The 57671-nt window shown below is 57.3% G+C and carries 44 protein-coding genes and 4 pseudogenes (1 of these 48 running past the window's edge); 22 read left to right on the top strand and 26 right to left on the bottom strand.

The features are described 5' to 3' along the window. Positions 1 to 144: the beginning of a DegT/DnrJ/EryC1/StrS family aminotransferase gene (locus BM174_RS13070; RefSeq protein WP_093924309.1), read on the bottom strand. It extends 1071 nt beyond the left edge of the window; the window shows 144 of its 1215 coding nt (coding positions 1–144); it begins with the start codon at positions 142 to 144; its stop codon lies off the left edge, out of view. Continuing rightward, on the bottom strand, positions 141 to 812 hold the full coding sequence (locus BM174_RS13065; RefSeq protein WP_093924308.1) for an HAD-IIIA family hydrolase: 672 nt from the start codon (positions 810 to 812) through the stop codon (positions 141 to 143). The genes BM174_RS13070 and BM174_RS13065 overlap by 4 nt, the downstream gene beginning before the upstream one ends. 128 nt (positions 813 to 940) lie before the next feature. Here BM174_RS13065 and glmU point away from each other — a divergent pair, with 128 nt between their 5' ends. The 3 genes from glmU (at position 941) to BM174_RS13050 (ending at position 4882) form a co-directional block, all read left to right on the top strand. Then, positions 941 to 2293, top strand: coding sequence for a bifunctional UDP-N-acetylglucosamine diphosphorylase/glucosamine-1-phosphate N-acetyltransferase GlmU (gene glmU / locus BM174_RS13060; protein WP_093924307.1), 1353 nt, complete (start codon positions 941 to 943; stop codon positions 2291 to 2293). A gap of 2 nt (positions 2294 to 2295) precedes the next feature. After that, entirely contained in the window at positions 2296 to 4116 is a 1821-nt protein-coding gene (gene glmS / locus BM174_RS13055) for a glutamine--fructose-6-phosphate transaminase (isomerizing) (RefSeq protein WP_093924306.1), read from the top strand. Between the two features lie 61 nt (positions 4117 to 4177). Beyond that, positions 4178 to 4882, top strand: a complete 705-nt coding sequence (locus BM174_RS13050) for a DNA alkylation repair protein (protein ID WP_093924305.1) — start codon at positions 4178 to 4180, stop codon at positions 4880 to 4882. Positions 4883 to 4952: 70 nt separating this feature from the next. Here the strand turns inward: BM174_RS13050 and BM174_RS13045 are convergent, their stop codons facing one another. Continuing rightward, the gene (locus tag BM174_RS13045; RefSeq protein ID WP_093924304.1) at positions 4953 to 5498 is read right to left on the bottom strand and encodes a hypothetical protein; all 546 of its coding nucleotides are present in this window, start codon (positions 5496 to 5498) and stop codon (positions 4953 to 4955) included. A gap of 86 nt (positions 5499 to 5584) precedes the next feature. On the opposite strand from BM174_RS13045, the gene moaA reads away from it, so the two are divergent. From moaA to BM174_RS13030, 3 genes are read left to right on the top strand one after another with little or no spacing between them, the layout of a single operon-like run. Then, the gene (gene moaA, locus BM174_RS13040; protein ID WP_093924303.1) at positions 5585 to 6592 is read left to right on the top strand and encodes a GTP 3',8-cyclase MoaA; all 1008 of its coding nucleotides are present in this window, start codon (positions 5585 to 5587) and stop codon (positions 6590 to 6592) included. 10 nt (positions 6593 to 6602) lie between these two features. Further along, positions 6603 to 7883 carry a 3-deoxy-D-manno-octulosonic acid transferase gene (locus BM174_RS13035; protein WP_093924302.1) on the top strand — a complete coding sequence of 427 codons (1281 nt, stop codon included), beginning with the start codon at positions 6603 to 6605 and terminating at the stop codon, positions 7881 to 7883. Beyond that, a complete protein-coding gene (locus tag BM174_RS13030; protein WP_093924301.1) occupies positions 7880 to 8944 on the top strand; it encodes a glycosyltransferase family 4 protein in 1065 nt (354 codons plus the stop codon). The genes BM174_RS13035 and BM174_RS13030 overlap by 4 nt, the downstream gene beginning before the upstream one ends. 53 nt (positions 8945 to 8997) lie before the next feature. Here the strand turns inward: BM174_RS13030 and BM174_RS13025 are convergent, their stop codons facing one another. From BM174_RS13025 to BM174_RS13005, 5 genes are all read right to left on the bottom strand, one after another. Next, positions 8998 to 10164 carry a M20 aminoacylase family protein gene (locus BM174_RS13025; protein ID WP_093924300.1) on the bottom strand — a complete coding sequence of 389 codons (1167 nt, stop codon included), beginning with the start codon at positions 10162 to 10164 and terminating at the stop codon, positions 8998 to 9000. Positions 10165 to 10296: 132 nt separating this feature from the next. Next, positions 10297 to 11643, bottom strand: coding sequence for an NAD(P)/FAD-dependent oxidoreductase (locus BM174_RS13020; RefSeq protein WP_093924299.1), 1347 nt, complete (start codon positions 11641 to 11643; stop codon positions 10297 to 10299). Positions 11644 to 11720: 77 nt separating this feature from the next. After that, the gene (gene argE, locus BM174_RS13015) at positions 11721 to 12884 is read right to left on the bottom strand and encodes an acetylornithine deacetylase (RefSeq protein ID WP_093924298.1); all 1164 of its coding nucleotides are present in this window, start codon (positions 12882 to 12884) and stop codon (positions 11721 to 11723) included. Beyond that, positions 12881 to 13591 (bottom strand): SDR family NAD(P)-dependent oxidoreductase, encoded by a 711-nt coding sequence (locus BM174_RS13010; protein WP_245766365.1) that lies wholly within the window; start codon positions 13589 to 13591, stop codon positions 12881 to 12883. Before BM174_RS13010 ends, argE begins: the two co-directional genes overlap by 4 nt. A 10-nt stretch (positions 13592 to 13601) precedes the next feature. Next, on the bottom strand, positions 13602 to 15434 hold the full coding sequence (locus tag BM174_RS13005) for an ABC transporter ATP-binding protein (RefSeq protein WP_093924296.1): 1833 nt from the start codon (positions 15432 to 15434) through the stop codon (positions 13602 to 13604). Positions 15435 to 15736: 302 nt separating this feature from the next. Between BM174_RS13005 and BM174_RS13000 the strand changes: the two genes are divergently transcribed. From BM174_RS13000 to BM174_RS12985, 4 genes are all read left to right on the top strand, one after another. Next, positions 15737 to 17458, top strand: coding sequence for a peptide ABC transporter substrate-binding protein (locus BM174_RS13000; RefSeq protein ID WP_093924295.1), 1722 nt, complete (start codon positions 15737 to 15739; stop codon positions 17456 to 17458). A gap of 123 nt (positions 17459 to 17581) precedes the next feature. Beyond that, positions 17582 to 18646 carry an ABC transporter permease gene (locus tag BM174_RS12995; protein WP_093924294.1) on the top strand — a complete coding sequence of 355 codons (1065 nt, stop codon included), beginning with the start codon at positions 17582 to 17584 and terminating at the stop codon, positions 18644 to 18646. Beyond that, positions 18639 to 19637 carry an ABC transporter permease gene (locus tag BM174_RS12990; protein ID WP_093924293.1) on the top strand — a complete coding sequence of 333 codons (999 nt, stop codon included), beginning with the start codon at positions 18639 to 18641 and terminating at the stop codon, positions 19635 to 19637. Before BM174_RS12995 ends, BM174_RS12990 begins: the two co-directional genes overlap by 8 nt. Before the next feature lie 242 nt (positions 19638 to 19879). Beyond that, a complete protein-coding gene (locus tag BM174_RS12985; protein ID WP_093924292.1) occupies positions 19880 to 20953 on the top strand; it encodes a YeeE/YedE family protein in 1074 nt (357 codons plus the stop codon). Here BM174_RS12985 and BM174_RS12980 read toward each other — a convergent pair. The 4 genes from BM174_RS12980 to BM174_RS12965 form a co-directional block, all read right to left on the bottom strand. Continuing rightward, positions 20889 to 22172, bottom strand: coding sequence for a DUF3422 family protein (locus tag BM174_RS12980; protein ID WP_093924291.1), 1284 nt, complete (start codon positions 22170 to 22172; stop codon positions 20889 to 20891). The genes BM174_RS12985 and BM174_RS12980 overlap by 65 nt on opposite strands. A gap of 196 nt (positions 22173 to 22368) precedes the next feature. Then, the gene (locus tag BM174_RS12975) at positions 22369 to 23817 is read right to left on the bottom strand and encodes an NAD(P)(+) transhydrogenase (Re/Si-specific) subunit beta (protein ID WP_093924290.1); all 1449 of its coding nucleotides are present in this window, start codon (positions 23815 to 23817) and stop codon (positions 22369 to 22371) included. 13 nt (positions 23818 to 23830) lie between these two features. After that, complete coding sequence (locus BM174_RS12970; RefSeq protein WP_093924289.1) at positions 23831 to 25405, bottom strand: Re/Si-specific NAD(P)(+) transhydrogenase subunit alpha; 1575 nt, start codon at positions 25403 to 25405, stop codon at positions 23831 to 23833. A 201-nt stretch (positions 25406 to 25606) separates the two neighbouring features. Further along, positions 25607 to 26314 carry a hypothetical protein gene (locus BM174_RS12965; protein ID WP_093924288.1) on the bottom strand — a complete coding sequence of 236 codons (708 nt, stop codon included), beginning with the start codon at positions 26312 to 26314 and terminating at the stop codon, positions 25607 to 25609. A 210-nt stretch (positions 26315 to 26524) separates the two neighbouring features. Between BM174_RS12965 and BM174_RS12960 the strand changes: the two genes are divergently transcribed. Beyond that, the gene (locus BM174_RS12960; protein WP_093924287.1) at positions 26525 to 27277 is read left to right on the top strand and encodes an SDR family NAD(P)-dependent oxidoreductase; all 753 of its coding nucleotides are present in this window, start codon (positions 26525 to 26527) and stop codon (positions 27275 to 27277) included. 56 nt (positions 27278 to 27333) lie between these two features. On the opposite strand, the gene BM174_RS12955 is transcribed toward BM174_RS12960, so the two are convergent. The 4 genes from BM174_RS12955 to BM174_RS12940 all read right to left on the bottom strand — a co-directional run bounded on the left by BM174_RS12955 (position 27334) and on the right by BM174_RS12940 (position 31306). Next, on the bottom strand, positions 27334 to 28110 hold the full coding sequence (locus BM174_RS12955; RefSeq protein WP_093924286.1) for a gamma-glutamyl-gamma-aminobutyrate hydrolase family protein: 777 nt from the start codon (positions 28108 to 28110) through the stop codon (positions 27334 to 27336). Positions 28111 to 28179: 69 nt separating this feature from the next. Then, entirely contained in the window at positions 28180 to 28605 is a 426-nt protein-coding gene (locus BM174_RS12950; RefSeq protein ID WP_093924285.1) for a GlcG/HbpS family heme-binding protein, read from the bottom strand. Between the two features lie 70 nt (positions 28606 to 28675). Then, entirely contained in the window at positions 28676 to 30832 is a 2157-nt protein-coding gene (locus BM174_RS12945) for a malate synthase G (RefSeq protein WP_093924284.1), read from the bottom strand. A gap of 225 nt (positions 30833 to 31057) precedes the next feature. Further along, a complete protein-coding gene (locus tag BM174_RS12940; RefSeq protein WP_093924283.1) occupies positions 31058 to 31306 on the bottom strand; it encodes a hypothetical protein in 249 nt (82 codons plus the stop codon). Between the two features lie 99 nt (positions 31307 to 31405). On the opposite strand from BM174_RS12940, the gene pepN reads away from it, so the two are divergent. From pepN to BM174_RS12925, 3 genes are read left to right on the top strand one after another with little or no spacing between them, the layout of a single operon-like run. Further along, positions 31406 to 33958 (top strand): aminopeptidase N, encoded by a 2553-nt coding sequence (pepN, locus tag BM174_RS12935; protein ID WP_093924282.1) that lies wholly within the window; start codon positions 31406 to 31408, stop codon positions 33956 to 33958. 3 nt (positions 33959 to 33961) lie between these two features. After that, positions 33962 to 34702 (top strand): SDR family oxidoreductase, encoded by a 741-nt coding sequence (locus BM174_RS12930; protein ID WP_093924281.1) that lies wholly within the window; start codon positions 33962 to 33964, stop codon positions 34700 to 34702. Positions 34703 to 34710: 8 nt separating this feature from the next. Then, positions 34711 to 35145, top strand: coding sequence for a hypothetical protein (locus BM174_RS12925; RefSeq protein WP_177209479.1), 435 nt, complete (start codon positions 34711 to 34713; stop codon positions 35143 to 35145). 4 nt (positions 35146 to 35149) lie between these two features. On the opposite strand, the gene BM174_RS12920 is transcribed toward BM174_RS12925, so the two are convergent. Further along, on the bottom strand, positions 35150 to 35947 hold the full coding sequence (locus BM174_RS12920; RefSeq protein ID WP_245766364.1) for a transglycosylase SLT domain-containing protein: 798 nt from the start codon (positions 35945 to 35947) through the stop codon (positions 35150 to 35152). A gap of 256 nt (positions 35948 to 36203) precedes the next feature. Between BM174_RS12920 and BM174_RS12915 the strand changes: the two genes are divergently transcribed. The 4 genes from BM174_RS12915 to BM174_RS21420 all read left to right on the top strand — a co-directional run bounded on the left by BM174_RS12915 (position 36204) and on the right by BM174_RS21420 (position 40402). Further along, positions 36204 to 37505: a hypothetical protein gene (locus tag BM174_RS12915; protein WP_245766363.1), complete on the top strand. Its 1302-nt coding sequence runs from the start codon at positions 36204 to 36206 to the stop codon at positions 37503 to 37505. Positions 37506 to 37675: 170 nt separating this feature from the next. Next, on the top strand, positions 37676 to 39187 hold the full coding sequence (gene gatB / locus BM174_RS12910) for an Asp-tRNA(Asn)/Glu-tRNA(Gln) amidotransferase subunit GatB (protein WP_093924279.1): 1512 nt from the start codon (positions 37676 to 37678) through the stop codon (positions 39185 to 39187). Positions 39188 to 39270: 83 nt separating this feature from the next. Then, on the top strand, positions 39271 to 39738 hold the full coding sequence (locus BM174_RS12905; RefSeq protein ID WP_093924278.1) for a thioesterase family protein: 468 nt from the start codon (positions 39271 to 39273) through the stop codon (positions 39736 to 39738). A gap of 91 nt (positions 39739 to 39829) precedes the next feature. After that, positions 39830 to 40402 (top strand): DUF4177 domain-containing protein, encoded by a 573-nt coding sequence (locus tag BM174_RS21420; protein WP_245766362.1) that lies wholly within the window; start codon positions 39830 to 39832, stop codon positions 40400 to 40402. Positions 40403 to 40414: 12 nt separating this feature from the next. Here the strand turns inward: BM174_RS21420 and BM174_RS12895 are convergent, their stop codons facing one another. Continuing rightward, the gene (locus BM174_RS12895; protein WP_093924277.1) at positions 40415 to 40672 is read right to left on the bottom strand and encodes a BolA family protein; all 258 of its coding nucleotides are present in this window, start codon (positions 40670 to 40672) and stop codon (positions 40415 to 40417) included. Between the two features lie 73 nt (positions 40673 to 40745). Between BM174_RS12895 and BM174_RS12890 the strand changes: the two genes are divergently transcribed. Together BM174_RS12890 and BM174_RS12885 are read left to right on the top strand one after the other, a co-directional pair. Then, a complete protein-coding gene (locus BM174_RS12890; protein WP_093924276.1) occupies positions 40746 to 41372 on the top strand; it encodes a J domain-containing protein in 627 nt (208 codons plus the stop codon). Positions 41373 to 41512: 140 nt separating this feature from the next. Further along, on the top strand, positions 41513 to 42925 hold the full coding sequence (locus BM174_RS12885; RefSeq protein ID WP_093924275.1) for a pyridoxal phosphate-dependent decarboxylase family protein: 1413 nt from the start codon (positions 41513 to 41515) through the stop codon (positions 42923 to 42925). Positions 42926 to 43008: 83 nt separating this feature from the next. Here the strand turns inward: BM174_RS12885 and BM174_RS12880 are convergent, their stop codons facing one another. From BM174_RS12880 to BM174_RS12855, 6 genes and pseudogenes are all read right to left on the bottom strand, one after another. Continuing rightward, positions 43009 to 43884, bottom strand: a complete 876-nt coding sequence (locus tag BM174_RS12880) for a hypothetical protein (RefSeq protein WP_093924274.1) — start codon at positions 43882 to 43884, stop codon at positions 43009 to 43011. A 769-nt stretch (positions 43885 to 44653) separates the two neighbouring features. Beyond that, complete coding sequence (locus tag BM174_RS12875) at positions 44654 to 46054, bottom strand: hypothetical protein (RefSeq protein WP_093924273.1); 1401 nt, start codon at positions 46052 to 46054, stop codon at positions 44654 to 44656. 337 nt (positions 46055 to 46391) lie between these two features. Continuing rightward, positions 46392 to 49667, bottom strand: coding sequence for a DEAD/DEAH box helicase family protein (locus tag BM174_RS12870; protein ID WP_218152934.1), 3276 nt, complete (start codon positions 49665 to 49667; stop codon positions 46392 to 46394). 41 nt (positions 49668 to 49708) lie between these two features. Continuing rightward, complete coding sequence (locus BM174_RS21600; protein WP_143092458.1) at positions 49709 to 50764, bottom strand: DNA methyltransferase; 1056 nt, start codon at positions 50762 to 50764, stop codon at positions 49709 to 49711. 134 nt (positions 50765 to 50898) lie between these two features. Beyond that, a pseudogene (locus BM174_RS21595) lies at positions 50899 to 51534 on the bottom strand (DNA methyltransferase); the annotation flags it as partial. Positions 51535 to 53090: 1556 nt separating this feature from the next. Beyond that, positions 53091 to 54266: pseudogene (locus tag BM174_RS12855) on the bottom strand (IS3 family transposase); the annotation flags it as partial. Between the two features lie 44 nt (positions 54267 to 54310). Here BM174_RS12855 and BM174_RS12845 point away from each other — a divergent pair. Beyond that, positions 54311 to 55552, top strand: a pseudogene (locus tag BM174_RS12845) (IS3 family transposase). 26 nt (positions 55553 to 55578) lie between these two features. Here the strand turns inward: BM174_RS12845 and BM174_RS20825 are convergent. Further along, a pseudogene (locus BM174_RS20825) lies at positions 55579 to 55894 on the bottom strand (transposase); the annotation flags it as partial. Between the two features lie 445 nt (positions 55895 to 56339). Here BM174_RS20825 and BM174_RS12830 point away from each other — a divergent pair. Continuing rightward, positions 56340 to 56957 carry a DUF7673 family protein gene (locus BM174_RS12830; RefSeq protein ID WP_093924266.1) on the top strand — a complete coding sequence of 206 codons (618 nt, stop codon included), beginning with the start codon at positions 56340 to 56342 and terminating at the stop codon, positions 56955 to 56957. A 412-nt stretch (positions 56958 to 57369) separates the two neighbouring features. On the opposite strand, the gene BM174_RS12825 is transcribed toward BM174_RS12830, so the two are convergent. Then, on the bottom strand, positions 57370 to 57671 hold a 302-nt coding region (locus BM174_RS12825), incomplete at its 5' end, for an IS3 family transposase (protein WP_143092456.1).

Genomic DNA, 57671 nt, shown 5'->3' with positions numbered 1-57671 from the left:
CGCGGTCTCATTGGGGGCGGTGTTGTAACGGTGAAGCCGTCCGTGGCGCATCACCGCGACGGCGGCCTCGATCCCTTCCTCCGGAATAGGCTCCTGTTGGGTAAAACTTCCTTTGAAAACCTCACCTTGCGCCGCGTCATTCATGCAACTTCTCCGATAAGCTCCGTCACGATGCGCGGCAGATCGGCGAAATCGCTCAGCAAGGCTTCAGGCTCGAGTGCTGCCATATCCTCGCCCGATGGGCCGAATGTCACCAAGACACAAGGCACCCCCGCCGCGCGTGCGGTGTTGCGGTCGGTGTCGCTGTCGCCGATCAGGATCGATTGCGCAGGATCGCCCCCCGCGCGGCGTGCGGTTTCAAACAGATGTTCGGGGTCGGGCTTGCGCACGGCAAGACTGTCGGCGCCCAACATCGCGCCAAACTCGTGGCGCACGCCAAGGCGGGTCAGCAGCAATTCGGCCAGTGCTTCGGGCTTGTTGGTGCAGATCGCCACGCGGTAGCCCGCTGTCTTGAGCGCCGCCACGGCATCCATCGCGCCGGGATAGAGGATCGTATGGGTATCGATGTCCGCAGAGTATGCCTCCAGCAACTGCGGGTAATAGCTATCTATGGTGGCTTTATCCCCGGCACGGCCCAAACGCTGCATCCCCAGCGTCAACATCGCCCGCCCGCCGCGCAGGGCAGTGCCCGCATCCTTGGCGTCCAGCATGTCGCCCGCGCCCATCGCCCGAAAGCAGGCATTGGCCGCCGCAATCAAATCGCCGCTGGTGTCTGCCAAAGTTCCGTCGAGATCGAATACAACTGTCTTCACTTCTGCCCCCTTAGGCGATAGGCCGCCCGTTCATGTTGCAACCCGCAACCTTGTTTGATGGCCCGTGGCCTTGCGCCTTTGTGCGAAGCGCGTAAAGAGAAAGCAAGCTAGAGCATAAAGAGACTATCATGAAAACAGCCCTGATCATCCTTGCCGCAGGCAAAGGCACGCGGATGAACTCGGACCTGCCCAAGGTTCTCCACCCGATCGCCCAAGCGCCGTTGCTGGCCCATGCGATGGCATCCGGCACCGAACTGGAGCCGAGCCATACCGTGATTGTTGCGGGCCATGGCGCCGATCTTGTGTGCCGCGCGGTGTTCGAGATCGACGAAGAGGCCATTGTGGTCGAGCAGACCGAGCAATTGGGCACCGCCCACGCTGTTGCCCAAGCCCGCGAGGCGCTCGCTGGTTTTGACGGCATGGCACTGGTGCTTTACGGGGATACGCCGTTTGTGCGCTCCGAAACCCTTGAAAAGATGCGCGATGCGCTGGCGTCGAGTGATGTCGTAGTGCTGGGCTTCGAGGCCGCCGACCCCGCCCGCTACGGTCGCCTGATCTTGGCAGGCGAAACATTGGAGCGGATAGTCGAGTATAAGGATGCCTCCGAAGCCGAGCGAGCGATCACCCTGTGCAACTCCGGCGTTGTCGCTTGTAAGGCTGATTTGCTGTTCGATCTGATTGACGCGGTTGGTAACGACAATGCGTCGGAAGAATACTACCTCACCGATATCGTTGGCATCGCCCGCGCCCGCGGGCTGTCAGCTACCGCTGTCACTTGCGACGAGGCTGAAACGCTTGGGGTGAACTCGCGCAGCGATTTGGCCAGTGCAGAGGCCGCGTTTCAATCTCGCGCCCGCGCCACTTTGATGGAAGACGGGGTGACAATGATGGCGCCCGAGACCGTTTATCTCGCCCGCGATACCGTCATTGGACGGGATACAGTTATTGAACCGAATGTCGTCTTTGGCCCCGGTGTCACAGTCGAATCCGGTGTGACCTTGCGGTCGTTTTCCCATCTAGAAGGCTGCCATGTATCGCGTGGGTCAATTGTCGGCCCTTATGCCCGCTTGCGGCCCGGCGCCGAACTGGCCGAAGATGTGCGCATTGGCAACTTCGTTGAGGTCAAGAACGCGCAGATTGCCGAAGGCGCCAAGGTCAACCATCTGAGCTATATCGGCGACGCCACAATTGGCGCACGGGCCAATATCGGCGCGGGTACCATCACTTGCAACTATGATGGCGTGATGAAGCATCACACCGAAATTGGTGCGGGGGCATTTATCGGTTCCAACACCATGCTGGTCGCGCCCGTCTCCGTCGGCTCTGGTGCGATAACCGGATCGGGCTCGGTGATTACCTCGGACGTGGCATCTGACGCGCTGGCCCTGTCCCGCGCACCGCAAATCGAAAAACCCGGGGTCGCTCGAAAAATGTTCGAAATGTTAAAGGCCAAGAAGGCCAGAATGCAGAGAGGCAGCTAAAAATGTGCGGAATTGTAGGCGTTCTTGGCAACCACGAAGCGGCACCGATCTTGGTCGAAGCCCTGAAACGGCTGGAATATCGCGGCTATGACAGCGCCGGTATCGCCACAGTGAACGGCGGCACGCTGGAGCGGCGCCGCGCTGTCGGCAAGTTGGTAAACCTCTCGGATCTGCTGGTACACAATCCACTGGCGGGCAAATCCGGCATCGGTCACACCCGCTGGGCCACCCACGGCGCGCCTACTGTCAGCAACGCCCACCCGCACCAGTCGGGTAAGGTCGCTGTCGTCCACAACGGCATCATCGAAAACTTCCGCGAGTTGCGCGAAGAAATCGTTGCCGCTGGCCTGAAAATCGAGACCGAGACTGACACCGAGACCGTGGCTCTGCTGACCCAGATGCACATGGCGCAGGGTGACGATCCGGAGTCTGCGGCCAAAAAGACTGTCGCGCGGCTTGAGGGTGCCTTCGCAATTGCCTTTCTCTTCGACGGATACGATGACCTGATGATCGCCGCCCGTAACGGGCCGCCATTGGCGGTCGGTTATGGCACAGGCGAAATGTTCGTTGGCAGCGACGCAATTGCGCTGTCACCGCTGACCGACCGGATCACCTATCTCGAAGACGGCGACATCGCAGTCGTCACCCGCACGTCTGTCGCGATCACCGACGCCAAGGGCAAGACCGTGACCCGCCCGATCAAGACGATCCAGATCGAATCCACCCGCATCGACAAAGGCGGCTACAAACACTTCATGGCTAAGGAAATCGCCGAACAACCCGGTGTGATCCAGAATGCCCTGAACCATTATCTCACCGAAGACGGCGAGATCGTTCTGCCCGATGGCGGCATCGACTTCACCAAGATCGACCGTTTGACGATGGTTGCTTGCGGCACCGCTTATCTTGCCTGTTTCACGGCCAAATACTGGTTTGAGCGCATCGCGCGCTTGCCCGTGGAAGTCGATGTGGCATCCGAATTCCGCTATCGCGAGCCGCCGATCTCCAATCGTACCCTCGCGATTTTCGTGAGTCAGTCAGGCGAAACTGCCGATACATTGGCAGCGCTGCGCTATTGCAGCGGCAAGGTCGATACCATCGCCTCCATCGTCAACGTCTCCGAATCTTCCATCGCCCGCGAAAGCGATCTTGCCCTGCCGATCTATGCGGGTGTCGAAGTCGGCGTCGCCTCGACTAAGGCCTTTACCTGCCAGTTGACTGTTTTGTTCCTGATGGTGCTGAAAGCCGCCCGCGATCGCGGCGCAATCACCAGCGCCGAACTGGCGGATCACATCAGCGCCCTGCGCGGACTGCCATCGGTAATCAACATGGCGCTGGAGCAAAACGACACTGTCCGCGCTGCTGCCCGCAAGCTTTCCCAAGCCCGCGACGTGCTGTTCCTGGGGCGTGGCCAGATGTATCCTCTGGCCCATGAAGGCGCACTAAAACTTAAGGAAATCAGCTATATACATGCCGAAGCTTATGCGTCAGGCGAGCTAAAGCATGGGCCGATTGCCTTGGTTGATGACACCGTCCCAGTGGTGGTCATGGCCCCGCGCGACAGTCTGTTTGAAAAGACCGTCAGCAACATGCAGGAGGTCATGGCTCGAAAGGGTAAGGTGATCCTGATCTCCGATGCCAAGGGTCTGGCAGAGGCCAGCGAAGGCGTTTGGGCCAGCATTCAGATGCCTTCCGTTGCCGACGCGCTCGCCCCGATCCTCTACGCCATTCCGGCGCAGTTGCTGGCCTATCACACCGCCGTTGCCAAAGGCACAGACGTAGACCAGCCGCGCAATCTGGCGAAATCCGTAACAGTCGAATGATTGGACAGCACATTCAAATTCTCGCTCAAAATCCTACAGGCCTCGCGGCGCGGCTCAGCACATGAGCACGCCCGAACTTGAACTGAATATCCCCGAACTCGAGCAACTCGCCGCCAATGCGAACCCTGCCAGCGCGCTTGAAATGCGCAAGTATCATAAGGTCGAGCGGCCCTACCTCGGGTTGCGCAATCCAGATATCGACGCACTGGTCACCGAATGGCGCGGTGCATTGGATGTGCCGGCCCGCGTCGTGCTCGCCGACGCGCTCTGGCAGTCCAACATTCACGAGGCACGCGTCGCAGCCGCAAAGCTGCTGACCCAAGCCCGCCTGCGCCCCGATGATGAAGCCGCTTGGCAACTCATCGCGTCATGGACACCTGATTTCGACAGCTGGGCCATCGCCGATCACGCCTGTATCGCAGCGCAAAAGCGCCTCGTGGCCGACCCGTCGCGGCTTGATACTCTTGAAGGTTGGATCAGCAGCGATCACCTCTGGACCCGCCGCGCTGCGCTTGTCGCCACACTGCCATGGACCAAAATGGCCCATCCCAAAGCCGCCGATCTCGCAATTCGCGACCGGATCTTGGGCTGGTGCGCGACTCTGGCCCCCGATCATCGCTGGTTCATCCAGAAAGCCATCGGCTGGTGGCTGCGCGATCTGTCAAAACACGACCCCGAACGCACACTCGCCTTCCTTGAGGCACAGGGCGACACTCTCAAACCCTTCGCCGCCAAGGAAGCTACCCGCCTGATGAAAGCGTCGTAAAGCCTCTTTTTGACGGTGAATATCCCGAAGGCTGGGGGCAGCACCCCCAGCCTTCGGTCCATTCGCAGCCCTAGCCTTCGGTTGAAACCTCAACTTCGGTCAGGTCTGTCAAAGACGCCCCGACCAAGCGCAATGCCGCGAGCGACATCTGGCTGCCCGCCGTCGCCGGCCCCCCGAGCGGGAGCAAGGTCACCGCCGAAGATTTTCCGGTTGCGGGATTGGTCACCCGCCCTTGAGTCTCGGCCTTAACCAAAGGCGTTTTCAACCACAGGCCCGGCTCGGTCGGGCTACCTAATGAGGCGATCGTCTTACCCAATACCTTACCTTGCGCCGCCACCGGAGCCGCTGCTGCTTTGCGCTGCTCTGGCGTGGTCGTGTCCAGCGCTTCGGCAGAGCGCGCCGCCGCGGGTGGCGGCGCCGCGGCCGTCGCAGGCGCTGTCACCGCCGCAGCAGTCGCCACTGCCGCGCCGTCAGCGTCAACCGCCGCAGACGTCTGAGCCGCAGCGGCAGGTGCCGCAGCCGCGCCTTTAGGTTTATCAAATCCAAGCCGTGACGCCATGTCGGCACAGCCTGAAACACCGGTCATCAAGACCACAGAGATCATAAGTTTTTTCATGTCTGCGAACCTAGCCGCGCCGAGCGTGCCGCGCAATCGACCAAATGCCGCTTGCGTGGGGTTCGGCGGGTCATTACCTATACCCTATGAATGCGCCCCTGATTGACCCCTTCGCCCGCGCCATCACGTACCTGCGTGTCTCCGTTACAGACCGCTGTGATTTCCGTTGTGTTTATTGCATGTCGGAGAATATGACGTTTTTGCCGAAAAAAGAACTTTTGACGCTGGAGGAGCTGGACCGGCTCTGCACCAACTTCGTTGATCTTGGCGTGCAAAAGCTGCGCATCACCGGTGGTGAACCGCTGGTCCGGCGTGGCATCATGACGTTTTTCGACGGCATGACCCGCCATCTTGAGGCCGGTACTCTCAAAGAATTGACCCTGACCACCAATGGCAGCCAGCTTGAGCGCTTTGCCGATGATCTTTATGCCGCCGGTGTGCGCCGCGTGAACATCTCGCTCGATACGCTCGATGATCAGAAATTTGCCGATATCACTCGTTGGGGTCGCCTGCCGCAGGTGCTGCGCGGAATTGATGCCGCTCAAAAAGCAGGTCTGCGTGTCAAGATTAACGCCGTGGCGCTCAAAGGCTTCAACGAAGACGAGCTGCCAACTATCACCCGCTGGTGCGCCGAGCGGGACATGGATTTGACGTGGATCGAAGTCATGCCGATGGGCGATCTTGGTAATGAGGACCGTCTGGGTCAATACTGGTCGCTCAAAGACGTGCGGGCCCGCTACGGCGATCATTATACCGTCACCGATTTGCTTGAAAATTCAGGCGGCCCAGCACGCTATGTGCGGCTGGAAGAAACCGGTCAGAAAATCGGCTTCATCACACCGCTTAGCCATAATTTCTGCGAAAGCTGTAACCGCGTACGGATCACCTGCACCGGCGAGATTTTCATGTGCCTCGGCCAAGAAGACGTGGCCGACCTGCGCGCGCCCTTGCGCAATCACCCAACCGACGATGCGCCCCTGCGCGAAGCGATCCATGCCGCGATCGCGCGCAAGCCCAAGGGCCACGATTTCGACTATTCCCGCCAACGCGCTGACGGACAAATGCCGCGCCACATGAGCCACACGGGCGGCTAAGCGCGGGGCGATGGCACCCTTTCCCTATCTCGCATGGGTCGCGGCCAGCACAGTGCTGGTACCGTTCGCGAGCCGGTCTGAAACCGCCAAACTTGCACGCGCCGATGTACCGCGGTCGCGGGCACGCGAAAAGCTTGGATTTGCAACAGGGCAGCGCGACGCGACGCAGCCACTTGTGTGGTTTCACGCCGCCTCGGTCGGTGAAAGCCTGTCGGTTCTGGCACTGATTACCCGCATCGGCGCGGCCCTGCCCGATACGCAGTTTCTGATCACCTCCGGCACCGCTACCTCCGCCGATCTGATTGCCCGCCGGATGCCACCACGCTGCCAGCATCAATTTGCACCGCTCGACGCCCCCGGCCCCCTGCGGCGTTTTCTCAAACATTGGTGCCCGGATGCGGCGATCTTTGTCGAAAGCGAGCTTTGGCCGCAAATGCTGCGCCGCACCCATGCTTCGGGCGCACGTATGGCGCTGGTCAATGCACGCCTGTCGACAGATTCGGTCAAGCGTTGGCAACAGATGCCCGCGACGGCGCGCTATATGCTGGATGTGTTTGACCTGATCCTGACCCAGAACGACGCAATGGCCGAAACCATCGTCAGCCTCGGCGCCCCGCCTGCCCGCGTGGCGCGCGGCATCAACCTCAAATCTATGGCCGATCCGCTGCCCGTCGATCACGCAGCCCTCGCAGAGGCGCAGACCGCCCTGCGCAATCGGCCCGTCTGGATCGCCTCTTCGACGCATCAAGGCGAAGAGCAGTCGGTTCTGAAAGCCCACCAAAGGCTGTTGCGACGCTGGCCTGATCTGTGCCTGATCCTTGCCCCCCGCCACCCCGCCCGTGGCCAAGAGGTCGCGGATCTGATCACCGAGGCCGGTATGAGCCATTCGCGCCGGTCCGCAGGGGATGCGCCGGCTGGGCAGGTCTTTCTGGCCGACACGCTGGGCGAGCTTGGCACGTGGTACGCCCTGAGCGATATCGTCTTCTTGGGCGGCTCACTGCGCCCGATTGGCGGGCATAATCCATTCGAGGTCGCCCATTCGGGTGCCACCGTGTTGTCGGGCACCCACGTCACTAATTTTGCTGAAACCTTTTCCGGCATGGAAGAACTCGGCGCGGCGCGTTTCGTATCGGATGCCGCCGATCTGGCCGAAAAGGTCGAAGCGCTGTTCTCCGACACGCAGGGCCGCGAGATGGCTTGTGCCGCAGCTTTGGAATTTGCCCAGCAGCAAACCGACAAGCTCGACGAGATCGCGGCGCGTCTGATCACCACATTGGAGTTGAGCGCATGACCGCTGTTGATATCGCCAAGGTGCGGGTGATTGCGCCGAATTTCAAACGGCGTCTGTCGGGCGTGACTGCAACGGTTGTTCGTCTGGTGCCGATCCAGTCGCGCGATATCAGTATTGCGGCCACCGGTCCGGTCATGCCCGCGCATGTGCCGCAAATATCGCTTTCGCAACTCCTCACGATGCCACGCCACGGCCCGGACGGTGTGCGGGTCTGGCACGCCCGCCGCAACGTCGAAATGATTGGCGGGCTGGCACTGAAACACCTCGCGCGCAAGCGGTTGCGGCTGATGTTCACCTCGGCTTCGCAGCGCAGCCAATCGGGGCTGACCAAATGGCTGATCCGCCAAATGGATGCCGTCGTCGCCACGTCCGATCGCACGGCCGCCTACCTTGAAGTGCCCGCTAAGGTGATTATGCATGGCATCGACACCCAAGAATACGCCCCCGCGCCGGACCGTGCCGCATTGCGCGAAACGCATGGGCTGCCGCGTAGCGGCATTTTGATCGGCTGTTACGGCCGCATCCGCGCGCAGAAAGGCACCGATGCCTTTGTCGAGGCGATGGTTCCTGTGCTGAAACAGCATCCGACAGCCCATGCATTGATCATGGGACGGGCGACCGATAAACACCGTGCGTTCGAGCATTCGTTGAAGGACCGCGCCAAAGCCGAAGGCGTCGAGAGCCGGATGCTGTTTTTGCCCGAAGTGCCGGTGGAGCGGATGGCCGACTGGTACCGCGTACTAGATCTCTATGTCGCGCCCCAGCGCTGGGAAGGATTTGGACTGACCCCGATTGAGGCAATGGCCTGCGGTGTGCCTGTCATCGCCACCCGCGTCGGAGCCTTTGAGGCTTTGGTGGTTGACGGGCAAACCGGAGCGCTGGTGCCACCTGACGATATTCCCGCGCTCGGCGCCGAAATCCTCGCCGCATTGGCCGCGCCCCCGACCCTGACGCAGTGGGCCGCAGCGGCACGGCCCCATATCATCGAACATTTCTCGATCGAGCGCGAAGCGGCGGATTTGATCGCGCTTTACCGCGACCTCTTGGCCCGCAAAGACTAAGGGCGCCGCGCAGATCGCGTGACGCCCTTATATTTTGTTTTGGCTGGTTGTGCTTATTGCGCCATTGGCATCCGCTGTTCGGCAAGACCCGCCCACCATGAGCAGCCTGCGGGAATCGCATCATCGTTAAAGTTATACTCGGGGTGGTGGACCATCGCCCCGTCGCCATTGCCGACGAGGATATAGGCACCCGGGCGTTCTTCGAGCATAAACGCAAAGTCCTCGCCGCCCATGACCAATGGCGCTTCGTCGCATTGGCCTGACACGCTGCGCGCCACATCAGCGGCAAATTCGGTTTGGTCATTGTGGTTGACCATGACTGGATAGTTGCGGCGGTAGTTCACCCGCGCCACGGCTCCAAAGCTGGCGGCGATACCTTCGCAAATCTCGGTGACGCGCTTTTCGGCCAGATCCCGCAGGTCATTGCTGAGCGTGCGGACCGTGCCCATCAGATTGACCCGCTGCGGGATCACATTGAACGCCTTGGACGAGCTTTCGATCGACGTGATCGAGACCACAATATTACCGACCGGATCGGCATTGCGGCTGACGATGGTTTGCAGCGCGGTGATGATATGCGCGGTGACGACGGCAGTGTCGATGGTCTCATGCGGCTTGGCGGCGTGCCCCCCGAGGCCTTCGACCTCGATCTCCAACAAATCTGTCGCGGCAAAGAACGGGCCGGGACGGATCGCGAAAGAGCCCAGCGGCATCCCCGGCCAGTTGTGCATACCGTAGACTTCCTGAATGCCCCAGCGGTCCATCATGCCGTCTTTGCACATCTCGCGCCCACCGCCGCCGCCTTCTTCGGCAGGCTGGAAGATCACCACCACTGTGCCGTCGAAATTGCGGGTTTCGGTCAGATATTGCGCCGCGCCCAACAGCATCGCGGTGTGGCCGTCATGGCCGCAGGCGTGCATCGCATTGGGCGTTTTGGAGGCATACTCGACGCCGGTCTGTTCGTTGATCGGAAGCGCATCCATATCGGCACGCAAACCGATGACCTTGCCAGACGCGGTCGAGCGGCCCTTGATCACACCGACAACGCCGGTGCGGCCAATGCCTTCGACTACTTCATCACAGCCGAACGCGCGCAGTTTCTCCGCCACAGTGGCCGAGGTGCGGTGCGTCTCAAACAGGATTTCGGGGTGGGCGTGAAAGTCGCGGCGCCATGCGGTGATGTCGTCGTGTAATTCGGCAAATCGGTTTTTTACGGGCATGTAAGGGGTCCTCGAAATGTGGGGGCGGCAGCGTTGGCCGCGCTATTGCGCCATGCTTACGCCTGCCGCTGCCAAGCCTCAAGGTCATGCGCCTGATCTTTGATCAAATGGCTGCGTGCCGCTGATTGACGCCTAAAGGCTGGGCACTAGGGTGATCGGGCTCCCGTCGCTGAAGCGCCCCATCCGGAAGCGGCTAAGATCATGGCCAGTGGGGTTTCCCGTTACCAAATCGGCCAGCACCCGCCCCATCGCCGGACCAATCCCGAAGCCGTGGCCGGACATCCCGGTGCCAACCACCAGCCCCGGCAAAGCCGTGCAGTGATCCACCACAGGCACCACATCGGGCATGGTATCGATCATCCCCGCCCATGCGGCTTGGAGGTGAACGGGCGGCAGATTTGGAAACATCTCGGCAAAGTCGCGCAGCAGGCGGATGATCCGGCGCATATTGGGGGCCGGGTTCAGGATGCGCATCTGTTCGAAGGGCGAGGTCTGCTCGGCATTCCAGCGGCGCTTGGTGGTCCATGCATCAGGAAAGCCGCGCGTCGCGGCAGGCAGCAAACGCTGGCCAAAAGGATCGCTGCGCAATTGCGGGAGGTATTTCGGCAATGCGCGCAGAGCATCCGGCCCGATGGAAAGTTCCGGCGAGCCAGGCGGCGCCAGCGTATAGCCGCCATCCAGACGGCGGCGAAAGGCGACCTTGCTACTGGCGGCGGCCCCCTGACCGATGTCGGGCAACGGACCGGTTGCGGCGACAGTTTCGCGCACCGAAAGCTGGGGTATGAAGACGCCATGGGCCTGTAGAAACAGGTTCGACCATGCGCCGCCCGCCAGCACAACATTTTGCGCGGCGATGCGGCCTGCTTCGGTCAGCACGCCCGCGACCTGCCCTGCTGCGATGTCGAGTTTTCGCACAGCGCAACCTTCGACGATGCAGACGCCTGCCCCCTGCGCCAGTCGCGCCAATGCGGGCACGGCCACCCAAGGCTCGGCACGCATGTCTGAGGGGGTGGTCAGCGCGCCGGCAAATCGGGTTTTCATTGTTGGAAAAGTCGCTGCGACTTCGTCACCGGAGAGAAGGCGCGTATCGAGGCTGTGAGCTTTGGCGATCTCCAGCCATGCCGTATAGCCCGCCAACTTCGCGGTATTATTGGCGAAATAGGTGACACCGGTGGGGCGCAGGCCGATATCGGTGTCCACCTCAGCCGCCAAGTCGTGCCAGAGGCGCATTGCCTCGATCATGATTGGCAGTTCGGCGGGGTCGCGGCCCTGCTGGCGTATCCATCCCCAGTTGCGCGACGACTGCTCGGCGGCGATGCGGCCTTTTTCAAGCAGGGTTACGTGCTGGCCTTTTCGGGCAAGGTAGAGGGCCGTGCAGATGCCAATGATGCCGCCGCCGATGACGACGACATCCGTTTTGGCGGGAAGCGGGCCGGAATAGGTAATTGGGTTGTTTTCAGTGAAGGGGAAGGTGGTCACGGGGGCACCTTTGGGGTAGGGCAATTAAGAGCTATCAGGCCTCCGGCCGGAGTTTAATCCGGCCAAATGAGCGGGGATCATGTGGCGAGGCGCGTGACGAGGTTGCGCATGAACTCGTGGCCCGCCTCGAACTGGGAGATTTCGATGAACTCGTTGGGTTGGTGGGCTTGCGCGATGTCGCCGGGGCCACAGATCACGGCAGAGTAGCCCGCATCCTGAAACTGGCCTGCTTCGGTGCCGTAACTTACCTTGTGGCTGGCGTTGTCGCCGGTGATCTGGCGCACGAGGGTTTCGGCGGCGCCTTCGGTTTCGGGCTGCAGCGCGGGGACGTCAAAGCGCGGGGTGACCTCGATGCGTGTTTCGGGAACGATGGCGCGCATCTGCTTTTCGACCTCGCGGACTTTCTTGAGGTAGGCGGTACCCCATGCGGTTTTGTCCTCGCCGGGAACCACGCGGAAATCCATCGCGAAGTGGCAGTCTTTGGCCGTGATATTATGGGCGGTGCCACCGCTGATCATGCCAACGTGCACGGTGGTGAAGGGCGGGTCAAACATGGCGGCAAGCTCGGTTGGTTTGAGTTCCATGTTCTCTGTGTTCATCTCGTTGGCCCATTCGATCAGCTTGGCCCCTGCCATGATCGCATTGACGCCTTTGTGCAGCATCGAGGAATGGACCTCGAAGCCAATCACATGGGTGTTGAAGCCGATCCCGCCTTTGTGGCCGGTGACGGCCTGCATGGTGGAAGGCTCGCCCACGATCACCGCGGAGCCTTTAGGCAGCACCGGTTGCATGGCTTCGATCATGGGCGGCGCACCGGTGCAGCCGATTTCCTCGTCAAAGCTAAGCGCGAGCTGCAGGGGGCGCTTGACACCCGCGTGATGCGCCTCGACCAACGCCCAGATCGCCAGCGCATCAAAGCCCTTCATATCACAGGTGCCGCGCCCGTAGTACTTGCCGTCTTTCTCCGTCACGGTATAGGGATCGGTATCCCAGGGCTGGCCGTCAACCGGCACCACATCGGTATGGCCGGACAGAACCACCGCGCCTTCCTCCCAAGGACCAACATGGGCAAAGAGCGCGTGTTTAGGCTGTTCGGGATCAATGTAGCGGTGGCTTTCGATGCCGTGGCTGGCCAGATAGTCGGCAACCCAATCGATCAGCGGAATATTGGTGTCGCGTGAGACCGTTGGAAAGCTGATGAGCTTTTCCATCAGTTGCAGCGGGGTAAGGCGGTCGGTCATAGTCGGTATCCTCCTGAAACGGTCAGCACTTCACCCGTGATGAAGCCCGCTTGGTCACTCGCCAGATAGCGGACGGCATTGGCAATGTCATCGGGCGTTGCGAGCCTGCCGAGTGCGGTCATGTCGATGAAAGCCTGGGTTAATTCAGCGTCGCGCGGGGCCTCGGGTATGTTCACAGCTCCGGGTGCCACGGCGTTGACACGGATGCCGCGCGGGCCAAGTTCTTTGGCCATCGCGCGGGTCCAAAGATCAAGCGCCGCTTTGCTGGCGCCATACATTGCCGCACCTTTGGGCGGCAGCACGGCGTTGACCGATGAAATATTAATCACCACAGACCCTGCCCTTAAATGCGGCAAAGCCGCTGCCAGCAACCCATGCGGGGCCAGTAGATTGATGTCAAAGGTGGCGCGATAGGCGTCTTGGTCAAAGCTGGCTACGGGTGAAGTTTCCATTGCTCCGGCGTTATTTACGAGCACGTCGATGCGCCCGAAGTGCGCTATTACCGCGTCGAGTACGGTATTGAACGCAGCCGGATCGCGCAGTTCGGCAGGGATCGCAAGAATGTCTTCGGGCAGATCCTTTGGCAGCGAGGTAAGATGAGTGATCGCGACCGCGTAATCAGACGAGAGATTTAGCGCGATGGCGCGGCCAATCCCCCGCGCCCCGCCGGTCACAAGGGCTACACGCCGCTCGGATTTCCCACTCACGCTGTGAACCTCAATAACCGCTGTCGGTTTCCAGAACCGTGTGGCCGGGCTCCACCTCGCGGTAGACCGACGGCGGGGCCTCATAGCCGACAGGGTGGATCGGCGACGGGATCGGTTTGAAGTTGAGGTCTTTCTCCGATTTGCGCTTGCGCGGGTCGGCAATCGGCACGGCCTTCATCAGGGCCTGCGTATAGGGGTGCTGCGGATTTTCGAAGACCGCAGAACGCGGCCCCAATTCAACGATCCGGCCCAAATACATCACGCCAACATGGTGGCTGACGCGTTCGACGACGGCCATATCATGACTGATGAACAGGAACGACAGGTTCATCTCAAGCTGCAATTCCAACATCAGGTTCAGCACCTGCGCCTGCACCGAGACATCGAGTGCCGAAACCGCCTCATCTGCGATGATCAACTTGGGGTTCAAGGCAAGCGCGCGGGCGATGGCAACGCGTTGTCGCTGGCCACCGGAGAGTTCGTGCGGGAAGCGGCGCATGAAGCTGCGCGGCAGCTCGACGCGGTCGAACAACATCTCGACCCGCTCGGTGACGTCTTTGCCTTTGAGGGTAGCGAAATTGTGGATCGGCTCGGCCACCTGCTCGGAGAGCTGCATCTGCGGGTTGAGCGAGGCGAAGGGGTCCTGAAAGATCATCTGCATATCAAGCCGCGCGGTGCGCAGATCGCGCTGGTTCAGCGCCATGATATCCTTGCCACCAAGGTTGATATGACCCGACTGCGGTTCCACCAATCGCAGAATCGACCGGCCCGCAGTGGATTTGCCGCAACCGGATTCACCCACCAGCGAGAGGGTCTGGCCCTTGTTGATGGAGAAGGACAGGTCCTCGACCGCATGCACATTAGCGACTTTGCGGCGCAAAAAGCCCCCCGTAACGGGGAAGCGCGTGGTCAGGTTGCTGACGGTCAGCAATGTCTCGTTAGTGCCTTTGATCGGAACGATGGCTTTGTCTTCGGTGCCGAGCAGTTTCATCGGTTCGGGATAGGGTTTGCCAGTCATCTCGCCCAGTTTCGGCACGGCGGCGAGAAGCGCTTTGGTATAACCGTGCTGCGGATTCTCGAAAATCTCTTCGACAGTGCCTTCTTCGACCTTACTGCCGCGATACATGACCACCACACGGTCGGCCATCTGCGCAACGACGGCCATATCGTGGGTAATGAACATCACCGCGGTGCCGGTTTCACGCTTCAAGCGGTTCATCAGTGCGAGGATTTCGGCCTGAATGGTCACGTCGAGCGCGGTCGTCGGCTCATCAGCGATCAGCAAACGTGGCTCGCAGGCCAGTGCCATAGCGATGACGACACGTTGGCGCATGCCGCCGGACAATTCGTGCGGATATTGCTGCAGACGACGCTCCGGTTCGGGGATACGGACCTGTTTGAGCAGTTCCAGCGCGCGGGCCTCGGCCTGAGCGCGGCCCATGCCCATGTGCAGGCGCAAACCTTCGGTGATTTGTCTGCCGATGGTGAAAACCGGATTCAGCGCAGTCATCGGCTCTTGGAAGATCATGCCGATTTCATTGCCACGGATGTGCCGCATCAGATTTTGATCGGTCGTCGCAAGGTCGATCTCTTTCTCGCCGCTGCGCCTAAATAATAGCCGCCCGCCCGAGATTTCACCGCCGCCATATTCAATCAGCCGCATAAGCGACAGTGAAGACACTGACTTGCCGGAACCGGATTCGCCTACAACGCACACAGTTTCACCGGGGTTGATGTCAAAACTTACATCTTTGACGCCGACCACAGGCCCATCTTTGGTCTGGAATTCGACACGCAGACTATCGATTCGGGCGATTGGCCCGTCTGAAGCTTGATCCAACATGCGTTTTTGCCCCTATCCGCGCCACATTGGCCGAAGCTACGGCCATTCTACGGCGGCTGTCAAACAGCCTTAAGCAGGATCGACGATGCGGCGCGGAAAGTGATCACCCCCCTTGCTTTTTCACGAAAACCTGTTTCGATGCAGCCCATGCGCCCTGCAGGGGTTATGTGGTAACGATTGTATTTCTCGCGCGTTGTTATGCGAGCAGAAGTCTACCCTCCCTCTGTCTGGTTATGCAAAGAGCGGGACAACTCCGCTTTGAAAAAACGCGGCACGTCCACGTGCCCAACAAGGAGTGAACTATGAAGCTGAAAACCCTCTTGATGGGGGCCGTCGCATCGACGGCATTTGCCCCCATGGTCCTTGCCGACGCCCACGAGGGCGAACGCGGACGTGACGGCGAGGTCAAGATCATCTATTGGCAAGCGCCCTCGATCATGAACCCTTATCTGTCTGGTGGCACCAAGGACGTCGAAGCAGCGTCCCTGATTTTAGAGCCGCTGGCCCGCTTTGACCAAGACGGCGCGCTGGTGCCGTTTCTTGCGGTCGACATTCCCACCGTGGAAAACGGCGGCGTTTCCGAAGACCTCAAGTCGATCACCTGGAAGCTTAAGGAAGGCTTGATCTGGTCCGATGGGTCTCCGGTCACCTCTAACGACCTGAAATTCACCGCTGATTATTGCATGCATCCCGAAGGCGGTTGTGCGCAGGCAGCCAAGTACGATGGCGTGAAAGAAGTCGAGATCATCGACGACCAGACCGTAACCGTGCATTTCACCGAACCCAAGCCGAACCCCTATTCGGCTCTGGTTGGCGGTCAGGCACCGATCATTCAGGCGGCACAGTTTGCCGATTGTCTGGGTGCCAAGGCCCCCGAGTGTACCGAAGCCAACTTTAACCCCATCGGCACCGGTCCTTTCACAGTCACCGAATTCCGTCCCAATGACGTGATCACCATGGCGGCCAACGAGAACTTCCGCGAAGCAGGCAAGCCTGCTTTTGCCACGCTTACCTTCAAAGGCGGCGGCGATGCGACGGCGGCGGGTCGTGCTGTTATGGAAACCGGCGAATACGACTACGCTTGGAACATGCAGTTGGCACCTGACGTGCTGGCGAAAATGGCCGAAGGCGGCAAAGGCATGCCCATCTCTGCATTCGGCACCTTGGTCGAGCGGATCGAGATGAACATGACCGATCCATCGCCCGACCTTCCCGAAGGCGAGCGTGGCACGGTGGCGCATCCGCACCCGATCCTGTCGGACTTCAAAGTCCGCAAAGCGCTGTCCATGGCGATCGACCGTGAATTGCTGGTCGAAGTCGGTTATGGTCAGGCCGGTCGTGCGACCTGCAATCTGGTCCCTGCCCCGGTGCTGTTTGCGTCAGAGAATACCGAGTGTCTGACCCAAGACCTTGAGGGCGCAAAAGCGTTGCTTGAGGAAGCCGGCTGGACCGATAGCGATGGCGACGGCGTCCGCGACAAGGATGGCAAAAAACTTTCGCTGCTGTTCCAATCTTCAACCAACGCTGTCCGTCAGGATTTCCAGGCGCTGATCAAGGATTGGTGGAACCAGATCGGTGCCGAGGTTGAACTGCGCAACGTAGATGCCTCCGTGTTCTTTGGTGGGGATCCAGGTTCGCCTGACACCTTCCAGAAGTTCTATGCCGACGTGGAAATGTACGCCAACAACTTCGACGGCACCGATCCAGAACAGTATCTGGCCTCGTACCGTTGCGGCAATGAGCCCAAGCCTTCCAGCCAATGGCAGGGTGAGAACATCAACCGCTTCTGTAACGAAGAATACGACGCGATGCTTGACGAACTGAGCCGCACCGGCGAGTTGGAAAAGCGCGGCGAGCTTGGCAAAAAGCTCAACGAGATCATCACCAAAGACACGATGACCATCGTGCCGCTGGTCGATCGTGGCCGTGTGTCTGCCGCCTCCAACACGCTTGGTGGTGTTGTGCTCAACACATGGGACTCCGAATTGTGGAACGTTGCCGACTGGTACCGCAAAAAAGAGTAAACTGAACAGGCGCGCGGGTTTCGCCCGCCGTGCAGATCATGTATCTGCACGGCGGGCGCGATTGGCGCGCCTCTTTCGCCCGACCCGCTCCCTTCACCGACTGACGTACAAAGGCGCCGCTAGATGCTGAATTTCACCATCAGACGACTGGTTTTGTCGATTCCGACGCTTTTGTTTATCAGCCTCGTGATCTTCTTGTTGCTGCAACTCGCCCCCGGCGATCCGATGGCCCAGGTGCCGCTGACGGTACCACCCGAGGTCAAGCAAAAGATGCGCGAAGCGCTGGGGCTGGGTCAGCCGATCCACATCCAGTATTTCAAATGGCTGCACCAGTTTTTCATCGTCGAACCGCAAGTGTTCATCGACTGGGCCACCCGCGACAGCTGGCTGCTTGGCTGGCTGCCCAACACCCAACTATCTTACGTGATGAATGATGCAGGTAACTTTGTACCGCAGCAGCGCGTGATCTCGTGGCAGACCCGTTCGCCGGTGATGGACATTGTAATCCAGCGCATGCCGCAAACCCTTTGGGTCGTCGGACTGGCTTATGTCGTGGGCATTTTGATCGCCATCCCCATCGGAATCTACTCTGCTTACCGGCACTATTCGCTGTTTGATCAGGCGGGTACCTTTGTCACCATGGTCGGCTTTTCGATCCCGCCGTTCTTTACCGGTCCGCTGCTGATCGTGATCTTCTCGGTTTACCTCGGCTGGTTGCCCTCAATCTATGACACAACCCATGTGGTTAACTCATGGGCCACCTTCAAAGTCCAGTTCATGCAGATGATCATGCCCGTCATGGTGCTGGCATTACAAACCACCGCGCAGATCAGCCGCTACATGCGCGGCGCGATGCTGGATAACCTCAACCAAGACTATGTGCGCACCGCACGTGCCAAGGGTCTGGGCGAAGCGACGGTGGTCATGGTCCACGTGCTGCGCAACTCGATGATCCCTGTGGTCACGGTGATTGCACTGGGGATGCCCGCTATTTTCGGCGGCGCGATCATCACCGAGAACGTCTTTAAGGTGAACGGCATCGGACAGTTATTGCTGACCGCGCTGTTTGCCAACGACATCCCCATGGTAATGACGCTGACCTTTATCTTCGCCATTCTTATCGTGCTTTTCAATCTCATCGCTGACGTCCTTTACGGCGTGCTTGACCCAAGGATCCGCTATGACTGAGCAAGCCATCCCCGCCAGCCCTCTCGAGGCAGATATCGAGGTTTACGGCGCGTTGAAGGACGAGATGCCGCAAAAGCCGCCGCGCAGCCAATGGCGCGACGTCTGGGACCAGTTTCGCAAGCACAAGGGCGCCATGTTCGGCGGCGGCTTTCTGGTGTTTGTCACACTCGCCGTGGTGCTCGGCCCCTATATCTGGGACGTGGACCCCAAGAAACTCGACATCCGCAACAAAGATTGGCGCACGGTGTTTTCGCTGATCTGGGATAGCGAGGCCAAAGCGGGTTGGATCCACCCGTTTGGCACCGACCAGTTGGGCCGTGATATTCTGGCGCAGATGATTGCAGGCGGCCGTGTGTCGATGGCTGTTGGCTGGACCGCGATGGGGCTGGCCTTGTTTATCGGCACCGCGATCGGGGTGATCGCAGGCTATTTCAAGCGTCTCGATTTCTGGCTGATGCGCCTCACCGATCTGGTGCTGTCGCTGCCGATCCTGCCGCTGCTTTTGGTGGCCGTGACGCTGTTCCGCCAGCCGCTGCGCGCGAACTTTGGCCCAGAGGGCGGCATGTTCATTCTGATCGTCACCGTCATTGGCCTGACCTCCTGGATGCAAACGGCCCGCATTGTGCGCGGCGATATCCTCGCTCTCAAAGAGCGCGAATTTATTCTCGCCGCGCGGTCGATTGGTACGAAGCCCGGCAAGATCATCCGCCGCCACCTGCTGCCCAATGTGATCTCGCCGATCATGGTCTCGGCGACGCTGGGCCTTGCCACCGCGATCATCACCGAGAGTGCTTTGTCGTTTCTAGGCGTCGGTTTCCCGTCTGACTATCCCACATGGGGCAAGCTGCTCTCCGATGCCGTGAGCCGGATGCAGGAGTTCCCCGAACGGGTGTTGCTGCCGGGGATTGCGATTTCGCTGACCGTTCTAGGGGTCAATTACCTCGGTGACGGGTTGCGCGATGCGCTGGATCCGCGGATTCGCGGACGGTAAGGCACGCGATCGGTCGGCGGCTTTTCAGAGCCATACCAGAAATAAGAACCGCGATCCGGCCTCAGACTTCAGGCTGGATCAGCGGTTTCTTTTTTCGCCGCAACTAGAACAAATGTTCACCTGATTGCCGCATTTCCGCACCCTTGTTCCAGCTTCAGCCCGCCTTTGACCGGCTACATGGGTTGATTATCCCGCAACGGCGCGCCACCTGAGGTGCACATTAGCAAATCGGGAATCGCGACATGTTTGAAACCTTCGGCTTTGAAAACGTCACCGCCCAGCAGGCGTCAGTGGTCCTTGGGCTCGTCCTCGGGCTGGCTTTCGGATTTCTGGCGCAGCGCACCCGCTTTTGTTTCCGCCGCACATTGGTCGGCGAAGACAGCCGACAAGCCGCAGGCGTGTGGTTTATGGCGCTCGCCACAGCCGTCATTGGCACTCAAGTCGCGGCTGGCTACGGCTGGATCGACTTTGCCGAGCATCGCTTCATGACTTCTGCCATGCCGGTACTGGCCATCGCGGTCGGCGGGTTACTCTTTGGCGCGGGCATGGTGCTCACGCGCGGCTGTATCTCGCGGCTGACGGTGCTGGGCGGCTCAGGTAACCTGCGCGCGCTGACTGTCATCGTCGTCTTCGCTGTCGTTGCCCATGCCACCCTCAAAGGCCTGCTGGCGCCGCTGCGTGTCGCCTTGGGGTCGGTCACGGTCGAGATGGGCGATACCGTTTCGCTCGCCGCACTTCCAGGCGGTGTGTGGGCCGGTACGGCGTTGATCGTGGCGCTTTGTGCACTGATCGTTTTGCGCTCGGGCACCAGCGCGGGTGCGCTGGTGATGGCAGCGATGCTGGGGCTTCTGGTCCCCTTGGCATGGGTCGGCACCGGCTTTGTGCTTTATGACGACTTCGACCCGATTGTGATGGAAAGCCTGTCTACCACCTCCGCCTCCGCCGAAGCGCTGTTCTTCATCATCGCCAGCAGCTCAATTCCGGCCAGCTTTGGCACCGGCTTCATGGGCGGCATCCTCGCGGGCGCATTGGTAGCCAGCCTGCTGTTCCGCGAATTCGCATGGCAGAGTTTTGACAGCCCGCGCCAGACCGGACGTTACCTGACAGGTGCAGCAATGATGGGTGTAGGCGGCGTTCTGGCGGGCGGCTGTACGCTGGGCGCGGGCCTCTCGGGTGTGCCGACCCTTTCGATCGCGGCGATACTGGCGCTGGGGATGATCGCGGCGGGTGCCTTGGTCACCAATGCCCTGCTCACCCGAGGCGGCGTCGCAGGCGGCGCAGCATCCACCACACGCCAATCACAACCGGCGCTGTAACACCGGCGGTCAGCATCTCTTTGCTGACCTCCAGCCGCGCCGCGAGCGGATAGAGCAGATAACCGACCAGCGAGACCGCGTAGTAGCTGATCGCAACCACAGACAATCCTTCAACTGTGTGCTGAAGCCGCAACTGCAGGTCGGCACGTTTGTCCATGCTGGCCAGAATGGCTTGGTTCTGCGCCGAGCGTTCAACATCAACCCGCGTGCGCAACAACTCACTGGCGCGCACGGCACGGGCTGACAGGCTCTGCAACCGGCTCTCGGTCGAGACAACGGTGCGCATCGCCGGATCGTAGCGGCGCATCATGAATTCACCAAAGCCCTGCCGCCCCATAAACCGCTCTTCGCGCAGCGCCGCAATGCGCTGGCTCACGATGGCACGGTAGGCTTCTGTAGCGCCAAAGCGAAAGGCCGAGCGGACCGCCAGAGTTTCGAGCGCGACCGAGATATCCAGCAGCCCGTGCAGGGTTTGCTCCGGCGCTTGTTCCGGCCCGCGCATCTGGGCCATCAGCTCGGACAGCTCGGTATCGAGCGTGTTGAGCGCGGGGCCGATATCACGCGCATGGCTGAACCCCAGCATCGACACGGCCTTATATGTCTCAATCTCGCACAGCCGCTGCACAATGCGCCCGATGCGGCGGTCGCCGGTGCCTGCGTCGGGAAAGATCGCGATACGCTGATGGCCAGCCGAATCGATGCGAAAATCGCTGGCAACCACAGCGGCCCCCTCGAGGACCGAAGCCACAGCAAGGCTTTCGGGGACAAACCAGTCACGCAGTTGGCTATCGATCATGGAGTCGTCAGACGGGCGCGGCACGACCCTCAGCAGGGCCGAGGTGATCCGCCCGCCCGGTGCGGCAGCAAGCCAATAGTCGGGGAAGACGTCAAATTCGGCAGGATCAAAAGGCCGGTCGCCCAAGCCTTTAGAGAATACTGTATACGTGACAAATTCGGTGTGCTGCTCCCACTTCAGGGAGTATTTACCCATTACACCGTAATAATGCGTGGCGTTCTCATCAGGGCGCGGTGCGCCGTAATGATCAAGCAGTTGCACCAAATGCGCCAAATCGGCCGCCCTGTCACGGGTCGCGGCGTCGCTGGGTTGTTTGATCGCGAGAAACACCGCCCTAGAAGGCGCCCCGAGCGCCGGAAACGGCCGCGCGTGCAATTCGCCGGACAGAGCATAGCGAAGCGGGTGGTCGGTGATCGGGGCCATGAGTGCGTTCCTGCAAGAGCTTTTAGCATGAATACGCGGTCCTGCGGCGATATCAAAGAGAAAGTATCATATCAATCAATGAGTTACTGTGTACTTAGGTATACCAAGTGGGTCCGGCGAGATATGACCCGCCTCATAAACGTAAAACGCCCCACCGATGCGGCGGGGCGTTTGGAAATAGCAAAGCTGGGTCCGCTCAGTCGATCAGTGGGATCAGCTTGTCCAGCGACGCCTTGGCATCGCCATAGAACATCCGCGTGTTTTCCTTGAAGAACAGCGGGTTCTCGATACCGGAGTAACCAGTACCCTGCCCGCGCTTGGATACGAACACGGTCTTGGCTTTCCAACATTCGAGCACCGGCATACCGGCGATCGGGCTGTTGGGATCGTCCTGCGCCGCAGGGTTCACGATGTCGTTTGAACCGATCACAATGGCAACGTCCGTTTGGGGGAAGTCGTCGTTGATTTCGTCCATCTCCATCACGATGTCATAAGGCACCCGCGCTTCGGCCAGCAAAACGTTCATGTGGCCCGGCAGACGCCCCGCAACGGGGTGAATGGCGAAACGCACGGTTTTGCCCGCAGCCCGCAACTTTTTGACCAGCTCGCTGACCGACTGCTGCGCCTGCGCCACCGCCATGCCGTAGCCCGGGATGATGATGATGCTGTCAGCATCGTTCAGCGCATTGGCCACACCTTCGGCCTCAATCGCGATTTGCTCGCCTTCGACCTCCATCGCCGGACCTTTCGACCCGCCAAAGCCGCCGAGGATCACGTTGATGAACTTGCGGTTCATCGCACGGCACATGATGTAGGACAGGATCGCCCCCGAGGAGCCGACCAGCGCGCCGACGACGATCAACAGATCGTTGCCCAGCGTGAAACCGATCGCCGCAGCCGCCCAGCCGGAATAGCTGTTGAGCATGGAGACCACGACAGGCATGTCCGCGCCGCCGATGCCCATGATCAGGTGCCAGCCGATGAAGCCCGCGATCAGGGTCACCAGAACCATCGTCCAGATGCCCGCGCCATTAAAGTACATCACACCCAGCAGCAATGCAGCGATCAGCGCCGCTGCGTTCAGCATATGGCCACCGGGAAGCTGTGTCGGCTTGCCATCAACACGGCCCGCGAGCTTGCCAAAGGCAATAACCGAACCGGTGAAGGTGATCGCGCCGATGAAGATGCCCAAGAACACTTCGACCTTCAGGATCGCGATTTCGACCGCGTCCTTCTTCCACAGGCTTTCACCAAAGCCGGTGAGCTGTGCATCGGCCAGCGGTACCCCGCCGTCGCGCAGAGCCACGACCGAGGCCAGCATGATATCAGCGTTCAACCCGATAAAGACCGCCGCCAGACCCACGAACGAGTGCAGCGCCGCCACAAGTTGCGGCATTTCGGTCATCTGGACCCGACCGGCCACATAGTAACCGGCAAAGCCCCCCGCCGCGATGGCGATCAGGATAAGAACGATGTTGTAAACGCCGGGGCCAAAGACGGTCGCGAAGACCGCCAGACCCATGCCGACAATTCCGTACCAGACAGCGCGCTTTGCGCTTTCCTGATTGGAGAGCCCGCCAAGCGAGAGGATGAAAAGAACAGCGGCAGCAATATAGGCCGCAGACGTCAAACCAAGTGAAAACATATCAGCGACCCCCTCAGGATTTCTGGAACATGGCGAGCATGCGCCGTGTCACGAGGAAGCCACCCACCACGTTGATGGAGGCAATGAGAATGGACACGAAGCTGAGGAAGACCACCAGCCAACTGCCCGATCCGACCTGCAACAGCGCCCCGAGGATCACGATCCCCGAGATGGCATTGGTGACGGCCATCAGCGGTGTGTGCAGCGCGTGGCTGACATTCCAGATGACTTGGAAGCCGATGAAGCAGGCCAAGGCAAACACGATGAAGTGCTGCATAAAGCTCGCCGGTGCAAATGCGCCGATCAGCAACATGATCGCCCCGCCCACCACCAGCAAGGTCACTTGCGATCTGGTGGCCGCCTTGAATGCAGCCGTTTCGGCGGCGCGCTTCTCGTCGGGTGTCAGCTCTTTCACGGGCGCTTTTTTGGGCGCTGCCGCAATCGCCGCTACTTTGGGCGGTGGCGGCGGGAAGGTTACATCACCGGCATGGGTGATGGTCGCGCCACGGATCACGTCATCTTCCATGTTGTGATTGATCTTGCCGTCCTTATCGGGCGTCAGATCGGTCATCATGTGACGGATGTTGGTCGCGTAAAGCGTGCTGGCTTGTGTCGCCATCCGGCTGGGGAAATCGGTATAGCCAACGATGGTGACGCCGTTCTTGGTCACGATCTTCTCGTCCGGCACAGTCAGCTTGCAGTTGCCGCCCTTCTCTGCTGCCAGGTCGACAATCACGCTGCCCGGCTTCATCGCGGCGACCATATCTTCGGTCCAAAGCTCCGGCGCTTCGCGGTTCGGGATCAACGCGGTGGTGATCACGATGTCCATATCGGGGGCCAGTTCGCGGAATTTGGCAAGCTGGGCTTCGCGAAATTCCGGCGAGGAAACAGAGGCATAGCCGCCAGAAGCGGAACCGTCCTGCTGCTCTTCCTCAAAATCAAGGTACACAAACTCGGCGCCCATGCTCTCGACCTGTTCAGCCACTTCTGGCCGCACGTCAAAGGCGTAGGTGATTGCACCAAGCGAGGTCGCGGTGCCGATCGCGGCCAAACCGGCGACACCAGCGCCCACAACCAGAACTTTGGCGGGCGGCACTTTACCTGCTGCCGTGATCTGCCCAGTGAAGAAGCGCGGGAAGTTATTGCCCGCTTCGATGACAGCGCGGTAGCCCGCGATATTGGCCATCGAGCTCAGCGCGTCCATCTTCTGGGCGCGGCTGATCCGCGGGACCATGTCCATCGCGATCAGTGTGGCTCCCTTGGAGGCCGCAGCTTCCATCAGCTCTTTGTTGCCAGCCGGATTGAAGAAGGAGATCAGCGTCTGGTCGTCGCGCAGCCGCGCAACCTCGGCCTCTGAAGGTGCGCGCACTTTGGCGATCACATCAACCGCGCTCCAGAGCGCTTCGGTGGTATCAACCACCTCGACGCCCGCCGCTTTGTAGGACGCATCGTCAAAGCCAGCTAGGGCGCCTGCCCCGCTTTCGATGACGCATTCATGCCCGAGCTTTTGTAGCGCCAAAGCCGAGTCGGGCGTCATCGCGACCCGTGCCTCGCCTTCAAAGGTTTCTGTTGGTGTGCCGATCTTCATCCAATACCCCCCGATCAAATCGATCGCGCCAAGAACAGCGCAATTTTGTTATCGAAGCGATACCGCGCATGCCGCAGGTGCACAAGTATTGGAAAGCGCCACTGGTTCATTTATGTCGTTTTGATGCGAAATGACGCAACAATCCAACGCAAACCTTCCCGTAGCGCGATCCAGATCACGCATAGCGACCTACTGTCAGCTTTATAGACCAGGCAATACAGAACTGAATCCGCGTTGCTCGAAAGTCGCTCCGCGCTTTGCACCAAAGGCGTACTTGCCGCCAATGCCCATGAAGGCATCCGTTTCGGAAAAACCCAAAGCCGCAACTTTGCCCACACCGGCTTCGACAAACAGGTTCAGGTTTGGAGAAACGTCAGCATCAAGCCCCGCAGAGAAGACAGATATGTCGAGCACATCTACGTCGGCGCGATCATAGCCAACTGTCAAACCAACCGAGTTTGCAAACTCGTAGCGTCCCGAAAGGCCGATCAGCGTACCATCTTCGGAGGCGATATCTGCTCTGGCAAGGTAGCCCTCAAAATCCATAATTCCGGCGTCATACCCGGCTTCGAGCCCGATATAGTCAATGTTGCCGAAGTTAGTATCTTCGCGCACAACAAAAGCACCAAACGAGGTCATCTCATCCATGTGATAGATGCCATGCAGGCCGATATTGGTCGAATTCAGATCAGTTTCGCCGGCGCGGTGGTGTGCCAAATCCGCTTGCACTGCAAAATTGCGGGTAATGCCAAATTCAACCGATCCTTCGATCGAAGCTTTATCGCCGAAATCGCCGTCGGAAAACGAGGAGTATGACAGACCGAGCGACCCGCCGGTCATCTCCCCTGCCTGCGCGCCTGTCACGCCGAGCGTCGCCACCGCAATTGCGGCTGTCATAAATTTATTCATCTACTGCTCCAATATCTTATCTGATGGGCCCTGTGTTCAGGTTACCTGCCTCTGATCTACCCAAGCCGGAATCGCCCTGCAACGCTTGATGCGTATTCGCAATACCTGCGCGGCGAGCGTGACGTAACGGCCACGCCTGCGCGCCCCGCTTGGCCCTTGCGCACCATCCTCTCCAGCGGCAGCATGCCCGCTGCAATCAGGAGGAAAAACATGGACCTAACAGGCAAACACGCGCTCATTACCGGCGGCGGCACTGGCATCGGCCTCGCCATCGCGCAAGACCTCGCAGCAAAAGGTGCCCGCGTGACCATCACTGGTCGGCGGCAAGAGGTGCTGGACGAGGTGTCCACCGATCATATCACTGGCATAGCGATGGACGTGCGCAATGAAGACGAGGTTGTCGCGACCATCGCTGCCGCCGTAAAAGCCCGCGGCCCTGTGCAAATCTGTGTGGCAAATGCGGGCATCGCCACGGGCAAAGCCCTGCATAAGACCGATATGGCGTTCTGGCGCGACATGATGGCCACCAACCTTGATGGCGCTTTTCTGACCATCCGCGAGAGCCTGCAATCCATGCGCCAAACCGATTGGGGCCGCGTAATCGCAATATCCTCAATGGCGGGTCTGCGCGGCCTGCCCGGCGCAGCCTGCTACTCGGCTTCAAAACACGGGATGATCGGGCTGGTCCGTTCGCTCAGCGAAGAATACATCGGTCAGCCGCTTACCTTTAATTCCATTTGTCCGGGTTATGTTGATACACCCATCGTAACACGCAACACCGCCTCCATCGCGCAGCGTGCGGGGCTGAGCGAGGAAAAAGCCCGCGACATCATGGTAAATTCCAACCGTCACAAGCGCCTGATCACCCCCGCAGAGGTGGCTGCAGCCGCCGCTTGGCTGGTCGGGTCGAATTCAGGCAGCATCAACGGCCAGTCAATCGAAATTGCAGGTGGCCAGATGTAGCCATCTGGCACAAGCGTTGCCTGAACTCAACGTGCAGGCAGCGCGCGCTCTTTCGCTTAAACGACTTTCAAAGCTGGGGCGTCGCCACGCGCCGCCCAACTGCGGGCCGCATCGCCAAACCGCTCGAACAAGGGGCGCGACACCGGATCCTGACCGGCATTCCACTCAGGGTGCCATTGTACGGCCAAGGTAAAGCCAGCCGCCCCCTGCACGTAAAGCGCCTCGGGTGTGCCATCTTCGGCATGGCCATCAATCACGATACGGGGGCCCGGTTTATTGATCCCCTGCCCGTGCAGCGTGTTGGTCCGGACCCGCATGGCTCCCATCACCTCATGGAACACCCCGCCCTCGGTAAAGGTGATGTCATGGCGCAATTCAAACTTTTCTTCGATCGTGCCGTCGGGGGGCATCCGGTGGTTCATCCGACCGGGCAACTCGCGGATTTCAGGAAACAAGCTGCCGCCCATCGCGACGTTAATTTCTTGAAACCCACGGCAAATACCCAAAAATGGCTGCCCGCGTTCCACACAAGCGCGGATAAGCGGCAGCGTCAGGCGGTCCCGCGCCCGGTCAAAAGCTCCGTGTGCGACGGTTTCTGCCTCGCCGTACTCCTCGGGGTGCACATTGGGCCGCCCGCCGGTAAACAAAAATCCGTCACAGGCTTCCATCAAATCCCGCACATCCATCAAAGCCGGATCCGCAGGGATGATCAGCGGCACGCATTGCGATACCTCGGACACCGCCTGCGAGTTCAATTGCCCCGCCCCATGAACCAGATACGAATCGTTAATCAGATGGGTATTACCAATAATTCCAACGACGGGTCGGGCCATGAACACACCTTAGTTTGTCAGCTTGACCCCAAGCATAAGCCGCAGCGCAGCACAGCTCAACCCGAGCTGTTAAATCTCGCCGGTCATACCTGCAGCTTCAATCCCCGCCATCGCTGCAATCGCATCATTGTCCGAGCTATCGCCCGTCACACCGACCGCACCCAGCACAATACCCTTGGGATTGCGCAGCAACACACCACCCGGCACCGGCACGACTTGGCCGCCAAAAACCCCATTCACCGCATTCATAAAGTACGCCTGATCTTCGGCGCGTTTCATCTGCGCTGTGCCCGCCATGCCGAGCATCACCGCCCCGTAAGCCTTACCATGCGCAATCGCAAAACGCCCCGCTGACGCGCCATCCTCACGCTCGAACGCAACAACATGACCGCCCGCATCCAGCACCACGACCGACAGCGGTTTCAGTTCTAACGCGCGGCCCTTTTCCAAGGCTTTGCGGACAATCGTGCGGGCTTTCTTAAGTGTAACAATCATGTGTCTATTCTTTCTGGCTTTTGTATATGGAAAATTCTGAGGGGGCTGACCGCCCCCTCATCGCTTCAGCCTAGCCTGCATTTGCGGCTTTAAGTTCCAAACGTCGGGCATGCAAAACCGGCTCGGTATAGCCGGACGGCTGGGCACGGCCCTCAAAAACCAGATCGCAAGCGGCACGGAAGGCGACACCATCAAAAGACGGCCCCATCGGGTGATACGCCGGATCGCTGGCGTTTTGACGATCCACCACGGCGGCCATCTTCTGCATTACGGCTGTCATCCGCTCGGGCGTGACCAGCCCGTGATGCAGCCAGTTCGCTAGTGCCTGCGCAGAAATCCGGCAGGTGGCGCGGTCTTCCATCAGACCGACATCGTTGATGTCAGGCACCTTTGAGCACCCCACCCCCTGGTCGATCCAACGCACAACATAGCCCAGAATGCCCTGCGCATTATTCTCGATCTCGCGGGTCACTTCCTCTTCGGAGAGGTTGCGCTGCGCCATCACCGGAATGGTCAGCAGTTCGCGCAGACCAGCACGCGGCCCCGCATCCCTGATCTCACTCTGGCGCGCCAATACATCAACCTTGTGGTAATGGGTGGCGTGCAATGTGGCGGCGGTCGGCGATGGAACCCAAGCACAATTTGCACCCGCCATCGGATGGCCGATCTTTGCCTCCAGCATATTCGCCATCAGGTCCGGCATCGCCCACATGCCTTTGCCGATCTGGGCACGGCCCTGCAATCCGCAAGCCAACCCGATATCAACGTTGCGGTCCTCATAGGCTGAAATCCATGCGGCGTTTTTCATCTCGCCTTTGGGCACCATCGCACCCGCCTCCATCGACGTGTGGATCTCATCGCCTGTGCGGTCTAGAAAACCAGTGTTGATAAAAGCAACACGGTGCTTTGCCGCTTTGATACAGGCCGCAAGATTGGCAGAAGTGCGCCGCTCCTCGTCCATAATGCCCAGCTTGACAGTATTCTGCGGCAGGCCCAGCACCTCTTCGACCCGCGTGAATATCTCGTCGGCAAAGGCGACTTCTTCGGGCCCGTGCATCTTGGGCTTCACCACATAGACGCTGCCAGTGACGGAGTTGCCGCCATCGCGGGCCAGATCGTGCATCGCAATCAGCGTGGTAATCATCGCATCCATCAGCCCTTCGCCGATCTCATGGCCGTCACGGTCAAGGATCGCAGGATTGGTCATCAGATGCCCGACATTGCGGACCAGCATCAAGGAACGGCCCTTCAATACCAGTTCGCCCCCGTCTGGTGTTGTGTAGGTGCGGTCGGGGTTCATCGCCCGTGTGACCTGTGCGCCGCCCTTTTCAAAGGTTTCTTGCAGATCACCCTTCATCAGGCCGAGCCAGTTGGCATAGGCGCCAATCTTGTCTTCGGCATCCACTGCGGCAACGCTGTCTTCGCAGTCCATGATCGTCGACAGGGCAGATTCCAGCACCACGTCCGAGACATGCGCCGGATCGTCTTTGCCAATCGAATGCGCTGCATCGACATTGATTTCGACATGCAGACCATTGTTTTTTAAAAGAATATGCGTAGGTGCCGCTGCATCACCGCGATAGCCGACAAACTGCGCGGGATCTTCCAAAGGCACACCGTCACCCACGGCGACAATCAGCCCACCATTTTCGATCCGGTATCCGGTGGCCGACATATGCGTGCCGACTGCCAGCGGAAACACGTCATCCAACATCGCCTTGGCCCGCGCCACAACCCGTGTCCCACGCGCGACATCATAGCCCTTGCCCGCAGGCAGATCGCCCAGCGCATCGGTGCCGTAAAGCGCATCGTACAAGCTGCCCCACCGCGCATTGGCGGCATTTAGCGCAAAGCGTGCATTGGTGATGGGCACCACGAGTTGCGGCCCGGGCACAGTGGCAATCTCCGGATCGACATTTGTCGTCTCAATCTCGAACGCTTCGGGTGCTGGCACGAGGTAGCCGATGCTCTCCAGGAACGCCAAATAGGCCTCATCGTCGTGGTCCTGACCTTTGCGGTCTTTGTGCCATGTATCAATGCGGCTTTGGAGATCTTCACGCTTGGTCAGAAGGTCGCGGTTTTTCGGCGCGAGATCATGAACCAGTGCGGAGAAACCGGACCAGAAGGCCCCCTGCGCGACGCCCGTCTCTGGTAACACCTGCGTGTCGATGAAAGTCGCGAGGTCGGTATCCACCTGCAAACCGCTCTTGTCTGTCCTACCTGTCACGCAATCTATCCTCCGCTGGGTCCGGCCGCTCTGCCGGATGTTCGGCCGCAGACTGAATGAGCTTTGGGGGGATTACAAACACAATTTGCGGCTTTGGTAAGAATACTTTACCAAACAGCGCTCAAGCTCTCGTTACGGTCGTCCTACGATGAAGGGCGCTTGATACAAGCGCCCCTAACCAATTGTTCGGTGTAGTCGTCACGCACATGCGGCACGGCAGAGGCGTCAGTTTCCGGCGGGAGCTGCGGGGGTCTGACTATCGTTAGTTGCAGGCTGCATCGTTTCGGTGGTGACATCCGTGGTAGGTACCCCGCTCACGCCATCCCGATCATCAGGGCCAGAACTGTTGATCGCGAGGTAAAAGACCAGACCGATCGTAAGCAATGCGACAATGACAAGGACGCCGCGAATGCCCAGTAGTGAGGGCTTGTGCTGGCGTTCTTGTTTCTCGACGTTTGTATCGGGGGCAGACATAAGGTTTCTCCTGAAATTTAGGGGCTCGGGATGACCCGCTTGCGGGTCTGGCGTTACAGATATAACGTGTGCCAACCCTATTCGTTCCAAGGATTACCCATGCGCGACGCAGCCCCCGAGACCATCTATCTGTCCGACTACAGCCCCTTTGGCTTCGTCGTGGATGAGGTGACACTGACGTTTGATTTGCACCCTGAAAACACCCGCGTGAAAAGCCGCACCGCCTTTCGCCCGAACCCTGCCGCGACTGACCGCACGTTCTTTTTGCACGGCGAGAACCTCAAGCTGATCAACGCCAGCATCGACGGTACTCCCGTCGCGCCCGATGTCTCCGACAAGGGCCTGACCTGCGATGTGCCCGACGGCCCGTTCATCTGGGAATCAGAAGTCGAGATTGACCCGCAGGGCAATACCGCGCTCGAAGGGCTTTATATGTCCAACGGCATGTATTGCACCCAATGCGAGGCCGAAGGCTTTCGCAAGATCACCTATTACCCCGACCGTCCCGACGTGATGAGCGTCTTCACCGTCATTATCAACGGCCCGCACCCTGTGCTGTTGTCCAACGGCAACCCTGTAGCTTCAAGCGAGGGCCATGCCGAGTGGCACGATCCTTGGCCCAAGCCTGCCTACCTCTTTGCTTTGGTGGCGGGTGAGCTGATCGCCCACGCCGATACATTCACCACGGCTTCTGGTCGTAAGGTCGATCTCAACCTCTATGTCCGCCCCGGAGACGAGGGCAAATGCGCCTTCGGCATGCAGGCGCTCAAGGACAGCATGAAATGGGACGAGGAGGTATACGGGCGCAAATATGATCTCGATCTGTTCAACATCGTCGCGGTTGATGATTTCAACATGGGCGCGATGGAGAACAAGGGGCTGAACATTTTCAACTCCTCTGCTGTGCTCGCCTCGCCCGAAACCTCGACCGATATGAACTTCGAGCGGATCGAGGCGATCATCGCCCATGAGTATTTCCACAACTGGACCGGCAATCGCATCACCTGCCGCGACTGGTTCCAGCTTTGCCTCAAGGAAGGGCTGACAGTCTACCGCGACAGCCAGTTCACCTCTGACATGCGCTCGGCTGCCGTAAAGCGGATCGGCGATGTGATTGATCTGCGCGGACGCCAGTTTGCCGAAGACCAAGGCCCACTGGCCCATCCCGTACGGCCCGAGAGCTTTCAGGAGATTAACAACTTCTACACCGCCACCGTTTACGAAAAAGGCGCCGAGGTTATCGGGATGCTGAAACGGTTGGTGGGGGATGACGCCTACGCAACAGCGCTCGACTTATACTTCGAGCGGCACGACGGCGATGCGGCCACCATCGAAGATTGGCTCAAGGTGTTCGAGGATACCACGGGCCGCGATCTGACCCAGTTCAAGCGCTGGTATTCGCAAGCCGGCACACCGCGATTGAAGGTCATCGAGGACTGGGCCGATGACACTCTTACCCTGACCTTTACCCAGCACACCCCGCCCAGTGCCGCCACACCCGAGCCACAGCCGCTGGTGATTCCGATATCCGTAGGGCTGATCGGCCCCATTGGTGACGAAGTTGCCGAAACACGCGTGCTGGAAATGACCGAAGCCAGCCAGAGCTTCACCTTTGATGGTCTGGCCGCGCGGCCCGTTGCCTCAATCCTGCGCGGTTTCTCGGCCCCTGTAGTGCTGGACCATGATCTGAATGATACCGAACGGGCGCTGCTGCTGGCCCATGACACCGACCCCTTCAATCGCTGGGAAGCGGGCCGCACGCTGGCGCGCAAATCGCTGCTGTCGATGATCCGTGAGGGTACGGCGCCTGACCGGGCTTATCTGGACGGGATCCTTGCGGTTCTACGGGACGAAACCTTGGACCCCGCCTACCGCGCCCTGATGATGGGCTTGCCGAGCCAGTCCGACCTCGCGACGGCGCTCCATGACGCAGGCGAAGTGCCGGAGCCTGATCTGATCTATGCCGCGACCGAGACGATGCGCGCGGCAATGGCGCGGCGCTTCCGCGATGTGCTGCCCGCACTCTATGCCGATAACCTCGTAACGGCTGAATACCGCCCTGACGCAGAGCAGTCCGGCAAACGGGCGCTGGCCAATAGCGCGCTGGCCCTCATTACCCGTACCGATGGTGGCGTACAGGCGCAGGCGCAATACGGCGCGGCAGATAACATGACCCAGCAATTGTCCGGTCTGGCCAATCTGATCCGCGCCGATCGGGGCAGTGCCGCGCTAAAAGCCTTTGAAGCACAATGGAAAAACGACCGTCTGGTGATGGATAAATGGTTTGGCCTGCAAGTGATTGAAGCCGATCCAGAAGATGCCGCCGACGTGGCTGCCGCCCTTACTGATCATCCGGATTTCAACTGGAAGAACCCCAACAGGTTCCGCGCAGTGTTCGGCAGCCTTGTGATGCACCACGCAGGCTTTCACCACCACTCTGGCAAGGGGTACCAACTTCTCGCCGACTGGCTGATCAAGCTTGACCCCGTCAATCCGCAAACCACGGCGCGGATGTGTTCGGCGTTCCAGTCATGGCCGCGCTATGACGATGACCGCAAGGCTCTGATCACCGCCGAGCTTGATCGCATTCTCGCCCAACCCACCCTCAGCCGCGATGTCACCGAGATGTTGACGCGCATCCGGAAGGCTTGAACCATGCGCCCTGTCCTTTTGATTACCGGTGCGTCCAGTGGCATTGGTGCCGCTTGTGCACGACTAGCGGCGACACGTGGCTATGATCTGGTGCTCAATTATCGCAGCAATCATGCGTTGGCCGATGCCGTTGGTCGCGACGCCGAGATGGCGGGCGCGCGCGTGCTGCTCTGTCAGGCCGATGTCGCCGATCCTGACGCAATCACCGATATGTTCGCGCAGATCGATGTGGAGTTTGGCCAACTGGATGCGCTGATCAACAACGCAGGTATCGTGGATGTCGCAGTACCCGTGACGGAGCTTACCCACGCACGGCTGCGGCGGATGTTTGATACCAACGTCATCGGCGCAATTCTGGTGGCGGGCGAAGCAGTCAGCCGGATGCAGGCGCAGGGCGATGACGGTGCGATCGTGAACATCTCCTCGGCGGCGGCACGGTTGGGATCGGCGCATGAATATGTCGATTACGCGGCCTCAAAAGCGGCAATTGATACCTTTACCAAAGGCTTGGCCGATGCAGTAGCCGCAGAAGGCATCCGCGTGATGTCCCTGCGCCCCGGCGTGATCGAAACCGACATTCACGCCAAAGGCGGTGAACCTGGCCGCGCACTGCGGGTGGCGGCCAAGGTGCCAATGCAACGCGCTGGCAGTGCTATTGAGGTCGCCAACGCGGCGCTGTGGCTGCTGTCAGACGAGGCAAGCTACGTCACCGGATCGACCCTTGACGTCTCGGGCGGACGATAGCGCGGCAAGTGGCAGCTGACTTCGTCTTTGAATGTGAAGCGCGCAACTGGCGCACGGGCATCATCGTTGCGGTGATCTGGCTGATGCTGGCGGCGGCGTGGCTCTGGTTCGACGCGGCGTGGTGGGTCTTGGGCTTTCTAGGCCTCTTCACCCTGCCCGCGATCTATGATCTCGCGCGAAATCCTGCCAGCGGGCTGACGCTGACGAACGACCAACTGACATGGCATTCCGGACGCCGCCGTGCCGACGTGGCGCTGGCAGAAGTGGACCACATCCGCCTTGATACACGGCTGGATTTCTCGGTCCGCGCTACGGTGGTGACCAGAACAGGGCGCAAAATCCGCCTGCCGTTTGAATGCACGCCACCGCACCGTGCGTTTGAGAGCGCGCTTCAAGATCACGGTCTCGCCGTACAACGCCACCACTTTCAGCTTTTACAATAGATGCTTAGGGCCGAACCTTCGGCCGTGTCTCGTTAAGGGGTTTGCAATAGCTCTGGCGGCGCAGCCAGCGGGCCATGTCCTGCCGCTTGGGCGCGCTGTGCATTGGGCCCCAATCTGCCGTCACGCCGCGCCCGCGCCCGCCGCTATAGCCATGGATCACCCCGTCACGCGGCACGGTATGGGCCAGAATGCGTACAGCACAGCTCAGGTTCGCCGCGCCGTTCTTAAGCGCCTCACCGGTCCCGACGTTGCATTTATAACCCCGTGCCGTACCGGGCAAAATCTGCAACAATCCGTACCAACGCCCGCCGCCCCCGACTGCCCAAGGCTTATAGGTGCTTTCATGCTTGGCAAGCGATGACATGAACCCCACCCAAAAGGCACGGCGGTCCGCGTCAGAGCCGGTTTTATAGGCGGGACACCAGTTCTCAATATCGCGCGGCACCATATCGACCAAAGGTTTGCCATGTGCCTTGAGCGCCGAGATCGCCGCACGGGTCCAGATCACATGCCCGCCCATATGTTGCCAGCGTGTGCGCGGCACATCACCCGAACGCGCAGGTGGGCGAATTGTCGTGGTGAATCGCGGCGTGCGGGTTGTCAGGTCGGCGTCTGTGTCAGGTATATTCGCGGGCGCTGTCATCGCCGCCTCAAGAAGAATTTCAGGCGTCTCGACAAACGGATCGGCCTTGGGACGGGCCAGCACATCGGGCCGCGCTGTCGGGCGTAACAGCGTTTCCACATCGGCATGCGCCAGCGCTGACACACAGGCCAGCATTCCTCCAAGGACCAAGTTTTTCATCGGCGCACTATGTTTAAGATTTGGATTAGTTTGCAAGCAATACCGATTCCTTGTGCCCGTATCAGCGACAATCATCCGACCGTCGCTCCATTAGCCACGCCTGCGCGACGATCAGCCCCGCAAGCCACCGCATTGTGGCAAAACGCTTTTTCCGGCTCCAAGAGTTCCGCGATATCTTCTCAGCACCGCCACGGTTGTGCCCCAAACGACTCCGATACCTAGATGAAAGAAAATAGAGCAGCGATCGGACATACCTATGAAAGCAATGCGCACCTTCTTACAGCGCCACCTGCCCGGACGAAAAGCCGAGCCCGTGCAGAGCTCGATCATCGGCCAATGCGACGCGGCACTGGCGATTCCGCTGCAACGCCGCACCCCGTCCGGCAGCGCCAGCGTCTCCGAGCGAGCCGCCATGCTGCGCATCACCTGCCCTGACCCCACTGCCGAAGACAAGCTGCGCGACATGCATCTGTTATCTGCGCAAAAACTGGTGCGTCAAGAAAAGTGGAAAGAGCTTTCCAAGCTAATCCGCAAGGCCGATGATGCCCGCGCTCTGACGCCCGGTTCGATGTCTGTCGCCGAGTTGATGGCCTACGGCGCGCGTGCCGATGTGGTCTTGGCAGTGGAACATGCATTGATTGACGGCAAGCCCGCCCGAGACGCGCCGCTGCTGGAAGGCATCGAAGCCCTGGAGCATGTGCTGGCCGATCACCCGAATGATTACATCATTGCCGCAATCGTGGCCCAGTCCCATATCGACATTGGCTGGGCGTGGCGCGGCAACGGCTGGGATACCGAAGTCCCGACCCGCAACCGTGACGCATTTGAAGCGCATTTCGACCGCGCCAGTGATATTCTGGCTCCCTATTGCGCGAGCGAGATGCGCTCCCCGCTGCTGGCATCGACTTATTGTGCCTTGCTCGGCGGCAGTGATCACGTTGCAGGCCGTGTTGCCGATAAATACGAGGCGCTGATTGACCTGAACCCTGCCAACCCGCGGGCGATGCGTGCGATGGGCAACCATCTGCTACCCCGGTGGTTTGGCAGCTATGAGGCACTGGAGCTTGAGGCACGGCGCACGGCGTCGCGGACCCAAGACACATGGGGTGCAGGCGGCTATACATGGGTGATGTTTGACGCCATCGCCTGCGACGATAAAGCCTGCGCCAACCTTGATGTACCGTTCTTTGTCGAGGGGTTGCGCGACATCCTCGCCCGCCGCTGCGATCCCTATACCACCAACCTGCTGGCAGCCTATTGCGCCAATTCTATCGGGCAGGCTTTTTCAGGCAATGACGAGGCCGATCAGAACCGCGCCGAGATTGCCGCCTGCGCCCGCTGGATTATCCGCGAGCATCTGACAGAGTTGCACCCGATGATCTGGGCCCATGCCGCGCGCGGCTTTGACAATAACCTGCGGGTCCGTTCGCCCAACCGGTTTGCAGCATCGGGGCGCGATGATGCCATGCGGATCATCACCACATTGTTCCAGCGCGAAATCTCGGCTGGCAATCGGATTGTCTTTACCGATCACGGTCCGGTGGCGCAGGCAGGCTGAGGCCACCCGTATCTCACTGCCGTATTGGCCGGTCGCCCTAAGTCAGAGCGCACCGGCCAATAGCCATTGGCAAAATCACAGCTGTACCCCCTCAAGAAGTCGCCGAGCACTTGCGGCAAACCCTGCGCTGGCCTAAGACCGCTGCGACACTTTCCGCGCAGGAGCCCGCCATGCTTGATTTGACCTACGAGACCCCAAAACCCCGCGTCATCGCCGGTGCCAAACACGATTGGGAGCTGGTGATCGGGATGGAGGTCCACGCGCAGGTCGCCTCCAACGCAAAGCTGTTCTCGGGTGCCTCGACCAAATTCGGCGCAGAGCCCAATTCAAACGTGGCCTTTGTGGACGCCGCAATGCCGGGCATGCTGCCGGTCATCAACGAATATTGCATCGAACAGGCTGTGCGCACAGGGCTGGGCCTCAAGGCTCAGATCAACCTGAAGTCGGCGTTTGACCGCAAAAACTATTTCTACCCCGATCTGCCGCAGGGCTATCAGATTTCGCAGCTTTACCATCCGATTGTTGGCGAAGGCGAAGTCTTGGTCGAGCTTGGTGATGGCACCGCCCGTCTGGTGCGGGTCGAGCGTATTCATATGGAACAGGACGCAGGCAAATCGATCCATGACATGGATCCGTCGATGTCGTTTGTGGACCTGAACCGGACCGGCGTTTGCCTGATGGAAATCGTCTCGCAGCCCGATATCCGTGGCCCTGAAGAGGCCGCCGCCTATCTGGCCAAGCTGCGCCAGATTATGCGCTATTTGGGCACCTGTAACGGGGACATGCAGTCCGGCGCAATGCGGGCGGATGTGAACGTATCCATCTGCCGTGTTGGCCAATACGAGAAATATCAGGCAACGCAGGATTTCAGCCACCTCGGCACCCGCTGCGAGATTAAGAACATGAACTCCATGCGATTTATCCAGCAGGCCATCGAGGTCGAGGCCCGTCGTCAAATCGCGATTGTCGAGGGCGGTGGCACGGTTACTCAGGAAACCCGTTTGTTTGATCCCGACAAGCAGGAAACCCGCTCGATGCGGTCCAAAGAAGAAGCGCATGATTACCGCTATTTCCCCGACCCCGATCTGCTGCCACTGGAGATTGAGCAGGGATGGGTCGATACTATCGCGGCGAACCTTCCCGAACTTCCGGATGCCAAGAAGTCGCGTTTTATCAATGATTTCGGCCTTAGCGACTATGACGCTTCGGTGCTGACCGCTGATCTGGACTCGGCTGGCTATTTCGAAGCCGTGGCGCAGAGCCGCGATGGCAAAATGGCCGCGAACTGGGTGATCAATGAGTTGTTTGGCCGCCTGAAGAAAGACGAGCGCGACATCAGCGACAGCCCGGTGACGCCTGTGCAATTGGGCGGCGTTATCGATCTTATCGCCTCGGGCGCGATCTCGGGCAAGATCGCCAAGGACCTGTTCGAGATCGTCTATACCGAAGGCGGAGATCCGGCGCAGATCGTCGAAGCGCGTGGCATGAAGCAGGTCACCGACACCGGCGCGATTGAAAAGGCCGTGGACGAGATCATTGCCGCCAACCCCGATCAGGTCGCCAAAGCCCAAGCAAACCCCAAGCTGGCAGGCTGGTTTGTCGGTCAGGTGATCAAGGCGACGGGCGGCAAGGCCAACCCCAAGGCCGTCAACGACATCGTGGCGGCAAAGCTTAACGGCTGAGCCGCGCCGACCCGTCTATCAGGCCCCACCTCTGCGCAGTGCTGTGCCGCGGTGGGGGTCTCACTTAAAATCCGAGGTCGTCCATGCAATACCCCCTTCGCTCCACCCTGATGACGGTCCGCCCTGAGTGGATCGACTTTAACGGTCACCTCAACATGGCCTATTACAACGTGTTGTTTGACGAGGCGGTGGACGAGATTTACCCCACGCTCGGCTTTGGCCTTGCCTATCAAAAGACCGGATTCACCACCTATGTGGCGGAATTCCACGTCTGCTATCTGCGCGAGTTGCATGTGGACGACAAGGTCTATGCCACCTTCCATATCATTGATTGCGATGAGAAAAAGTTCCACTCCTATCAGGAGCTTTGGCATGAGGACGGCTGGCTCGCGGCGACCGCCGAAGGGCTGACCCTGCATGTTGACCAATCCGGCCCCAAAGTCGCACCGATGCCGGAAGCGATTGCCTCGAAGCTTGCCGCGCTAAAGGCTGCGCAGGCTGAACTGCCCGTGCCCGACCGCTTGGGCCGCCGCATCGGTCTCAAGCAGTAATTCGCGGATGCGCTCAAATCGGGTGCCGCAGCCTCTTTCGCCGGAGCGCGGGTTTTGATAGACCACCCTTCTTCCAGACTGAGAGTGCCTTATGCCGCGATATGAATACAAGATTGTCCCCGCGCCGAACCGTGGCCTGAAGGCCGATGGCGTCAAAGGCGCTGAAGCGCGTTTTTCTCATGCGCTTGAATGCCTTATGAACGATCTTTCATCCGAAGGTTGGGAGTATCAGCGCGCGGAAACCCTGCCCAGCATCGAGCGGTCCGGCCTAACCTCGACCACAACCGAATGGCGCAATGTTCTGGTGTTTCGCCGCCTGCATACCGCCCATGAGGACGCATTCGCCCCTGATCTGTTGCCTGCGCCCGCCAACATGCCGGAGCTGAGCGACAGCGATGCCGCGCAGATTGCCGCAAATGAAGATGCCGCGGCCGACGTTGGGGAAGCTCAAACGCTTGAGACTGAGACACCTGTATCCGACACGCTCGGAACCGAACCAGACGCGCAAGATGCAATGACCACGATCGACACCGAGACGTGGGTTACTGAACCGGACGCGGATAAGCAGCTCGACAACGGCGTCGAAGACACCACCAATATGGATGACGATGGGGCCCTGCGCGACTATGCCAAAGCCCGTGCCGCGCAGAAACCCGATAGCTGATGCAAAGTGCCGCTACTCCCCAAGATCCAGCGCCAGCGCGTGGATGCGGCCAATCAGGTCCTGTCCAAGTGCGGCGTGCACCGCTCGGTGGCGGGCCAGCCGGCTCATACCCTTGAACGCCTCTGACCTGATGCGCACGTTATAGTGGCTTTCGCCGCCCTCCTGGAACCCGCCATGCCCGCGGTGGCTTTCGCTGTCGTCCACCACCTCCAACTCACTGGGCGCAAATGCGTCGTTCAGTGCCGCTTCAATTTCGCTCGTTTTAGACATTTTTTTCAAAGCCCCCTTCAATCTCGCTCCACAGGGTCTAAAGTCACCTGCCTGAGTCGGAAAGGTCCCAACTATGCCAAAACCTGATCCCTTCGGATTCGACATGTCCGTGTCGACCTCGAAAAAGAAGAACCCCCGTGGTCGTCGGGGCATGTCGGGCGCGTCTGAAACATCGACGCGGCTGTGCGATCATGAAGACTGTCAGGAAGCAGGCAAGTTTCGTGCGCCCAAAGCGCCGGATGTGCTCGACGACTATTTCTGGTTCTGCCAGCAGCATGTGCGTGAATATAACCTCAAATGGAATTTCTTTGACGGCACCACCGAGGCCGAGCTGAACGCGCAGTTGACCAAAGACAAGGTCTGGGAACGGACAACCAAGCCGCTGGGCGACCCTGAGGCACGTGCTTGGGCCCGTTTGGGCATTGAGGATCCGCATCAGGTTTTGGGCAAGAATGCCACGCAGAACCCGGGCCGTGGACCGCAGGCCGGACGTCGCCTGCCCCCGACCGAGCGCCGCGCTGTCGAAATTCTGGAAGTTAAAGATACTTGGAGCAAGCCCGAAGTGCGCAAGGCCTACAAAGCGCTCATCAAGGTATTACACCCCGACATGAACGGCGGCGATCGCAGTCAGGAAGAGCAGCTTCAGGAAGTTGTCTGGGCTTGGGACCAGATTAAGGGCAGCCGTAACTTCAGAGATTAAGTTCCGTTCCCACACAGGCGTTCGTTCGGGCGATCTGCCCGCGCCGATTGTGGGGTCAAACGTTGCCTCAACCGGCACATGGCCCTGATGGAAACCACCCGCCCTGCGCAGTCCGCCGGGCAGCGCAGGCGAGGCCTAAGATGAACTGGGACGAATTCGAAAAGCACGGCGCAGATGCGGCGAAATGGGCAGCCGACTATCACGCAGGCCTGCGTGAGCGCCCCGTCAGGGCACAGACCAAGCCCGGCGATATCTTGGCCCAATTGCCGCTTTCGCCCCCGGATGCCCCGCAGCCGCTGGATGATATTCTCGGCGATCTTGAAACGACGATCATGCCGGGCATGACCCATTGGCAGCATCCGCGCTTCTTTGCATATTTCCCCGCCAATGCCGCGCCGGTGTCGGTCTTGGCTGAATATTATGTCAGCGCCATCGCCGCGCAATGCATGCTGTGGCAAACCTCCCCCGCCGCGACCGAGCTGGAAACCCGCGTTTGTGACTGGATGCGCCAGGCCATCGGCCTGCCCGAAGGATTTGCAGGCGTGATCCAGGACAGCGCCAGCACTGCGACGCTTTGTGCAGTGCTGACCATGCGCGAACGTACACTTGATTGGCAGGGCAATACCGCGGGTTTGGCGGGACAACCGACCTTGCGGATCTATACCTCAAGCGAGGTCCATACTTCGGTGGATCGTGCGATCTGGATCGCGGGGATAGGCGAGGCTAATCTGGTGCGCATCCCCACCGGTGGCGCCACCCGCGCCATGGATGCAGGCGCCCTGCGTGAGGCCATCACTGCCGACCGTGCCGCAGGCATGATCCCCGCAGGGATCATCTGCTGCGTCGGCGGCACCAGCAACGGCGCTGTGGACGACATCGCGGCTGTGATGGAGATAGCCCGCGCTGAGGGGCTCTATACCCATGTGGACGCGGCTTGGGCGGGTGCTGCGATGATCTGCCCCGAGCTTCAAACCCTCTGGAAAGGTGTCGAGGATGCCGACAGTGTGGTTCTGAACCCGCATAAATGGCTTGGCGCGCAGTTTGATTGCACAACGCATTTCCTGCGCGACCCGTCGAGCCTTGTGAAAACCTTGGCGATCCAGCCGGAATACCTCAAAACCCAAGGCGCTGACGGGATTGTCAACTATTCCGAATGGTCCGTGCCCTTGGGGCGGCGGTTCCGTGCGCTCAAACTATGGTTTCTGATCCGCGCCCATGGCCTTGATGGCCTACGTGAGATGATCCGCAATCATGTCTCTTGGGCTACAAACCTCGCGCAGAAGCTTGAGGGCACTCCTGATTTCGAGATTGTCACTGCGCCGATGCTGTCGCTCTTTACCTTCCGCTATGCGCCCGGGGGTACGGCTGACTGCGATGCGCTGAACCAGCGTTTGCTGGATGCAATCAATGCGGACGGGCGTATCTACCTGACTCAAACCCGCGTCGAGGGCGCCTTGGTGATCCGCTTTCAGGCGGGCGCATTTACCTGCACATCGGATGACGTCGATATCGCCTATGAAGTGATCTGCGAGATCGCCGCCCAGCTTTCATGAGCATCGGGCCCTGCCGGAGCGCTCCTGCAGGGCCCGATTAGATCTGCACAAGTATGCGATAGGCGTTAAACCCGCCTGCCCGCTTAGGGCAAAATTACGGTCACGCCGGGGATCTGCTGGATCAGCTCGACATCCTCGTCGTAAATATCGGTCAATTCCTCGACGAGCTCTTCGGTCCAGCCGGGCATATCGAGCTCTTCCTCGATCTCTTCTTCGAGCGCAAATTTATCCAGGAACGCGGCAATCACCCGACGTTTTTGCATCTCGGACATGTCAGGATGGGTATCGATATAGCTGCGAAACCGCATCATTCCCTCCTTGGACATGATCTGGTTCAACAAATCAAAGCCGCCGTGGATTTTCTCATCCGGCTCAAGGCCAGCAAGCTCGCGAATGATCTGAGACCAGATCAGCGGCGTATCTTCATTGCACCACAGCGTGATCGGAATTTGCGGCGCCGACTGGCGGATCGCCAGCACAGTCTCGGACCAACGTACATCGCTGGGCGCGCGGCCGCCCCAGAATTTGTCGTCTTCTTTTTCAAGCGCTTTATCGTACAGGATCGGCAGCAAGGACGCGGGGTTACGGATCGCTAGAAATATCCGAAGCTCGTCGGCCGCGAAGATCTGCCCCATGTGCATCATCCGCTTGGGCGCATCAGGGTACAGGACCCCTTCCCTCACGGCTGTGCCTTGCGTGCGGAAGAAGTTCGGATCTGACAGGATCACCCGCTCCGGCGTGGAATCATCAAGAATCATATCCAGCAGCACGTCGCGGGCGTTTTCTGCCGCAGGCTTGCGGTCCATCGCATTCAGCGTGTCGCGCATTAATGCACGAAAACTGGTCGGCCCCGGCACGGAGATCCCGCGCTGGACGAAATCATCTGTGTTGCGCAGCAGACATTTCAACAGCCGCTCTTCTTCGGTGTAATGGGCGCCTGTGTGCAAAACCAGCTGCATTTCTATCCGCTCTTGGGTTGTGTACGATGGCGCCTGAATAGCCGCTCTGACGGGGGGAGTAAAACTGCAAATAGCTGGGGTAAAACCGCATAATGACAGCACGGTAAAATTCTTGCCCCCGATGCTGCCGAGGCCACTTGCATCCGTTTCGATGATCTACTAAAGAACGGCCACGCGAACGCCTAAGATGGCCAAGCCCAAAACGCCAAGCGCGTTTGCCCCTATAGCTCAGCTGGTAGAGCAACTGATTTGTAATCAGTAGGTCCGCGGTTCTTCTCTTACCTGCACTGCGATACAGCTTAAACTTTACTGTTACTGTTACTGTATGAACATCGTTGCCATCTAAAGCAGTCTAGTGGTTTCCCCCTATCGACTTACAACAAACTTTTGTGCTCAATATGGACCCCTTCATGTTATTCACGTAGAATGCAAATCTTATATGTAAAAGGAAGAAGGAAATGGCGTTTTTCCGGAGGTCTGAATCGCATAGCCGCCATATAGTCTCACGACTTATTCCGCATTCGCGTCTGGTCTGACTGAGCAGAGTGGAGAACGTTCTGAGTGTGCACGGCGGCGTAGGAATCTGCTAAGAATGCGGAGCAATATTAGGTTAGGGGTTCTTCGCGCCTTGGAGCGAGCGGCCCTCATATAGCAAGCACGTTCCAAGGCGCATTGGCTGTTAGGCCAATTCAAATTGTTGTCTCGTTTTCCACAAGGGTATCAGCAAAGTGGATGTTTCAGTACATAAACCAGTTCCTCTTAAGGACAACTAGACCTGCTTTACGATAAATACACCAGTATCAATACCGCCGTTCTCTTCTATAAGTGCAATAAGTTGGTTTCGGATGTTATTGAGAGCATCCCTGTTTCCGTCGTGGTTGGCAGTGTGAATCCGCAAGAAGTTTTCAACATATTCCTGAAGCGAACCATCCTCCGATTTTTTAACGCTTTCAAAAGTCCTCGTCATAGACACAGTAAGTCTGGAAAATTCCTTCTCAACGGCGTGACTGGACGGAAGGCTATCTAATACCTTGAGCATTACTGGGATGCCGGTATTTACGCGGTAATAGTATACATTTCTCTCAGTTGAGATGTCGATATCATCAGGGTTTACGTATCCGAACGTCGCAGACATTCTTCGTAATCCAAAAAGGGCCGCGAAAAAGAGCTGATTGGCATCCTCAGATATTCTATTCATACCTCCTGTACCAACGAGGGCCTCTGGGTTTGAACCTAAATGAACGATTCCGCCAAAGTACTCCATGAATGCGTCAGTAATTGAATCGGCATCTAACGCACCTGCTTGAGCTCGCAAATATGCGGCAGTTTCGCGAGGATTCATTTGCGCGACTTGATCAAGCAAACGCTGAACCTTGGGACGATGATCCAGCCCATCTACAATAGAGGCATCCCATTCAGCGCTTTGGCTGCTATCTAATCTGGAATATTCGAGTAAGAAGCGCTCCTGGAGCTTGCTCGAGTGCGGCTTCCAATTCAACGACGCTGTATCGATTCCGGATGCTCCGCCATATGATTGGTAAAGCCGAAATAGGCCTGTTGAAATGCCCGAAAGTATCCCTGAGAGATGCAGCACCAGCGCTAACTCAGTAACAGCATTGCGGACCTGGGTTCGGGTGACATATGTCCGAGGCGGATAAACAGAGTTATCCGATTCTCCACAATCAGCTAGTTCGGCGAGAAGTCTATTAGTGTGCGACGATGCCATGGCTAGACCCGTGAGAATTGCGTCAGTTACCTGCCTAGCCGCTAGATCAACTTCCGAAGCGACAGGAGAAATAATACTACAAATTTCAATGGCTTTCTGATGCCGATCAATACGCATTTGCTCGGCCTGCTGTTTACCGGACTGCTTCGTTAACCGCAGTGCATTATTGGAGAGTTTAATCGCAACTAAAGAACCTGCGAACGCAACGGCCGATGACAAGATGAGGCCGAATGGAGCCGAGACTGCTTCGGTGTTTACCTTGATCCAAGACAAACTCGGACGAAGGCCGCCAAGTTCGCTTTCACTTTTCGCAATTAAGAACGCGACGAAGTACCACAAGAACAATAGCGATAGTACTACAAAGGCCGCTACCGTCAAATATTTGTAGAAGTCCAATAGACTATCGGGATCTTGAAACGAATCCGCACTATTATCGCTTGACATATTTATTTTGCACCAATTCGGGATTAGTAGTTGAGTATAATATCTACAACGATGACACGACGTGTCGAGTTTATCGTATACAGTACATTGCGAGGTCGTAGGTGCTCGAAGGCGTAGCGATTTTCAGGTAGACTTAAAAGCCTCAGCGTTTCCCGGGGTTGCTGACAAGCTTATTTTGCAACTAAACATAGTGCGAGACGAACCGGCTTAACAGACATTTCATTTCTAAGACGCATTACAGTCTCTCCCTTCCTCCGTTTGTTACCAAGCTATACCTTCGATACTAAGCTATACCAAAATAGCCAATTCAAAAGACCAGGTTGTGGCAAATGTGCCTTCATTCGGACGCAAGAATTCTACTAAACATCCCGCTCAAGTAATTTTGCTGCCCATCATCCATAAAGAGAACATGCTTTTCCTCGAGCTCCAACTTCGACGTTTGATATTGGATGTTTAGAAGGTTCGGATATGGGGTATCAGACAAAATGAAAGCGTTGAGTACAAGCGAACGATCCTCAAGTCCGCTCTCTAAGCTCCTAATTTCCTTAAATAAATTGAACTTTGCGTCACTGATAGAGAGCTGACGAATTCCCTTAGGATCGACGAGTGTCAACCACTGCTGACCGGTGCTATCGTCCACAACCCAAAGCAAAAAATCTGGATAGAAATTTCCTGCGGTTGCAAACCCAAGTCCCTTGCTCTGAACAGAGGGGTTACGAAGCAAAAACAGGCGTTTTCCATCCAAGATTGTGACGCCTTTTCGCGATTTGCAGAACTCTTCCAGATCCCTGACAAATCGAATTTCGCTCGGTGCATCAAAAGCCATGGGACGGAGCTCAAGCGGGATGTTTGAGCCTTTTTCCTTGGTTAAAAGAGGGTAATATAAGTGCTTCTCGAAACTGATGGCTACAACACCTTTGGCTGCCCAACCGGCAGCCGCAGCTATGTCTTTGGAAGCTACAAAGTTGCTCAATGCAACAATCTTGTCGTGATACATTCGTGCTTCGTCACTTCCTTCAAATTCTAGGGCGTACTTTTCTAATATTGCCGGGTGGTTTTCTTCCACGACAATCGCGTCATAGAACTCCCCCTCAAAGCCAGCCTTGATCGCGGCATAAAACCGGTCTGTAAATTCACACAAAAGTCGAATTAAAATCGCCTGCAGCGCTCTGACGTTTTCAAATGAATTGATCGACAAAACAAGGTCAGGTGCGATCAGTGTGTACCATTCGTTGTCCCCTTCGCAGAAAGACTTGATCTGGTCTTTCGATAGCCGGAGGTTGCTGTAACCGCGTAGGTCTTTGTGTCGTGCAAGGGCTTCAAAAATGGCGAACCAGTCGAAAAATGAGAATGCGTCTTTGCAAAGCTTACCTGAATTGCGGGCACTTGGCGCAGTAGCGCCTTCTCGAAAAGTAGTGTCCAATGCCTCAAGCCGAGGATATAAGTCTACAGTGACGTGTGGTTGCTTGATTTTTCCAGCCAGCGCTTGCGGGATCTCGTAGAGAGAAGGAAAGTGCTTTCGCTTGAACCCAACAGTGCCGTTTTCATCAAAACCATCGCGTAGTTTCAAGCTTTTAAGCTTCAGCCCCTTTGGCAAATTCTTTTGGGTCGGAAAATCCAAATGCAAGATTTCGTCGCTGGGGGTTACCCCTTCTTCTCTGAGGTAGTCCTTAAAACTAGCCATATAATTTGCGCGAACACCGAAAATATTTAACGTTTCCAGCTTCTCGATAAAAGCACTCTTAGGTCTCTCGTCAGGCAAAGACCGCTTTAGAGACATTCCTTGGCCTTTTAGCCTGACCCCACGACCGAACAACTGAACGATTTGCGAGCCTTCACCAGCGCCCATATTAAGGAGCCCCATTGTAGACACTCGCCAACTGGACCAGCCCTCCGTAAATTTTCGCGATCCAATCAAGATGTTTAACGGGCTCGTGTTCGAGTTTATGGCACCGAAAAACCCGCCGCCGAAATCATCGCTTTCAGTCTCAAATGTTGTTTCGTCGGCCGCAGTTTTAAAGAACCCAGCTGCGTTACCTATGTTTATTAGCGCAAATGGCTCTGAAGTTCCAACGCGCACAGCAAGCTCACCGTCTGTGGCCTTGAGATTAACCAGTTTCAAGCGCTGACGGGCTTCAGCATTAAACAGCCGCTTGAGAATATCCTTGTAAATATCTTCGGAATTTCTATGCATCAGTGGTACAAAGCGTTTCTCGAAGATATCTTGGCCCTTAGGATCTAAGAGCTGGGCATTCCCTTCAACCAGACTTCTGATCCGCTGAACTGATCCAGCTTCATCTCCCAAGAAACGCGCCAAAAACCGCAGCACTTCGAGTACATCACTATCTTCACCAGTGACCGTGTTGCCGACAAAAACCCAAAGCGGCTTGGCAATATTAAAAGCCGAAATTTCTTTTTTCTTTGTCTCCCACAACCAGAGCTGCTGATAGTAGCTTAACAAGCATGCCGTAAAATATAGGTCGCCGTTTTCATTATAGGCATCCTCGCGCAGGTTCAGGATCAACGAATCCTTACCGTAACCATCAGCGTAAAAATACTTGTAACTGTAGTCTATCAAGACGGCCTTGGCGTAGGCTTCCCGCACTGCCGCAATCTTCGCTCTTGCGCGGTCATCCGATGTCAGGACAATCTCGGCCTGTTCGGCTTCAGTTAATTGGCGATAGGTCTTTCCAAACTGAAGCTTGGCCTTGGCATTGAGAACATCAACTTCTGCCTTTAAAATGGTTTTACCCTTCGCAACAGACTGACTGAATGTTGCGCTATACTCAAATGCAAAGCCACCCTCGACAAGCGCGGCGCGCCGCGCCATCCATGCGCCACCCGCACTACCAGTTCCGCGGTGGCCTTCATCGACAAGTACAAGGTTATCCCCAGCAAACGCACTCACTGCAACGGTCTTTTCACCCGTGTCGTCGGCCAGCTTGTTAACGTCGATCACATCGACACGACCGCGATACATACCGCTCGTTTCGTTTTTGTCGAAAAGTTGGGCACTTATCCCGGACTCGCGAAATTCCTCCACATGTTGTACTGATAGTCCCTCGTTCGGGGTCAGCAGAATGATGCGGTCTGGATAAGAGTTGGCGGCTTCCGCTTGGTAGTAATGCAAGTACTGCTTGATGTTCACATGAAGCAACAATGTCTTCCCGCTGCCAGTAGCATTCCAGAACGCCAGCTTATTCAGATCATCGGCGGTATAATTGCGAAACGGTTCGGCGCCCTTCTCCTCATGATACGCAGACATTGCGACATTTAGCCCGTCCAGAAGCGCCTGACGCCTGTTGAAATACCAGTCCAAATAGATCTCGCTAAACAGCAGAGACAGGTACTGAAAATATTTCATTGTTAGTACTGCGCCAGCTGTGCGGTTGCGCTTCTTGGTGATCGCCTGCCAGTGCGTGACGATGTGAAGATCATAGCGGCGCAGATCAGCTGCGCTGACTTGGTCAGGGTCGACAAGCATATGCTCTAACTGATTGAAAAACCCGGTCTGTCCTTCTGCTCGGATATCTTCATGGAATATGTCACCCAACCGTCCCTTCAATGCGGACAGCGAACCTCCCTCAAAGTGGCTGAGCATCCAGCGGTTCAAGACCAGCTCTGTATGAAACGACCGTTTTGGAGCCTTCGCCATTATACGTCGTCCACGTTAAACATTGCGTCCAGAAACACGGGTTCGATCCGGCGGAGGGTCATCCGTTCTGTCACGTCTTCACCATTTTCTTTTGTCACCAAAATGTCGGGAACGTTGTGGTCGCCGTTCACATAGATGAGGTCATAGTCTTTTTGACCGGGGACAAGTCCCAGACCGTCAAATAGAGCTGGCAGATCATTATAGCCAATAACTTCGCAGTCACGCCACACAACCATCGTGCGCTCGCCTGACGGGAGCGTGCCTGTGACATGCGCATATCCCTTGTCCATTTTGAGATCTACGGCGCCGACACGCAATCCGATTAGATAGCTGAACGTCTCAATCAGATCGACTTTGCGGGTTTTAAACGCGCCTGCGCTGTCTACCGCAATCTTAAGGGCATAATCGAAAGGTTTGAGAAAATCATCAATCGACAAGAGCGAATTTTTAGATTCCACATCCAACATATAACGCATCAGATAATTATCTTTGGCTTCTTTCTTGAAGCCGTTGAGAAAATTCTCCTGGTCATCCGTGCGTTCAAAAATCAAATTGTTAAGTACGTCTTCGTAGCTTTCTATTTTCAGGATTTTGAATAAGTGACTAATTCCTGTTTCAGGTGCGATTGGTTTAGCTTCACGCCAACCTTTCGAATAAACAACCTTCATGACTCTAGGCTTTAATACTGTTTCAAAGTATTTGCCTTGCTCGATCAAAACATATTTCCGTTTGCCATGATCCTTGCGATTGAGCTCAATCACAGCATGGGCTGTAGTTCCTGAACCGGCAAAAAAATCTAACGTTGTCATTTCACGTGAAGCGCCGCCTCCGACATATATAGCGTCCGAAACGGTATAGAGTGACTTAGGGTAGGAAAAGGTTTTCCCGGTAAAATAATCTTTTAGTAGGTTAGAGCCATGCTCTGTCGCCGAATGCTTGGCGTCTGCCCAGGTCGATACAGAAACAACACCAGCAGCATTTGGCCGCCTCTTGTAGTATACATAGTCTTTTCCGGATCGATCCCTGCGGACGGCAAGCTGGCCAAGCGAAGCCATGACGGTATCCCCCTCCCACCTCCACGTTTTTTCAATATTTCCATCGTTTTTGGCCATACACTTAGTTCGCCTTGCTTTAAGCTCTCCAGAATGCGCCACTGGTCTTCATCCTCTACCCATTCCATTTCAGGAACTCTTATCGTATCTCCGGCAAGATAGATCGGATAGTAAAGACGGCTTCTCGCAGACCGATCAGAGTTAGACCCTTCCCTCCTCAGGTTTCGCCATTCAAACGGTCCGTCGTCATCTAGTTGATTAAACCTTGCTCGTTGGGCATCAGTTGGGGGCAACCTCCCAATGTTTGATTTGTCAGAAGTACCTGCCGCAATCATGTATTCATGAGAGACAGAGTAGCCGGTTTTTGTCGGGCGGCCTGACGGGTTCGAACGAATGGAGAAACTTCCCAGAGATTTTTCGAAAAGATTGTCAATCAATATGCTCAATTCTCGATATTGAGCATCATCAATCGCCGCAAGTAGAACACCTTCGCTGTTAAGGAGCATCCGTCCAGCACGCAATCGGGAATCCATAAGCGCCAGCCAACTAGAGGATTTGTATCCGTTCTTATAGTCAATAGCGGAAGCGTCCGTGTTGTAAGGCGGATCAATATATACGCACTTCACTTGGTCGCGATACCGTTCTTGCAGTAGGGTCAGCGCCTGAAAATTGTCTCCGTGAACTAATAGTCCATCCGTGGCCGCATCTAAATTTGGCAGCGCTCGCAACAACTCCGCCTTAAAAGAAGCGTCAAACAGTTCAGTATCGACCATTAAGGATTTGTGCGCTTTCAGATCATCAACTGAACCTGCCTTCGCATTCTCACGCATCCCAAGATTGTGCCACTGGGCCCATTGCGCATCATTGGCGGCAATGGCCGCATATAGCGCCTCTGGCACCCGGTCTATCGTCACGCAGTACTCTGCTGCCACCACGAATTTCCGCTTGAGCCAGAGCTTTTTCTGAAAGTCTTCAATGTTGGCCAAAAAAGTGATCAAATCCTGCGCAACCGCGCGCAGGCACTGAATCATCCGCAGGTTCTTTTCAATCGCAGCAAAAGCTTCGGCATTCTGCAGATCGTCGAGGTGCATTACTTCGTTCTTGATGTAGAAATCCAACTCCCGCCGGAGGAAGGACCCCAAATCCTTGTGGATGAAGTAGTCGGCCGTATTTTTCTGTGTGTAGTCGGCAAGGTGTTTTTCCAACAGTGTACGCTGCGGCTTTTTCTCGGTCGGTGCACGCGACGCCAAGCCAACCCACTTGGTTTTGATTGCATCGTCGGCCAACACTGAAGCAACAGCCTCCTCAACTAGCTTCTCTTGTTTAGTACCCTTTGGAGTCGTGGCATAATTAAACTTGATGACCAGTTCGCCATTCTCGATACTGACTGGAACTGTCGCCTCTTCAAAAGCTTCGCCATCATCACCTAATCGCGCGACCGTCTGCGCGTCGGCCAGCATGAAACGGCGGTCTTTGTCATTATCCTTGCGATTGTCTTTTGCTGTGTCGGCCGCAGCCAAACGAAAGTGGACACTACGCCCATCGTCCAGCTTAAAGGTGTAGTTTGAAAAGCTCTCACCACTCTTTATGTAATATTGGTCTCGATTGGCCCAATGCAGCACGACTTCTTCGCCGGAATATGGGACCGCATAGGTGTCACCCTTGTACCGTCGCTGGCTAATGAAATCACCCTTATCATAGTAACGCGAAAAGAAGGTCAACAGGTGTGAGAATACCTGGTTTTCATACTCGGCCGCGCCAGTTGAAGCAGACGCAAGATCACGCTTCAACTGTTTGACCTTGGGTGAGTCCGCTGGATCAATGCCCGCATCCTCAGCCCCTTTCTCGGCCTTTGCTAGTGCGGTCTTGATGACTTTCATGTTGTCAGAAGCCCCGGAGGTCAGAGCTTCGGCAATATGTTCTTTGAGACGTTTAGAAAGATAGTCGTCGATCTCGTCGGCGCGCGCGTTGAGCACACGATAGACCCCGAAATCGAGGTCAGGACGGTCGATCTGGAAAATTTCGCGCAGCTTCTCCACGAGGTTTTCGTACTTACTCATATCGATTCAATCCCTTCTCTTTCAGAGTTGCTTATAGCGTCTGAAATAAATAGAAAAACAGGCAAACGACTCGGGAATCGATGCATCACAAAGAGGGACATAGTCTCCTACGACTGACGTAGATGCATGCGTTCCGGTCTTCGATGCCGAAATACTGAGCTACTCCCCATTAGTTGGACAGTATTCGGCGTAAATTGTCCGTCGTCAGGGTTTTTGGGACCAACGGCGGCCTAAACTAAGAGAGAGTTCGGCTCATCTGGTTGGTTTGATTATGCGGCGCGTTGTCTGTGATGCAAGCGTCGCGTTTCGAGTGTCTTTCGTTTGATCCTTTCCCTTTGCTGTAGAATGGCTTTGTCCCGTCCAAAGTAGACGTCGGCGGGTGTGACGTTGTTCAGGCCCTCGTGGTAACGCTGATGATTGTAATGATCGACGAAGGCTTCGATTTGCGCTTCGAGGTCACCCGGCAGGAAGTAGTTTTCCAGCAAGATGCGGTTCTTCAATGTCTGGTGCCACCGCTCAATCTTGCCCTGCGTTTGGGGATGATACGGCGCACCGCGCGAGTGCTTCATGCCCTTGTCTTTCAACCATTCTGCCAAGTCGCCTGAGACATAGCTGGATCCATTATCACTGAGCAGACGTGGCTTATGGACGACATGGACCTGATCGCAGCCAGACGCCTGTAATGCGAGGTCCAATGTGTCTGTTACATCCTGGGCCCGCATGTTGGTGCAGAGCTTCCAAGAGACGATGTAGCGGCTGTAGTCGTCGAGAACCGTGCTGAAGTAAAACCAACCCCAGCCGAGGACCTTGATATATGTGAAGTCAGTTTGCCAAAGCTGGTTGATGGCTGTCGTCTTGTCTTTGAATTCACTCGCGGCCTTGAGCACGATGAACGCCGGGCTGGTAATCAGGTCCTGCGCCTTGAGCACGCGATACACAGTAGATTCAGAGACCAAATAGCGCTCTTGATCTGTAAACGTCATTGCCAGTTCGCGGGGCGACAGCTCTGTCTCTATCAAGGCGAAGTCGACGACTTTGCGCTTCACGTCATCGGGCACGCGGTTCCAAACGTGTTTAGGCTTGGGAGATTGATCCTGCAATCCGGCCTCGCCACGCTGCAGATATCGGTCGTACCAGCGATAGAACGTGGTGGGGGGATGCCCAATTTGGCCAGCGTCAGGCGCGCTGGCAGGTGGCTTTCTTCGACCAGCCGGATGATCTCTAACTTTTCAGGTGCCGCCCTCTCATCGCTGTAAACAGCGACTGCCGGGTAGTAGATACCTCATTCGTGGTCGCCCCCATCTCCCAGCAGGCTTTTTTTTAAGCAAGCGAAGTTCCAGCGTTTGTTCCGCCACAACTTCCTTCAGGTCACGGGCTTCGCGGCGAAGGTCCTTCACCTCGTCAGTGTTTGCGGCACGAGCCTGACCTGCCCCCCGAAACTTCCCTCAGTTTAATGTAGAGTTTGCTCAACCTTCGAAGGAGCAAACAAATGCGACAGAGCCGTTTTACTGAAGCCCAAATTATCGGAATGATCAAAGAACAAGAAGCTGGGATGCCGACAGCTGAGGTGTGCCGCAGGCATGGCCTCAGCCCTGCGTCGTTCTACAAGTTCAAAGCCAAGTATGGCGGCATGCATTGCACGGCAGGGTATCGCGTAGCGATGTCCCGAGAGTGAACGTTTCTGATACCCACCGCCTTAAATCGCTGAAAGATGAGAACGCTAAGCTGAAGCGCCTGCTGGCCGACACGATGCTCGATAATGTTGTGTTGAAAGATTTGCTGGGAAAGAGCTGACGACACCGAATGTGCGACAGGCTGCAGCACGCAAGGCAATGCGGGATCACGACATCTCGCAACGTCGGGCGTGTAGGCTTGTCGGTGTCGATCCCAAGACTGTCCGGCGTGATCGGCCGCCGGATAATCCAGAAGTTCGCGAAGAGATGAAAGCGATTGCCAGCAAGCGGCGTCGGTTCGGTTATCGCCGGATCGGCGTGCTTCTGGAACGCAAAGGAATGATCATGAACCACAAAAAGCTGTATCGGCTTTATACTGACGAAAAGCTGGGCGTCAGGCGGCGAAGGGGCCGCAAGCGCGCACGTGGGTCGCGCACGCCCATGCCGGTGGCCTTGCGGCCAGGTGAACGTTGGTCGCTGGATTTTGTGTCTGATACGTTTGGTGCGTCACGCAAGTTCCGCATGCTGGCTGTAAACGACGATTGTTGCCGCGAGAACCTCTGCTTGGTGGCTGACACCAGCATCTCGGGCGCTCGTGTCGCGCGGGAACTTGACGCGCTTGTCCGTATTTATGGAAAGCCTGCCTGCATTGTCAGTGATAACGGCACGGAGTTTACCAGTCGTGCGATCCTAAAATGGGCCGGTGATAACGACGTTGATTGGCATTACATCGACCCCGGCAAACCCCAGCAGAATGCCTTCATAGAAAGCTTCAATGGCAGCCTGCGACCCTCTCGGCAGATTGCTTTGCAATCACCTGCCGGGCAATGGACGAGCTGTTGAATGAGGAAATCTTCGATACGTTGGATGACGCCCGTCGTAAGCTGGCACTCTGGCGATACGACTACAACAACGTCAGGCCGCACTCATCGCTTGGGAACCAAACACCGGCAGAAGCGCGTCGAGCGCTTGAGCAATTTGAGGGCTCCGCGCACGACGCGCTTGCCCAAACTGACGACGAAGAATATGAAACCCAGACCCGCAAACTCTCGTTATGAATAAGGGAGCCTCGGGGGGCAGGTCAAGCCGTATCGCCTGCCAAACGCCGTTTGCCAGCCTCTATGAAGTCCCCTCTCATGCATGTAAACATGCACTGCCGGGCAGTGCTTGGACCATTTGTAATAGATGCCTTGAGAGATGCCCTCACGACGGCAGAGCTCGGCAATGCTGTCTTCGCCACGCAGGCCATCCAGCACGATCCGGATCTTCTCTTCGGATGAATAATGTTTGCGCCCCTCTCATCGATACTGCGTATCGACTGCCGGGCAGCGGTGCGCCCGTTTGATGTCTTTGACGATCTTCTCGCCAGGGCTTTTGCGTGTTTCAGTTGCCTGTCTCATCGGCCACTCCTCAGTGGTTATGATGAGCCAACAATACTCTCTTATCAAATAACGCTATTTGGACCCATAAGCGCTGACGTCAGACACCAACACGATGTTGATCCGGGAACTAGCCCGAGGTGCCCAGCGGGGGTACGCATTCCTTCGTATCAATTCACCAACGCAACCCTTCCGATCTATAGAGATATATCTTTTCAAACAACGCAGAGCGTCATCGGTGCGGGCCAAGCCTCTGTCTCCGCAATCCTTTGTATTTTGACCCCCTAATCCTTTCTGTGGCCGTTTCGTGAAGGATAAGCTCGCTGATCGTCTTCCTCTATCCTATCCTTCACTTCCACTCACCCCTCACTATGTTGACAATTTATCCTTATAATTCAATTGTTTACGAATCACCTTCAATCTGCTAGTTGAGGCCTCCAGAGTAGAGATAGAGGCCCGACTAACTATGACCATCGATGAAAATGTTAGAAAACTGCTGTTGGCCGCCTTCAGTGGAACTGCTTGCAGCAAAGTGTGTCGAGACACTTTACTAGCAGCATTTGACCCGACCGTTTATGAGATCAGCGTGGGTGAACTTTGGCATCTAGATCAAGAAATGCGTAAGGCTGCACTGGACGTATTATCCTATCGACTTCTAGATAGTAAAAGCATCGAGAGCTTGATCGTGCCCAATCAAGTTCTGAAACTGAAGAACGATTGGATTAATGACAACCCTTGGTACAGCAAGACCAAGAAACGAGAGCACGCCACAGAAAGTGATCAGTTCATTACGAAGCAGGTCAGCACCCAACGCTTCAAGAAGCCTGCTTCCACCGAAAGACTTCACATTTCGTGCCATTACGACGCAAAGATTTGTCTTACAGATAGTTTTAAAGAAGCGACAGATCGGTATTGGCATGTTTGCGATGCGGTCGAACGAGCGGTAGATCCATCAAAGCTTGGTCTGCAAGGTGACGAAGTCAATTACCTTAACAGCGCTTATATCCAAGCTCGCATGATAGAAAAATCAATACAGAATGAGGAGTTTAACTGCTGGGTTCAGGCCAGAGAACAATCTTTTTAACTAATTTTTTTATGACGAATATGAATTTACACCTATTAAACGGAGGGGGATCACCGAATGAAGAATTTCACAAAACTTCAGTACAAGGAAGGCAAGTATACTAAATTCTGATTAATTGACGACGAGGGATTCTTCGTACCGCAATTCGATATTTTCGTCACCCATATGCTGAATAGAAGGTTCGCTGCGGCCACACTCAAGAGATATAGCGAGGTCGTTTCGGTGTTCTTGGACTACTTAGTTGAGTGCGATGTTTTTGGACAGCCTTGTTCACGTCGGGAAATTCAAGAAGCCGTAGAAGGCTATCTCCCTGCTCGAGCGCGTCGTAGTGGAAGCCCTGCTCACAATCGATCTCAAGAGATCGTCCAGCAGCTTGGTCTTGTCGCGCCTACGTTCCGGTCTCTCAACTCATTTATGCGGCCTTTCGCTCGAAAGCCAAGGGGCTCTTGCCGCCGAGCGATGAGTGGCGACGGCGGGGGTTATAAAAGCCGTTAATGTATTGGAATATCGCGCCCTCGACCTGACGGCGTGTTTCCCAACGGTTGCGCCAGATCAGCTCAGCCTTAATGGATTTGAAGAACGCTTCCACCATGGAATTGTCGTAACAATTGCCCTTGCCGCTCATCGAAACCTTGAAGCCGTGCTTTGACAAGCGACGTTGATACTCGTTGGAACAATATTGCGACCCGCGATCCGTATGATGAATGCACCCTT

This window comes from Sulfitobacter brevis (assembly GCF_900112755.1).
Classification (GTDB): Bacteria; Pseudomonadota; Alphaproteobacteria; order Rhodobacterales; family Rhodobacteraceae; genus Sulfitobacter; species Sulfitobacter brevis.
Note: the sequence above shows the minus strand (reverse complement) of the source record. Positions and strands in the feature narration are given on the sequence as shown.

Coding starts and splice junctions, on each gene's coding strand:
- argE (WP_093924298.1), bottom strand. CDS start 12,884: ATGACCGACCGCCTTACCCCGCTGCAACTGATGGAAAAGCTCATCAGC.
- BM174_RS12990 (WP_093924293.1), top strand. CDS start 18,639: ATGACTGAGCAAGCCATCCCCGCCAGCCCTCTCGAGGCAGATATCGAG.
- BM174_RS12905 (WP_093924278.1), top strand. CDS start 39,271: ATGCAATACCCCCTTCGCTCCACCCTGATGACGGTCCGCCCTGAGTGG.
- BM174_RS12985 (WP_093924292.1), top strand. CDS start 19,880: ATGTTTGAAACCTTCGGCTTTGAAAACGTCACCGCCCAGCAGGCGTCA.
- BM174_RS12950 (WP_093924285.1), bottom strand. CDS start 28,605: ATGATTGTTACACTTAAGAAAGCCCGCACGATTGTCCGCAAAGCCTTG.
- BM174_RS12830 (WP_093924266.1), top strand. CDS start 56,340: ATGACCATCGATGAAAATGTTAGAAAACTGCTGTTGGCCGCCTTCAGT.
- pepN (WP_093924282.1), top strand. CDS start 31,406: ATGCGCGACGCAGCCCCCGAGACCATCTATCTGTCCGACTACAGCCCC.
- moaA (WP_093924303.1), top strand. CDS start 5,585: ATGAATGCGCCCCTGATTGACCCCTTCGCCCGCGCCATCACGTACCTG.
- BM174_RS12940 (WP_093924283.1), bottom strand. CDS start 31,306: ATGTCTGCCCCCGATACAAACGTCGAGAAACAAGAACGCCAGCACAAG.
- BM174_RS12955 (WP_093924286.1), bottom strand. CDS start 28,110: ATGGCCCGACCCGTCGTTGGAATTATTGGTAATACCCATCTGATTAAC.
- BM174_RS13035 (WP_093924302.1), top strand. CDS start 6,603: ATGGCACCCTTTCCCTATCTCGCATGGGTCGCGGCCAGCACAGTGCTG.
- BM174_RS12970 (WP_093924289.1), bottom strand. CDS start 25,405: ATGAAGATCGGCACACCAACAGAAACCTTTGAAGGCGAGGCACGGGTC.
- BM174_RS21420 (WP_245766362.1), top strand. CDS start 39,830: ATGCCGCGATATGAATACAAGATTGTCCCCGCGCCGAACCGTGGCCTG.
- BM174_RS12995 (WP_093924294.1), top strand. CDS start 17,582: ATGCTGAATTTCACCATCAGACGACTGGTTTTGTCGATTCCGACGCTT.
- BM174_RS12960 (WP_093924287.1), top strand. CDS start 26,525: ATGGACCTAACAGGCAAACACGCGCTCATTACCGGCGGCGGCACTGGC.
- BM174_RS21600 (WP_143092458.1), bottom strand. CDS start 50,764: ATGGCTTCGCTTGGCCAGCTTGCCGTCCGCAGGGATCGATCCGGAAAA.
- BM174_RS12965 (WP_093924288.1), bottom strand. CDS start 26,314: ATGAATAAATTTATGACAGCCGCAATTGCGGTGGCGACGCTCGGCGTG.
- BM174_RS12930 (WP_093924281.1), top strand. CDS start 33,962: ATGCGCCCTGTCCTTTTGATTACCGGTGCGTCCAGTGGCATTGGTGCC.
- BM174_RS12890 (WP_093924276.1), top strand. CDS start 40,746: ATGCCAAAACCTGATCCCTTCGGATTCGACATGTCCGTGTCGACCTCG.
- BM174_RS13000 (WP_093924295.1), top strand. CDS start 15,737: ATGAAGCTGAAAACCCTCTTGATGGGGGCCGTCGCATCGACGGCATTT.
- BM174_RS12975 (WP_093924290.1), bottom strand. CDS start 23,817: ATGTTTTCACTTGGTTTGACGTCTGCGGCCTATATTGCTGCCGCTGTT.
- BM174_RS12885 (WP_093924275.1), top strand. CDS start 41,513: ATGAACTGGGACGAATTCGAAAAGCACGGCGCAGATGCGGCGAAATGG.
- BM174_RS12920 (WP_245766364.1), bottom strand. CDS start 35,947: ATGAAAAACTTGGTCCTTGGAGGAATGCTGGCCTGTGTGTCAGCGCTG.
- BM174_RS12915 (WP_245766363.1), top strand. CDS start 36,204: ATGAAAGCAATGCGCACCTTCTTACAGCGCCACCTGCCCGGACGAAAA.
- glmS (WP_093924306.1), top strand. CDS start 2,296: ATGTGCGGAATTGTAGGCGTTCTTGGCAACCACGAAGCGGCACCGATC.
- BM174_RS12880 (WP_093924274.1), bottom strand. CDS start 43,884: ATGCAGCTGGTTTTGCACACAGGCGCCCATTACACCGAAGAAGAGCGG.
- gatB (WP_093924279.1), top strand. CDS start 37,676: ATGCTTGATTTGACCTACGAGACCCCAAAACCCCGCGTCATCGCCGGT.
- BM174_RS13025 (WP_093924300.1), bottom strand. CDS start 10,164: ATGCCCGTAAAAAACCGATTTGCCGAATTACACGACGACATCACCGCA.
- BM174_RS12875 (WP_093924273.1), bottom strand. CDS start 46,054: ATGTCAAGCGATAATAGTGCGGATTCGTTTCAAGATCCCGATAGTCTA.
- BM174_RS13045 (WP_093924304.1), bottom strand. CDS start 5,498: ATGAAAAAACTTATGATCTCTGTGGTCTTGATGACCGGTGTTTCAGGC.
- BM174_RS12895 (WP_093924277.1), bottom strand. CDS start 40,672: ATGTCTAAAACGAGCGAAATTGAAGCGGCACTGAACGACGCATTTGCG.
- BM174_RS13050 (WP_093924305.1), top strand. CDS start 4,178: ATGAGCACGCCCGAACTTGAACTGAATATCCCCGAACTCGAGCAACTC.
- BM174_RS12980 (WP_093924291.1), bottom strand. CDS start 22,172: ATGGCCCCGATCACCGACCACCCGCTTCGCTATGCTCTGTCCGGCGAA.
- BM174_RS13005 (WP_093924296.1), bottom strand. CDS start 15,434: ATGTTGGATCAAGCTTCAGACGGGCCAATCGCCCGAATCGATAGTCTG.
- glmU (WP_093924307.1), top strand. CDS start 941: ATGAAAACAGCCCTGATCATCCTTGCCGCAGGCAAAGGCACGCGGATG.
- BM174_RS13030 (WP_093924301.1), top strand. CDS start 7,880: ATGACCGCTGTTGATATCGCCAAGGTGCGGGTGATTGCGCCGAATTTC.